The following is a 57,671-nucleotide window of genomic DNA, read 5'->3' as shown; positions in this document are numbered from 1 at the left end:
ATGCCGTACTTGAGAGCAGACTTTGCGCTCTCCAGTGTCTTTGCGGAGTAGAGAAGTGTTTTGGTCGGGATGCAACCCTCGTTGAGGCAAACGCCTCCAAGCTCACTCTTCTCAAAGAGTACGGTCTTAAGACCTCCGGCGGAAGCCTTTGCAGCGGCATTGTAACCGGCAGGACCACCACCAATTATTGCTATGTCAAAGTTCATTTATTATATAAGATTTATTCGTTATACTTTTCTCTTTTTCTCTCTAAAAATACAACAAATATTTGATATATAGGCAGATCTAACCATTATTGAGTATATCATTTTGCCCCAAAACGGAGAAGAAAATGGTTTATCTAACTATAATCAAGTATTATTTATATATTTCCATAACGGAAAAGCCCATCAACAAAACATCTTATACAAGAAAAAAGAGAACCGACAAAAATGTATCGGGAGAGATTTTGCTGCTTTTTAACCCCATTTTCAAGCTCTGTTTTTATATATTCCATCTCGAAAAATGCTCTCTTTTTCCCTGCTCTCTACTTTGATCGGAGGGGTTGTTTTCAGAGGGGTGCCGAATTTGTTAAATCAGCCCGATTTATTAACACAAATTCCGATACTTGTTCATCCAAAACGCTAAACGAGCATATTCTTTCGGCTTAACGTGTTTAATTTTTCAATGAACACGTTTACCGATTTCATTTAATACGTTTACCGAATTCAATTAAAGTGTTTAGCCAAAACCATTAAAATACTAATAATCAATTACCTACACATTTTTACCCCAAAATGCAGCTGAAAAGGCGAATTTCTTTATTAGGAAACGTTCACAGAGATAAGTGTTAAAATTCACTCCTATTAACGTGAAAAAGCCCGATGAAACGGACTGAGAAAAAATTTTCTCCAAATTCGCGATTTCTCATACTTGTCTGATAACAAACGAATTAAAGACTCACGGATTTGAAATGATACAAAACAGAAGAGAAAATCATCGGCATGGAGAGAGAATCTTACCGCTCTGTTTTTATATAAAACATCCCCAAAAACGGGTCAAAAACAAGGGCTGTCGGAACCGAGAGAATAACATTTTTATCCCATGAATCCGACACCTTTCGGGGAAGAAAAAGAAAAGAGAAGCAGACCATAAGGAAGCGCTTCTGGCTCAAATGCACCGGCGACACTTTGGAGAGCATCCGGAAGGGGTGTCATGATGAATAGAGAGAAAAACATAGAGTATTATAAGGTACAGATCACTGCGTTGCTTGCGATATTCGGCATCGGTCAGGTACTCCGGTATGCTCTGTCGAGCCTCACCCCTATCGCCTTGAACTCTACGCATTTTAATGTATGCGAAAAGGGGCTATGCCAAACAAATGCCGGCACAGCCCCTTCTCTAATTTATGATTAAAATCAAAGCATCAATGTCGTCTCGACATCTTTTTATTTTGCGTTTACTGTTGCCATGTGTGCGATAAGGTCGAGCACTCTGTTAGAGTAGCCGATCTCGTTATCGTACCAGGAAACAATCTTAACGAATGTATCTGTTAGAGCGATACCCGCTTTAGCATCGAAGATAGAGCTGCGAACGTCTCCAAGGAAGTCTGAAGATACCACTTCTTCGTCTGTATAGCCAAGGATGCCCTTGAGTTCGCCCTCAGAAGCCTCTTTCATAGCCTTGCAGATCTCATCGTACTTCGCAGGCTTTGCGAGGTTTACAGTAAGATCCACTACGGAAACATCGAGTGTAGGTACACGGAAAGACATTCCGGTAAGCTTGCCATTGAGTGCAGGGATTACCTTACCTACTGCCTTTGCAGCTCCTGTAGATGATGGGATGATGTTGCCGGTAGCAGCACGACCACCACGCCAGTCCTTTAGAGACGGACCATCAACGGTCTTTTGTGTTGCAGTAACAGAGTGTACTGTGGTCATGAGACCATCTACGATACCAAACTTATCGTTGAGAACCTTTGCCACCGGAGCCAAACAGTTGGTTGTACAAGAAGCATTGGATACAAACTGAGTACCTTTCACATACTCTTTATGATTTACTCCGCAAACGAACATAGGAGTATCGTCCTTTGAAGGAGCCGACATCACTACATACTTTGCACCTGCATCAATGTGTCCTTGTGCCTTATCTTTGCTTAGGAAAAGACCGGTAGATTCTACTACGTAATCTGCTCCCACTTCTGCCCATCTAAGGTCTTTAGGATCGCGTTCCGCTGTTATGCGAACCTCCTTACCATTCACGATAAGAATGTTCTTATCCATGTTGAAGTCTATTGTTCCTTCAAATGTTCCGTGCATAGTGTCGTATTTCAACATATATGCCAAGTAATCTACCGGCATAAGGTCATTGATGGCTACAACTTGAATGTCTGTTCTTTTTTGAGCAGCACGGAAAACGAAACGTCCGATACGGCCAAAACCGTTAATACCTACTTTAATCATTTTCAGTTATCGTATTTTTTGAATGTAAAAAAATCTATTAAAACCTCATATATCTGCATTACAATAACGGAGACCCACTATTGGAGTCTCTCGTCTAAGGCAATACAAATATATGAATATTTTTCCAATCCATACTCCCTCTATGGTCTCCAATATCTGCTTGAACTACTTCTTTTTGCGACCAAAAGGAAGAGAAAGAATTTTGCGTACAGCCTTCAATCCCAGATTGAAAGCCCGACCCTGTATGTAACCGGCTGCCAGAGGAAGGATAGCACTTAGCATCGGGCTGCTGACCACTCCGGAAAGAAGCGAAGAGAGTGCAGAGGGTTGTTGCTGCTCCTCTTGCCGGGCATTGGGATCTATGGTTCGTATGCTGGCTCTCTCTCTCGAACGATCGAACAGTCCGAGAAAACCGAGCAGCTTACCACCTCCCGGAACTCTTTCGGCTACTACTCCCTTGACCTCTTCAAAGAGCATCCATCCGATGTTTTGGGAAAGATAGCCTATATTATTCTGGAGACGCATCTCGGCAGAACGAATTTCATTCTTGTAAAATCCTCTTTTGATTCGCAGCCTTTCTGCGGAAGAGACTTGTATCGGACGGCTACGGTTCATGCCTTACCTCCTTTCTCCTCTATGGCATCCTTGATGGCATCTTGGGCATTCTGCTCATCCAAATGATCCAGAACGACATGGATATACTTCTCGGAATATCTATCCGTGTAGTGTCTCCACCGAAAAGCCATGTAAAGAGCCGGTATGAGGAATATCGTACCTGAGATGGTGAAGCCAAGAGAAAGTGCTTTGAGCAGCTCGGCATAAAGCTCCGTGAAGAGCAGACTCAGTGCAAAAGAGGCCGCAGCCAGATAAAGCGTGGTGGACACAAGGAGAAGTGTGAGCACGATAGTGGCGTAAACGGCAATGACACCCACAGGCACTCCTTTCTCCACAGCCGACAGCTTCATAAGCTCTATGCGAGAAAAGATCAGGGCCAAGAAGTCCTCTTTTGTTTCCTCTATGATCTGTAAGAATGTTTTTTGCATTTCTTTATAACTCGACAAATTTATAACTGAAGACCTGCCCCTATCCCCCGGAAAGTACAGACCTAAAAAAATATGGCTTTGAAAAGATCTGCCCCATCAAGACGAGCGTAGAGCCTCTAAGCTCTCCGCAACGACACGATGACCACACCTCATCTCAAAGCCACACATAACGCAGATCATTGAAGACCTACCCGACGATCCGAGATTTATCGGATCTGAAAATATCTTCCGTATATGCCGGAAGTTAAGACTTCATAGCACGGAGAGCCTTGTCTTTTACCTCTTCATACATTCCTTCTGCAGAGTCTTTCACATCTGCCAAGTAGCGTTGAAGGTCACGAGAAGCCTTTCTTCCTCTTATGCGAGCTCCGTAGTAAGCATCCTTTACTCCGCTCTTTACAGAGTCTGAAAAGTCGGATACATCATCTATAAAGTCATTACGTTTCTTTTCATCAGAAAAATATGCAGCGGCAGCACCTACTGCTGCTCCAATTGCAAAACCGATAAGGAATTTCATTCCACCATTGCCTTTCATGCTAACGTCGTATTTAAGTTAGTTAATAACATTACTTTCTCATCTGAGAAGAGTTCTCCACATCCCCTCATTACAAATATACAAAAAAGTTTCGGGATAAGAAATTCTATGAAAGCAGACAAATGCTATTCGAGGAACATTCGCCATTTTGGGTGTCTCCACCTCTCCCGTATAATAAAAAGCGAACTGAAGACTCCTATTATAATATAGTATACGACCTCTACGGTAAAACACCAGTGAACCGGAGCATTCAAGTAGTAGGTCAATACCCAAGCCATCCCGAGATAGATAAGGATGGTTGCCATCTCTATCTGCATCGCCTTCTTGGTTGCGCCCGTAGCGGAGACTGCAGCAAAGAACATATTGGCAACGGAACTGCCGAGCAAAGCTATGGTAATCACTCTTAGGGTCGGGACGGCATCGGCGATAAGAGAGAGATCGTCCGTAAAGATCTCCGTGACGATATGCGGAAAAAGATTGATGATGACGACAAACACACTCATCGTAAGCAGGGAAAGCCTTGCAATCTTGAAGACCTGCCCCGGAACTTTATCCTCCTCTTTCCGTCCGATGGTCTGCCCCACGATGGTGTGGACAGCGGTAGAATATGAACTTATCGGTATATACAGGAAGATGTAGATACTCCTTGCGACAGCCGCGACAGCCAGTGCTCGCTCTCCCAACTTCTCTATGAAGATGAAGAAAACCGCCCAGACCATGAGGCTGACGAGTCCTTGCAACATGAGATAAAAGGATAGTCTGAAAATCTGCCGGATCAGCTTTATATTCAGACGTATGGCGGTGTAGTGGAGAGAATACTCCCCCGTATGACCGCTCAGCCTTGAATAGAAATAGTAAAACAGCAGAGATGAGCCCTCAGCGATGACACTTGCCAAAGCAGCCCCCTTTACACCCAATGCCGGAGCACCAAAGTGTCCGAAGATAAGGACGTAATCGAGCACGATGTTTACCACTGCCATGATGAAAGCATTATAGGTAAGCACTTTCGTTTTCCCTATACCTATGTAAAACGCACGGTATGTGGTGGACTGAAAAGCAAGAACAAAGCCCCAAATACGCCACTGCCAATATTCGGTGGCAACGTCTGCAACGTCCGGACTTTTAAGGAGCGCATAAAACATGGACTCCCCAAAGATGTAACAGATAAAGAAGGAAAGCTGAGCAGCAATAAGAAGCAAAAGGGAGCTTTGTCCGAATACTCTTCCTATCTCGTCCCGCCGACCTTCTCCGAATCGCTTGGATACCAAAATCTGTGTTCCGGCTCCAAGTCCGAAGCCCAAAGTGAATACGCAATAATATGCCATGACTGCCATGGCGGATCCACCCATAGCCACTTCGCCTATTCGCCCCATAAATGCAGTATCGGTTATCCCTACAATATTTTGCGCAATGAGGGATACAAATACGGGGGATGCTATTTTCAGAATATGCTTTACGGATGCCATCTACTCTCTATTCGCAATCTCCCGGTGATACAACTCCAATATCCGATCGGCACATTCCTGAACCTCTTCTGCCGTTTCCAGCTTGCCGACATCCACCCGATACTTTGCCTGCAGATAGACAGGCTCTCGAAGTGCAAGTTTTTCTTTCACAAACAGAGCAATCTCCTCGGCAGTTTTGAGTGCCACCGCGGGTCGGGTATGGCGATAACGATACAGACGGGCAGAAAGAATATCCAAAGGACACTCCAGATAAACCACCACTCCGTTGTCCAATAGCTGTTTCATGCAGTCCTTATAGCAGGGAGCTCCTCCCCCGGTCGCTATCACAGAACACTCATGCGCCATCACTTCCTGCACGATGGCGTATTCTCTCTCTCTGAAATAAGCTTCTCCATGGGAGGTTATGAGGTCTGAAATGGTTGTCCGAAAGCGATTCTCCAAAAGAAGATCCGTATCCATAAATCGGTAAGAGAGCTTTTCTGCTAAGACCCGACCCAATGTACTCTTGCCTACTGCCATAAATCCGACAAGGATCAATGGCGGCAGTGGTTGATATCCATTCTCTTCCGAAACATACTTTGCCATAGCTCTATTCTTCACAAAAAGAGCTACAGCTAAGCAATCTTAGAGATTGCAACCGTAGCTCTTCTTTTCAGGTAGAAATCTTTTCAGTAAAGACTCAACCTTGTTAACTTAAATGGTATTGCTCTATATATAACAAATGTCGCTTCAAACAGGTACTTACGCCGTAATACGCAACGCTCTACCAATCTTGAGAGTTGTTTTTGGCGTTATACCGTTAAGCCTACAAATTTTATTTACTGACGTGCCGTACCTGGAGGCTATCTCGGATAAAGTATCTCCGTTTCTCACTCGGTGTACGACAATATTCTTGCTTGTAGAGGATGCCGAAGACTTTCGAGATGAAGCCAAAGCATTACCTCCCGCTTTATGTCTTCCTTTTACAAAAGTAAAGACATCACTGTGAGGAACTCCCGTTGAAAAGTCTATGATAAGCTCCGGATTGATAGGAATACCCATGAAACGTGTTTCAAAGTGCAAGTGAGGACCTGAACTTCTTCCGGTATTGCCTCCAAGAGCTATCACATCTCCTGCTTTCACCACTTGATCTTCCGTTACAATGGCGCGAGAAAGGTGTCCATATACAGTTTCCAAGCCATTAGGGTGTCTTACCACAACGTAGTGTCCGTATCCTTTCCTTTCATAGTTCACCATGCGAACCTTTCCATCGAATGCAACACGAACAGAGTCTCCAATACTGAGACCAATATCTATTCCGTAATGCATACGGCGGTATCTTTTACGATATCCGTAGCGTGAAGTTACACGCATACTTTCGTTTCCTAAAGGAGAAGTGAATTGGGTACAATCTATGTCGTACGTATCGGGAATTGCCGTAATAGCTGTTCCGATTATTGGATTTACAGACTTCGAGTGCCAAGAGTTTTCACCGTAAATATCCATTGCGGGAAAATCGAGTCGTTCTCTTTCAAGCTCCATTGCGATAGATTCTTCTATGGCTTTATTGAGCTCTTTTGTTCTTCTAATGTCTTTAGTTTTAAGGTTATCTGCCATCGCAAGAGAGTCTTTTCCCATCTGCTTTTGAATGGCAGTCTCGATAGATTTTATCGGATCCTGATTAACCTTATTTCCTCCCGGTGGCGCTTGAGCCGACACAAGTCCATGGAATGAAAGCCATGCCACGGCTGTAAGGAGACATCGGTAATTCAAATGTCGCATATAAATTTGTGCTGTTAAACCATCTATTCATAACCACGAAAGCAGAGCTATTTTCAGCCATGTCCTTACTTTAACCGACTTCAAAAGCACTACTTTTTCGACAAATATACCTTTTAACTGCAAAAGAATCAAACAATTCCGCTCCAAAAATCATTATTTAACATGACAAAAGGGGACGCCCAAAATAAAATAAACCACCCCAAAATACTATTAGTAAAAACGTTACAAATGATTTCTATATTGAGCAGAGATTACAAGCAAACAATCTTTAACACTCCGAATACCAATATATAAATAGGAGAGTATCTCCACCGAAAAGTTTCTCCAAGAGCAGACAAAGCGACAGTCCGAAAGAACGGAGCGACAAAAATACTCCGGGACACCCTCGAATACCCTTGAAATAGTCCCGAAAAGACAAAAAGAAGTGGGCTAAAGGCATTATTTTTATAACATTAGACTGAGTTTAAGAAGTAATTATTATCTTTGCGTCAAAGTATGGCATTTTCAAACCTAAGATGGACAATGATTTTGCCTATATCCGTTAGGAAAATACAGAATATATTATCGCCTAAAAATAGATAAGAAGGTAACAAACAATAACTTTTTAACATCACAAAGTAATGAGAAAGATTGGACTTTATCTTGCTCTTCCGTTGTTTTTAGCAGTAGGTGCTCAAGCACAGACAAAAGAAGAACTTATTAAGGAAGAAGCTCTAAAGATTAAAAAAGAGATTAAGCAAAACTACTCTAACTGGAGTATAGGTATCTATGGTGGTTTACCATTTACTCAAGGTGGAGATATGGCAACACTTGCTCACGACAAGATCCACTTTGGTTACATGGGTGGCTTGCAATTGGGTTACCAATTCAATCCATTCTTCGGTCTTAGCCTTACAGGTCAGTACGGAAACGCTCCTGCAGGCGCAAAGAAAGAAGAAATGCAATACAGAGTAATGCCTAACGGTCAGACATTCTATGGCGATATGAGCAAAGCTCCTGCTGAGTCTATGCTTTTCAAGGATGTTTATTCTAAGATCGTACACATGGGTGGAGGTTTGCACTTTGACTTCAACGTGGCTCCTCTATTCGCCCCTGGTGCAAACCGCAAGGTGGCTCTTATCCTAAGCCCTGCTGTTTATGCTTACAAGTTTTCTCCTACACTTCACAAGGTTAGCGACAATGCGAAGTTCAACACTTCGGATCTCAAGAACGACCTCACTCTAGCTCTTGGTGGAGATCTTGACTTCCGTGTTCGCGCAAGCAAGCATGTAGACGTAATGCTTAAGGCAGGTACTGCTTGGATCCAAAACAACAACAACTTCGACGGTATCGACAATACAGGTACTAAACTTCGTTATGGTGTTGTAGGTCAAGTGGCTCTTGGCGTTGTTTACAAGATCGGTAACACAAACAAGGAAGACAATATCCTTTACGCTCCTGTTGGTTCAGCTATCAAGAAGATGGCTACAGACAGAGTGAACGAACGTCTTGAAGCTGAGCGCATCGCTCGCGAAAAAGCAGAAGCTGAACGTTTGGCTCGCGAAAAGGCAGAAGCTGAAGCAGCTGCTCGTAAGAGAGCTGAAGAAGAAGCTGCTCGCAGAAAGGCAGAAGAAGAAGCTCGTTTGGCAGCTCTTGCAGCAGTTAAGTTTGACCTTCCAACAGTACACTTCAACAGAGGTTCACACAGAATCGATGTTAGAAAGTACAAGAACGAATTGGCAACAATCGTATCTACATTGAAGGAAAACCCAACTGTAGAATTTGTTATCACAGGTTTCTGCGACCACACAGGTACTGAAGCTCTTAACAACAAACTTGCTATCAACCGTGCAGAAGCCCTTAAATCATATCTTGCTAAACAGGGTGTAGATGTATCTCGTATCACTACTGCAGGTCAAGGTAAAGACCCTGTTCTTACAGGTAAGGACGCTCTTTCTATCAAGGCAAGAAGAGTTGAGGTGAAGAACTAATACTTCTTTGATCCCGACTAAGTAAATAAAATGAACGGCGGTAAGTGGTTTCACTTACCGCCGTTCCTCTTTATATATCCTCCGACACGCATAGAACAGACTCGCTTTCTCCCATATTTATAAAAATTCTGCCGTTAAAGCATAGAAAACAACTGAAAATAAGAATAGGCATTTCGCAATCGAACAAAAAAGAGAACACTACTATAAAGACAAGAGAGAACCGAGAAAAGAAGCAGACAACCCTTAACCCAACATACAAAATCTACCATTGAAAGGCAAAACAGAGCTAAAGAGAGAAGAGCGTAATCATTAGTCCAAGACAAAAGAGTCTCTATCAAAGGAAAAGAGACTACCGAGGACAGAAACGGACAACCCTTAACCCAACATACAAAATCTACCATTGAAAGGCAAAGCAGAGCTAAAGAGAGAAGAGCGTAATCATTAGTCCAAGACAATAGAGCATCTATCAAAGGAAAAGAGACAACCGAAAACAGAAGCGGACAACCCTTAACCAAACACACAAAATCTACCATCAAAAGATAAAACAGAGCTAAAGGGAGAAGAGCGTAATCATTAGTCCAAAACAAAAGAGTCTCTATCAAAGGAAAAGAGACTACCGAGGACAGAAACAGACAGCCCTTAATCCAACATACAAAATCTACCATTGAAAGGCAAAGCAGAGCTAAAGAGAGAAGAGCGTAATCATTAGTCCAAGACAATAGAGCATCTACTCAAAGAAGAAAAGACAACCGAAAACAGAAACGGACAGCCCTTAACCAAACACACAGAATCTATCATGAAAAGGTAAACAGAGCTAAAGGGAGAAGAGCGCAATCATTAGTTCAAGATAAAAGAGCATCTATCAAAGAAAAAGAGACAACCGAGAACAGAAATGAATAACCCTTAACCCAACACACAAAATCTACCATCAAAAGATAAAATAGAGCTAAAAGGAGAAGAGCGCAATCATTAGTCCAAGATAAAAGAGCATCTATCAAAGAAAAAGAGACAACCGAGAACAGAAGCGGACAGCCCTTAACCCAACACACAGAATCTATCATGAAAAGGTAAAACAGAGCTAAAGGGAGAAGAGCGTAATCATTACTCCAAGACAAAAGAGTATCCATCAAAGGATAAAAGACAGCGGAGAATAGAAAGGGACAACCCTTAACCAAACACACAAAATCGACCATCAAAAGATAAAACAGAGCTAAAAGGAGAAGAATGTAGAACTTTGCTCAAGACAAAAGAGCATCTATCAAAGGAAAAGAGACAACCGAAAACAGAAACGGACAGCCCTTAACCAAATACGAGAAATCTACCATTAAAAGACAAAACAGTGCTAAAGAGAGAAGAGCGTAATCATTACTCCAAGACAAAAGAGCATCTACTCAAAGGAGAAAGCATTATCGTAAAGAAAAATGGAGAAGCCTCAACCGATGGAGAGCAACCTTGTTAAAGAGTAAAATGTTACCGAAGAGCAGAACAAATAACCCCAAACCGGTGATAAACACAACACATTAAGGGAGATATTGACTTGTGAAAAATCCATTGCAATCTCCCCTTTTAGCGCACTGCACTACCATTATTGAGCCTCCTCTTAAAAGCCAAGAATGGTGCCCCAACCAGATCTGTTTCTTGGAAAAGCCATCTCAAAATCTCCAAACGAGACGAAAAAAGAGAGCCGTTTCGCACATCTCGATACCCGGACTGTCGCTTTCAATTTTGTGAAGCATTGTAAGCAGCGTCAAGGCCTTGCACCTCTCAATATCCGTCTATTCCCTCCAATCTTTTAAGATACTGCTATCAACAGCAAAGCCTCCCTCTCTCCTATATCTCGATAGCACCTCAAGCAGGGTCGATTAACACAAAAAAGCCCTCTCTTTACACCTCTCGGCTCTTCCCTCTTGGCATCAAAAATATCATGCTTTCACAGCCGGTTACACAACCCCATATAATCACCCCTCAACCGTACCACATAGGCACTTTTTTCACAAGAATAAAAGGGGGCAGAAGAGGATGTTTTATATAAAAATAGAGCTGCTCCAAAATAGAGATTTGAACCTCTCAGAGATGACTTAAAAACAGAAATAATTCCTCTATCAGTCATAAAATACTACAAAACAAATCGTTACAAATGAGCCCGAATTTGAGAAAAAATTTTTCTCAGTCCATTTCATGGGGCTTTTTCGCGTTAATTGGTGTGAATTTTAACACCCATGCTCGCAAATATTTCTTAATAGAGAAATCTGCCTTTTTAGGTGCTTTTTAGAGCAAAAACAGATAGAAGGCTGATTATTAGAGTCTTAACGATTTTGGTTAAACACGTTAATCGAATCCGGTAAACGTGTTTAATGAAATCACTAAACGTGTTCGTTGAAAAATTAAACACGTTAAGCCGACAAAATATGCTTGTTTAGCGTTTTGGCTTAACAAGTATCGGAATTTGTGTTAATAAAACAACCCAAATTTAACAGTTTGGTCGTGCTATGAAAACGACACCTCCGATCAAAATAGAGAGCAAGAAAAAAGTGGGCATTTTTCGGGATGGAATATATAAAAATAGAGAGCCGTTCGCCCTCTATCCGGAACAATATTTCTGCTCTTTTCTTTTGGAAAATTTTCCCAATCCGGAGAAGCATTTTATCCCCCACATCTTCCTCTCCGACGAAGCGAGTCTGACAACACTTACTCCTCTATCTCGAACAGCAGTTTACTCGGATTGACAAAGTAGAGATGCCCCGTAGCTCTCGTTACAGCCGTATAGAGCCAACGGTAGAAATCCAGCGACATCATCTCCTCCGTAAGATAACCGATGTAGACATAGACATCTTTCCACTGCCCTCCCTGCGATTTGTGGCACGTCATGGCGTAGGCATACTTCACTTGCAGAGCGTTCAGATAGGGGTGTTGTCGCATCACCGGATAGAGTTGCGCCTTAGTGGTCAGCTCCGGATAGTCTTGCCGCACTTCATCGAACAGTTCCTGCCGCTGCTCCGGAGAGAGTGCGGGAGAAGCATTGAGCAGACTGTCCATGATCACTTTTGCTTCAAACTGCTCTTCCGTTTCGGTTTCGAGTGTCACGTCCGCAAAGGTAAAGTTGTAGAGTTCTCGCACTTTTCCGAGTCGCTTTACGGTAAGCACCTCTCCATTTGCAGAGAATCGGGTGGGGGTTCGTCTCTGTTTTTCCTCTTCGCATCCGGGAAAATAGAAGTAGTTGTTCCGCGCCACCATGAGACGCTCACCCTGAACAAGAGCGGTCTCATAGTCGAACTGCCGACGGCGTATCTCTACATTAAACGCTTCGGCATCCTTATTGGAGCGAGTAACGACCACTACATCGTCCACCGAATGATCCCTCATGGAGCGATCCAGAGCCTCAGGCAGCTCCTCCCCTCTAAGTATCGACACATCTCCGTCTTTCTGTGGAACGAATGGTATAGGCGAGAGTGGCGGAACGTGTTCCGTGCTTCCCGTAGCCGAAAGCTCCTGTTGCAACAGCAGGATGTGATCTCTAAGGAGTGCACCCAAACGGACAATATTGCTCTGCTCAGCCTGACGAACGATGTCCGTAAGCACGGCGGAGTGAACCTCCGAACAGTAAGCCTTCAAAAATTCGACATCCAAAGCCGGACTGATGGTAGTACCCACCGGAGGAAGCTGAGCATCATCTCCGATGAAGACAACCTTTGAACCGGGTGTGGAGAATACAAAATCCAGAAGATCCTCAAGCAGTCTGCCCGATCCGAACATCCCGGACACATCCTCTTCGTTCCCTATCATCGAAGCTTCGTCTACGATAAACACCGTTCCCTCCGGATAGCTGTTTCTGTCTTTGTCAAACCTTTCTTCCAAAAACGAAACCCTTTTCTGCCTGTATATAACCCTGTGAATGGTGTATGCCGATGCAGAGCAATATCCTCCGAGGACCTTTGCCGCCCTTCCGGTCGGAGCCAGTAAAACCACCGGTTTATAGTAGAAAAGCAGCGTCCTGCAAAGAGCTCCCACAAGACTGGACTTGCCTGTCCCCGCATACCCTTTGAGAACAAAAAGAGCTCCATCCGGCGCATTCTCAAAATAGGAAAGCAGTGAGGAAAGAGCCTTTTTTTGAGAAGAAGACATCTCATGTCCAAAAAAATGGTTAAATTGGAAGCCAAAACCGGAAGGCAAAATCATAGGATACTATTTTTTAATTCAAGACCCTTTAAGGATTGGAATAAGTTTACTACTTTTGTCTTTGGATGTCAAAAAAAGAGACTCCCTCGGAAAGAACAAAAATAAACAATATACACGCCGCATGAAAGTAATAGTCAAAATTTTATTGGTAGCCGCCATCGTTGGCTTGGCTTACGTGTCTGCTATGAGTATTCTCACGCCTATCAACTTCAAAAAGAAAAAGACCGAACGTGAGAAACCTATTATCGAGAGACTGATAGACATTCGTACAGCACAGATCTCTTTTAAGACACAATACAACAGACATGCCGCTAATTTTGCGGAGCTGGAAGACTTCCTGAACAATGGACGTATTCCTACTGTTTTGAAAGAGGGTGAACTTACAGAAAAACAACGTGAAGACGGTCTTACAGAAGCATCTGCAGCCGCCATCACAGCCAAAGCTCGTGCAACAGGAAACTGGAAAGAAGCAACAGAAAAAGGTCTTGTGTATGGAGAAAACAAGTATTTCCTTCGTGATACCACTTGGGCAAATGCGAAGCTTGCTCTTTTCGGAGAAAATTTTGACGTCTCTTCCATCGGCATAGTTCCGGGAACAAACGCCAGCTTCAAAATGGATACTGCAAGTGTTAAGACCGCTTCCGGTTTCGACATCCGTATCTTTGAAGCCTCTGTGGACTACGATGTATACTTGGGAGACCTCGATAAGCATCAGCTTAAGAACCTTAAAGACAGAACTGAAAAGTTGGAAAAGTTCCCTGGTCTAAAGGTTGGTTCTCTTGTTGAAGTCAACAACTACGCAGGAAACTGGGAAAAAGAATTCTAATGAGATTGCTTATCACATACATTGGTATATGGTAGAGTTAGCGGATATACATCCACAAAAGTCTCAACAACTTCATACGTCCATCCGCATCACAACGGATGGACTTTCTTTTTATGCGAGAGACAAAGAGAGCTCGGCTCTTTTGGTCTCTTTCAGCACTCCTTTTCCCGAAAGCACGCTATCGCTCTCTCTTTCGGAGCAAGTAAAGGAAGTGCTGTTCCTGCACACTCCCCTCTCACTGCCTTTCCACTCCACAAAAATCTTCGTGGAGCCTTTAGAGGTAATGCTGATGCCGGAAGAGCTGTCTCAGAAAAGCACTTTGGGCTTTACTCAACACGCTCTGACGGAAGACGCAGAAGAGAAAAAAGAGCTGATCTTACGCATACCGCACAACGGCGGAATGGCGATGAGCTTCTCCATGGACGAACCTCTTTACAGCCTCGGACTGCGCTCTTTTTCCAATCCAAGCTATCATCATATCCTTGCGGAGCTTATCCGACAATCGGTGGAAGCCTCTCTGACGACCGGTTCAAAGGTGGTACACGCCGCTTTTTCCGGCGGCAGTCTGAACGTTGCAGCCGCGGAACAGGGGAAGTTGCTACTTGGAAACAGTGTCATTGCTCCCCGTGCAGAAGATGCCATATACCATCTGACACGAATATGGAGAGGCTTGGGAATGAATGCACATAACGATTCGCTGACGCTTTGGGCGGAAGGAGCAGACAGCCCGACCCTCTCTCTTTACTTCGGCGAAAGGATAAAAGAGTACACGGCACACACCTCTCCCGAAGAGATATGCCACCTTTATCTGCAATAAGAACATGAGAATAATACGCGGAAAATATGGCAAACGTCGCTTTGAAGTACCTTCCGGGTTCAAAGCTCGTCCTACAACGGACTTTGCCAAAGAGAATTTGTTCAATGTTCTGGAAAATATCTTCGATTGGGATGGAAAGAGTGTTTTGGATCTCTTTGCAGGTACGGGGAGCATCGGATTGGAATTCCTGTCGAGAGGATGCCGCTCCGTGGTGGCGGTCGAAAAGGATAAGCGACACTATCTCTTCCTTCAGAAGCTCGCCGATACCCTGAAAGACCCTGCGTATCGCCCGATATTGTCCGATGCTTTTCGCTTCATCGAGAGCAGAAGAGGGAGTTTCGACATCGTCTTTGCCGATCCGCCTTATGCTCTTGACAATATAGAGGAGATACCGGACCTGTTGATAAAGCACGGGACAGTGCACAGCGGCAGTACCATTATTATAGAGCATCCGGGTACAATCTCTTTCTCTTCTCATCCCTGCTTTTACAGCCATAAGGTGTACGGGTCGGTCAATTTCAGCATACTGTTTGTCCCATGAAATAACAGAGTAGAGCGCGTATGAGTTACTTTTTATTTGATACGAATAGTTCGTTGGATCTATTTTGGCAGCTGTTCTATTTCTTTCTGGTTCTCGGTGTCATTCTCGTTATCATCAGCCAAAACCGCCAGCCGTTAAAGGCGGTAAACTGGATTCTTGTGCTTATACTCGTGCCTCCCGTGGGTCTTTTTCTCTACTTCTTTTTTGGGATAGAGTTCAGGGGGAAGCCTCTTATTCCGCTCCGTCGCTTTCAAAGAATAATGTCTATGGACTACCCCGGAAGAGGGGAACTCCCTCCGCAGGTAGAAGTAGACAACGACTCCTACAAAAGTATCTTCTCTATTCCGGAGAAGCAGTTGGGCGTACCTCTCACGACCATCTCGGATATTAAGTTTTTCACTCAGGCAAAAAACAAGTACGAAGCACTTCTGCAAGACATCAAAGAAGCCAAGCACCACATCCATATCCAGTATTACATCATTGTGGATGACAATATCGGGCATCGTCTCAAGGAGGCTCTCATTGCGAAAGCAGCCGAAGGCGTCATGGTGCGAGTCCTTTACGACCACCTCGGAAGCCTTAAAACCAAAAGATCTTTTTGGAAAGAATTGAAACAGGGAGGCGTGGAAGTGGGAGCGTTCTTGCCCGTAGTCTTCCCCTTCTTAACCAATAAAGCCAACTACCGCAACCATAGAAAGATAGTGGTGATAGATGGTAAAACAGGCTATTTCGGGGGAATGAACGTTGCCGACAGATATATACATGGCACAAAATCGGGCGTGTGGAAAGACTCCCATTTCCGGATAGAGGGAGACGGTGTAAAGCTTCTGGAGAATGCTTTCATGGTAGACTGGTACATCGCAACACGGCGACTCCTCCCGAAAAGCATCTACGACACAGAAACACAAACGGACTCATCGGCTTCCGTTCCAAGCATTCCGGCTCTCTTCTTCCCCACTTCTCCCACCGATCAGTGGTTCATCTTGCAACAAGTAATGACAAAAGCACTTCTGACGGCAAAGAGAAGCATACACATCGTAACGCCATATCTCCTTCCTCCGGAGCCACTCAACAGAGCACTCATAGGAGCGGCTCTTGCCGGCGTAGAGGTAAAGATCCTTATACCGGATATTGCGGATGTACGTTTTGTTACGCCTGCGATGCTCTCCTATACGGAAGAAATGGTGAAGTCCGGCATCAAAATCATGAGATACACAAAGGGTTTCAACCACTCCAAGATTATGGTAATAGACCAAGAGATATGCATCGTCGGGTCTGCCAACCTGGATGCCAGAAGCCTTGAACACAACTTTGAAATAACAGGTATCATATACAACTCCGATCTTGCCTCGTCTCTCGTGGCGGATATAGAGAGAGATATGAAGACTGCCCATAAAGAGCCTCTAAACAGATGGAGCCAACTCTCTATATTCAGAAAGATGTGGTGTTCTGTCTGCAGGCTCATTGCCCCACAACTATAATATTCACTACTTATGACATCTTCAATTTCCCAAATCCCTTTCGAGGAATATCTGCTAAGTCTGATCCCTGAAGAAGAACCTCAAACCCTCTTCCTCCCCATCTCATACACTCTGGAAGTACCCGGAAAACGCATCCGTCCGAGACTTGTACTGCAAGCCTACGAAATGATGGGTGGCAAGCATCCGGACACGGAAGCCTATCCCGTGGCAGCTGCAGTGGAAGTGTTTCACAACTTTACCCTCCTGCACGATGACCTGATGGACGATGCCGCCACACGCAGACACAGACAAACCGTCTGGAAAAAGTGGGATGCCAACACCGCGATCCTCTCCGGAGATGCCATGTTGGTATTGGCATACGAAATCTTAGCTCGCTCTCAAGCATCCGACTTCCGCCGTTTGCAGGAGATGTTTTGCCGGACAGCCAGAGAGGTATGCATGGGGCAGCAGTACGATATGGACTTTGAGAAAAGAGCCGCAACCGAAGTGGGCGTGGACGAATACATGGAGATGATCCGGCTTAAAACATCCGTCCTCTTGGGAGGCGCACTCGGCTTGGGTGCAATAGCCGCCGGAGCATCCGAAGAAGATACCCGGCTTCTTTATCAAATAGGAGTAACCACCGGTCTTGCCTTCCAGCTCCAAGACGACTATCTGGACACTTTCGGAGACGAAGCAACATTCGGCAAACCGATAGGTGGAGACATCATAGAGCGCAAAAAGACGTTCTTGATGATTCAGACGGCAAAAATCGCAGAGTCGAGAGGAGAAACCAAAGCATGGGAAGCTGCTCTTGCAACCGAAGATAAGAGCAAACGGATAGAGCGTGTAAAGGAATTTTATGTGCGTTATGAGGTAGACAAGCTGATCCGAGACATGATACAAGGGCTCTCCAAGCAGGCAGTCTCTCTCTCCGAAGAGCTTGATGTACCCAACAGAGCACCTCTTGATGAATTGATAAAGATGATCCGATCGCTTTCGGAGAGAAATCACTGATCCTCTTGGAGAGCCTCCGAATGAACACCATCGGGAATCCGTCGAGACAGAGAGAACGACAACGCACTTTCCTCCATAAGCCCGAAACCGGATCTGAATAGGTTCAAATCTTCTTTTTAACCTGTTCAAATCTTCTCTTAAACATAAAAAAATTTTGCAATCAAGACTCGATTTCCCGAAATCGGGCTTTGATTTGCAAAATTCAGCACTTGTTTTTCAGGATTCAAACTTTGAATACAACTTTTTAACCCGTTCGGTGCAGCTTTTATCAACGTTCAGAGGTAGAAATAAACAGGTTCGGCAGATGTCTCAAAGCCTCATCTTTTGAGAAGAAAACAGATGCCTCATTACCAATGAACACCCTGCACCAAGACTCAGCAAAAACATAGATATAACAATGCAATCATCTCGCATAATAGATACACACACGCATCTCTACGGAGAAGCATTCAAAGAGGATCTTCCCGATGTCGTAGAGCGAGCGATGCGGTCGGGCATCAGCCGGATGCTTCTTCCTAATATAGATAGAAGTTCATTCCCCGAACTCGAAGAGTCTGTAAGGCAGTTCCCGGAGGTTTTACTGCCGATGATGGGGCTTCATCCCACATCTGTGGATGAAAACTACAAAGAAGAGCTGGCGTTTGTCCGGGCAGAGCTTCAAGCTCCAACCCTGTCCCGCTACTACGGAGTGGGCGAAGTGGGGCTCGATTACTATTGGGACACCACCTTCAAACAGCATCAACAGGAAGCATTTGCCACACAGATCGAATGGGCTAAGGAGTATAACCTCCCTCTCAGTATCCATACCCGAAGTGCGGTGGAAGATGCCATAGACATCTATAAAGAGGCAGGAGAAGGCAGATGTTCCGGTGTATTTCACAGCTTTACCGGCACTCCCGGAGAACTGAAACGTATAGACAGCGAGACCAATGCCTTTGTCGGAATAAGCGGAGTGGTAACATTCAAAAACTCCGACCTGCGCGACTTTCTCTCTCGCTCCATTCCGCTCGAAAGAGTGGTAATAGAAACGGATGCGCCATATCTTTCTCCCGTTCCGTTCAGAGGCAAACGAAATGAGCCTTCATACTTGCATCTGATTATCAGTGAGTTATCAATAATATACCGAAAACCGGAAGCAGAAGTATCCGCACAATTATTGGTCAATTCGGTTAAATTATTTAACTTAGAGACTTGACAACACTGTTTTGATTTGGACTTGTTTAACATTTCCTTTTTGGATGTGAAAGAAATAATAGCCCAAAATAGTGCGTATGTCAATTAAAAAACATAGATTTGTACTCTGTATGGTGTGAGACATCGCACAGATAACAAGGAGAGGTGCTCGAGTGGCTGAAGAGGCACGCCTGGAAAGCGTGTATACGCAAAACGTATCAAGGGTTCGAATCCCTTTCTCTCCGCAAAGGGTTGAATGAGTAAACCCACAGTGAAATAAAGGAATAAACAACAAATAATTTAAATCTCTAATCTAAAAACAAACGCACAATGAAAAGATTTTTAGCTAGTATCGCATTGATGGGTTTCTTTACTCTAGCCCTACCTCAGGTAGTAAGTGCCCAAGATCAAGTAGCACAGGAAACCACTCAAACTGTGGATACTCCAACAGAAGACGCCGCTCCTGCTACTCTTGAAGCAGAAATGGTAGAAGGCGGATTTCACCAAGAGCTTAAGACAAAGTTCATTGAGGGTGGTCCTGCATTTATGTCATTGGTAATCATCACTCTTATCCTTGGTTTGGCATTTGTATTGGAAAGAATCATCTATCTCAATCTTGCCGACACAAACAATGACAAATTCCTTGCAGAGGTTGAATCGGCTCTAGATAAAGGAGATGTAGAAGCAGCTAAAAATATTGCTCGCGACACTCGCGGTCCTGTTGCATCTATTGCATATCAAGCACTTCTTCGTATCGACCAAGGTTTGGACGTAGTAGAACGTTCTATCGTTTCTTATGGTGGTGTACAAGCAGGTCTTTTGGAAAAGAACCTTTCTTGGATCACACTCTTCATCGCAATGGCTCCATCTCTTGGATTCTTGGGTACAGTGGTTGGTATGGTTCAAGCATTCGATGACATCGCTAAGGCCGGCGACATCTCTCCGACAGTTGTAGCTTCCGGTATGAAGATCGCTCTTATCACCACTATCGGTGGTCTTGTAGTAGCTCTTATCCTTCAAGTATTCTACAACTACCTTCTTTCTAAGTTTGAAGGCATTGTAAACAAGATGGAAGATGCTTCTATCCGTATTGTTGACTTCATCGTGAAGTATAACCTAAAGTTTAAGAGATAATATAATAGACCGTCATGGCAGTAACTAAAATAAGAAAAACATCGAGCATAACTCTCCTTGTAGTGGCAGCTATCTCGGTGATAGTCATGGGGCTATTCTACTTCGGTGGAGTTGTTGACCCTGCGGCTGCCAAACCGGAGCCCGTCTATACCGGAGCTTTGCTGTATTGGACATACGCGTTGGCTATCATTGCCGTGCTTGCAACACTACTATTCGGGTTAGCAGCGTTCTTTAGCAGTTTCAAAAACTCACCCAAGAAAGCGATACGCACAGTAGTTATATTGGTACTCTTTGCAGCGCTATTGGGTATCACTTATGCAGTAGGTAGTGCAGATCCGCTTCCTTTGAGCCAAGACTTCCAACAGTATAACATTCCGACTTGGTTGAAGAGAACCGATATGCTTCTATACTCTACGTATGCACTTATCTGCCTCTCTATCCTCGGAGTATTATTTGGTGCTATCAAGAACCTATTCATAAAGAAGTAAGACGTAACATATAAAGCAGAATAATTATGGCAAAAAGAAAAACTCCCGGAATTAACGGATCTTCTTCCGCCGACATCGCTTTCATGTTACTTATATTCTTCCTGGTAACAACATCTATGGGATCGGATAAAGGGATCTTGCGTTCGCTTCCGCCTGCGCTTCCCCCTGATCAAAAAGATATAGAGTTGGACATCAACAGAAGGAATATGCTTAAAGTATTGGTGAACACAGACGGACGTGTTCTCTGTAACGGTGAAGAGATCGAGCTTAGCCGTTTGGGAGAAAAGGTAAAAGAGTTCGTCCTTAACGTCAATGATGATCCGACTCTTCCTGAAAGAGAAGACAAGGAGATTCCATTGCTTGGCGTTATGAAAGTAACCAAGAGTCATGTGATATCGGTAACTAATAATGTGGACACAAAGTATGCGGACTACATCACTGTTCAGAATATTCTTGTGAGAGCCTATAACGAGTTGCGTGCAGACTTTGCCCGTAACAAGTGGGGCAAGACACTTGAAGAGCTTTCTCCGGAACAGCTTGATGCTCTTGTAGAACTTTATCCACAAAAAATCTCCGAAGCAAATCCGAAAGAGTACGGAGGCAAGAAAAAATAAATATCTAAGTTATGAGTAAATTTCTAAAAGGTGGCGGGCGAGAAATGCCCGAATTGAACACTGCGTCATTGCCTGACTTGGTATTTGCATTCCTATTCTTCATCATGATGGTAACTTCTATCCGTGAAGTAACTATGATGGTTCAGGTGAAGCTACCTGCTGCAACAGAAATAACAAAGTTGGAGAAGAAGTCGCTTGCAACATACATCTACATGGGTAAGCCTATGTCTATGTATCAAGCAAAGTACGGTACTGAAACTCAAATTCAGTTGAATGATGAGTTTGCTTCTCCAAATGATATCTTCGACTTTATTGCTCAAGAAAAAGCAGCAAAGAACGAAGAGGATGCAGCCCTTATGACGACAGTCTTGAAAACAGACGAGTCTACTAAGATGGGTATCGTAACTGAGGTAAAACAAAAGCTAAGAGAGGCTGATGCGCGTAAGATTATCTACGCAACCGTTCAGCAGACAAAATAGTTCTGAAATATAGAACAAACGATGAGAAGGTCTCAGAGGAATTTCCTTTGAGACCTTCTTATTTTTCAGCCCCAAAAGGTACGAGAAAAAGAGAGAAAATGCAGGTCTTACCGGTGGGAGCTTTTATATAAAAATGGAGTTCGTGAAACCGGCTGCCGACAAAGAGAGATTTTGTCCTGTCATCCATGTTCGGCGAACAGAAAAGCCTCTATCCTACTATATATTAAGCCGTTATGAGAAATCGCGAATTTCCGAACTTTTCTCCTCCCGATCGTTTTCGAGCCCTGTTTTCGCGTTAATTGGTGTAAATTTTAATACCCCTATCTGTAAATGAATCCTAACTTGTTTTTCGACCGAAAAATGACAAAAATAGGGCAAAATACTCAAAACCCTAATAGTCAGCACTATAAGCAAAAATTCTAAACACGTTAATCGAATCCGGTAAACGTGTTTAATGAAATCACTAAACGTGTTCATTGAAAAATTAAACACGTTAAGCCGANATCCGGTAAACGTGTTTAATGAAATCACTAAACGTGTTCATTGAAAAATTAAACACGTTAAGCCGACAAAATATGCTCGTTTAGCGTTTTGGCTTAACGAGCATCGGAATTTGTGTTAATAAAATGGAGTGAATTTAACAGTTCGGTCGTGCTCTGAAAATGACCCTTCCGATCAAAATAGAGAGAGAGAAAAAAGAGGGCATTTTTGGGGATGGAATATATAAAAACACTCTTCCGAGAGCCCCGAAAAAAGGGAGCAAAAAGAGAGAAAAGATCGTCCACGAAAAATGGTTATCTTTATTGGAGAATATCACTTTTAGAGTTTGGGAAAAGAGAAAATCATATGCGGTAAAATCCGAAGCGTATTTCCACGTTCTGCAGAGCCGTCCTCTCCTCTCCCAAACAGCACATAAACATCAAAATAATGGAAGCATCTTACATTACGATCACCAAAGAAAATCTCCCCACCGAACACATCTGTTGCGCGTTTTCCGATAAGAAGTGCGAAGAAGGGTACAGACTGAAAAAGATGTGGCTGGAACAGGAGCTGGAACGAGGCTATATCTTCAGAAAGTTAGACGCCAGAGCCAAAGTGTTTATAGAGTATGTGCCTGCCGAGCAAGCATGGTTACCCGTGAGTGCAGAAAACTACCTCATGGTAAACTGTCTGTGGGTATCGGGGCAGTACAAAGGGCAGGGACACGCCAAAAGACTCCTTCAGTCCGCAATAGATGACGCAAGAAAGCAAGGCAAATACGGATTGGTAACGGTGGTCGGAACTAAAAAGTATCACTTCATGAGCGATACAAAGTGGTTGCTCAAGCAGGGCTTTAAGACCGTGCAGACACTTCCGGAGGGTTTCTCTCTCCTTGTCTTGAAAACAGATGATACCGCTCCCGATCCTTGCTTCAAGGAGTCTGTAAAGAGAGGATTACCGGATGACGAACGCACCGGACTAGTTGCCTATTACAGCAATCGCTGTCCTTTCACCGAGTATTATGTGGCTACGGTATTGGCAGAAGAGGCAAGAAAGGAGGGCATACCGTTGAAAATCGTCAAGCTCGACACCCTTCAAGAAGCACAAGACGCCCCTTCTCCTGCCACCATATTCTCGCTCTATTGGAATGGTAAGTTTGTTACCACAGACATCAGTAGCTGTATGGGAAGCAAGCTGATGAAGATTGTAAGACCGGCAAAAAAGGAGTAAGCAACTTACGAGAGGGATTTACTTTTGCAGCTGGAAGAGAAACTCCAGCCCGCCACCCTTTCTATTCTTCACCGTGATACTTCCTTTGTGAAATGCTATGGCATTCTTCACGATCGAGAGACCGAGTCCGGAGCCTCCCGTATCTCGTGTTCGCCCCTCCGATATGCGGTAAAAACGATCAAAAAGACGAGGGAGATGCTCTTCGTTGGATATGCCGCAACCATTGTCCGAAAACGAGAAGTAGTAGAAGCGATCGTCCTCATTGTAAAGAGAAAGTGTAATAGTGGTATCTTCTCCTGCGTAATTGATGGCATTATCGGTGAGGTTTCGGAAGATGGAATAGAGGAGATTTCGGGAGCCGTAGACGGAGATTTTCTCCGGCAAAAGCAGCTTCACCGACATTCTTTTCTGCTCCAGAGCAGAAGCCAAATCGCTCTTCAGCCTCTCCAACAAGAGATTGAGATCCACCTCTTCCTGCTTGAAGAGCTGCGGTGCTTCCTCCATTTTGGTGATCAGACTGATGTCCTGAATCAGTTCGGACAGCACCATCGCCTGCCCAAAAGCGCGAGAGATAAAGTAGTGTCTCCTCTCCTCGTTCGGGTTTTGCTCCATTACCGTTTCCAGATAACCCCGAATGCTTGTAACGGGGGTACGCAGTTCGTGAGCGATGTTTGCGGTCATCTCCTGCTTCAATTGCCGTGTCTTCTCCTGTTTGGTTATGTCATTCAGTATCACTTCAAAGCCTTCATCATCAAATCTGTTAAGGCGTAGTGCAAAGCTTTTACCCTGTTTTGAGAGCTTCTGTTCAAAGTAGTTTTCGGAAAGATTCTCATTCAGGAAGCTCTGCATTCCGGCAAACTCCGGAGCCGTAAACAGGATGGATGGTTCGCCCGTAGGTTCATCCGTAAGGATGTTGAGGTATTGAATGAAAAGTCCGTTAAAGAATTGCACTTTCTTGTCAGGGGTAAAAAAGCATATTCCTTCCTTTGAACTGTAAACGTGTTGAAGCAGTCGGCTTCGTTCCAAATCTATTATCTCCTTTCTCTCTCTCAGTTGGCGGTAGTTTTCCGTTATCTTACTACCGATCTCTCCAAGTTCATCATCCGGGAAGTTGAGCTTTGGAGCGGCACCTTTATCGCTTTCCGTCATGAAGTCTCTTAGGCGACGGATGGATGCCCCAAAGCGATTACTCACCATATTGACCCCCACAAGGGTAACGACAAAAAGCAGCAACACGAAGTAGAAAAAGGTGTGATCCGCCTGCATGAACTGCTCCACTTCGATGTCGTAAGGCAGTGCCACTCTGATGTATCTATCGCCAAACCTTTTGGCGTAGTAGAGATACTTCCGGCTGTTAGAGGCAGAAGTGCGGAGATCCGTACCTGTTCCTTTCTCTTTTGCCTGCGCTATCTCCGGTCGGGAAAGGTGGTTTGTCAGTGTGGAGAGATCCAGAAAGGAGTTGTCGTAAAAGAGAGTCCCCTCCGAGTCTATCAGGCTGAGACGAATGGTTTGAGGGAAAAGAGCAAGCAGCGAATCGAGCCGGCGAAGATCGTTGTTGCCATCTGCCACGAGAGCGGAATTGACTATTTCCGTGTAGGTACGCAGTCTCTCCTGCATCGCTTCCGTTCTAAACCTCCGGTCTCGTGCCTGTTCAAAGAGAATCACTCCCGCAGAAAAGAGAAGAAAAAGAACGGATATGTAGAAGAACAGACGCTGTTTATAGGTCAGTTTCATAAGACAACTCCGGTATTAAATCGGTATCCATACCCGGAGCGATTCACTATTACGGCACCATATTTTCCCAGCTTCTTTCTCAGCCGGGTGATATGCACATCCACCGTTCGCTCCGTTACGTAAGTCATTTCATGCCATACAGTATCTATGATATCCTCCCTTGAGAAGAGTCTGTCAGGCTTTTGCGCCAATAGAGCCAATATCTCAAACTCTGTCTTGGTTAGCGATACCGCTTCGCCCTCGATAGAGACCTCTTTTGTGGCAAGATCTATTACAAGCCGGTCGAAAGAGAGTTTATTCTTCTGCGTAACCGCCGCTTCCGGTTTCGTCTTGGTACGTTTGAAGACCGCTTTTATGCGGGCTATCACCTCTTTTATAGAGAATGGCTTGGAGATATAATCATCGCCACCGACAGAAAAACCCGTAAGCATATCGTTCTCCGTATCCTTTGCGGTGAGGAATATGATAGGGATAGGATTGCCTTCGGAGCGTAGCTTCTCTGCCATCTTGAAGCCGGACATTCCTCCCATCATCACGTCCAGAAGGATCAGCGAACAGCTCCCGTCGGCAAGCTTTTCCAGAGCCTCCTCTGCCGAGTAAGCGCATTCCACGCCAAAGCCTTCACTTTTGATGTTAAATTCAAGGATGTCGCAGATGTCTCTATCGTCATCCACTACGAGTATTTTCTCTGTCATAAACAACTTTTTTCTCCTTTCAAAGTTAGCCTTTTTCCGCTATACAGAGCGGATCGTATCACTCCTCCGGAAACTTTTGACCGCTATGTTTCAGCACCTTTGCATCTACATAGAAAACGAGTTCCTCGACAATATTGCTGCAATGATCGCCTATTCTTTCCATTTTACGTATCAGCAGGAAGAGCTTGAGACCGCAACGGGCAAAGTCGGGTCTTTTCCGAATCTCCTCTGCAAGGCTTTCCAGAGCGTTGTGATAGATAGCATCCACCGCCTCATCTTGAGCAAGAATTTTGCCGGACACCTTTGTGTTTTCAGACTCCAGTATTACATAGCTGTCGCTAAGCATGCCGATGAGAATGTCAAACATCTGTTCCACCTGCAGTTCATCCAATATTTTCGGATCCACATCACTGCAATCATTATCTATGACATGCTTTGCGATACCCACCGCAAAGTCTCCTATGCGTTCGAGAGTATTGCTGATCTTTATCAGAGAGAGTATAAGACGAAGGTCTATGGCGACCGGACTGTAAAGAGCAATATAGTTTTCGCAGTCGCTATCTATTTTCAGGTCGAACGCATCCAACCTTTTCTCCCTGCTCATAACCTCCAGAGCGGTCTCGATATTACTGTTTAAGAATGCCTCTTTAGCCTTTTCAAGCTGCGACAGTGTCAGTCTCCACATCTGCCTCACCTCCTCTTTCAGGGCGAGCATCTCCTGTTCGGTATGTTTCATAGCTGTTATTCTCTTTCTGTTTAACCAAAACGCCCTGTGATATAATTCTGTGTAGCCTGTTCCTTAGGGCTTAGAAACATCTTCTTTGTCTCGCTGTACTCTATCAGCTTGCCCAGCATGAAGAAGCCGGTCATATCGCTTACCCGTGCGGCTTGTTGCATATTATGCGTTACGATCACTATCGTGTACTCTCTCTTCAGAGAGTGTATAAGCTCTTCGATTTTTGAGGTAGAGATAGGGTCCAAAGCCGATGCCGGTTCATCCATAAGCAGGATAGAGGGCGACACCGCCAAGGCTCTTGCGATGCAGAGACGCTGCTGCTGTCCGCCCGATAGCTCCATGGCAGACTTTTTGAGTTTATCCTTCACTTCGTCCCAAAGGGCTGCAGCCCGGAGCGACTCCTCTACACGCTGTTCGATAAACCTCTTATCTCCCATGCTGTTTACCCTCAGCCCATACGCCACATTCTCAAAGATAGACTTCGGAAACGGATTGGGTTTCTGAAATACCATGCCCACTTTTTTTCTCAACTCGTCTATGAGCAAAGACTTATCGTATATATTCTTCCCATCTATAAGGCATTCGCCGGTGAGGCGAGTATCGTCTATCAGATCGTTCATGCGGTTGAAAAGGCGAAGAAAAGTAGATTTACCACACCCCGAAGGTCCTATAAAAGCGGTTACGGTATTGGGTTCCATCTTCATGCTTATCCCTTTAAGAGCCTGGAAGTCTCCGTAGAAAAAGTCTATGTTTTTTGCTTCAATCATCGTTATTGTCTTGTTTCTTTTAGTTGGTTTTTACTTTTGCCCCGAAATGTTTTCTCAAGAAAGAGGCAAGGAGATTCATGCACACCACTATCGCTATAAGCACCAAAGCCGTACCATAAGCTATCGGGCGAGAAGCCTCAAGGTCTGTACCGCTCGTCGCTATCACGTACAAGTGATACGGCAAAGCCATGACCTGATCGAATATCCCGGTCGGGAGCTTGGGAAGGAAGTACGCAGCCACCGTAAAAAGTATGGGCGCAGTCTCTCCCGATACTCTTCCGATGGAGAGGATAAGACCGGTAGATATATTGGGAAATGCAGCCGGAAGCACAATCTTCCATATCGTTTGGAGTTTGCTTGCCCCTAAAGCAAGGCTACCGGTGCGATAAGAGTGCGGAACAGCCTTGAGTGCCTCTTCCGTAGTGCGGATAACCAAAGGCAGTACCAGCAGTCCGAGCGTAAGCGATCCTGCCAAAATGGAGTCTCCGAAACCGAGAGTGTTCACGAACAGAGACATTCCGAACAGACCGAATACGATGGAAGGAATACTGCTAAGGTTATTGGTCATGATCCGGATGAACTTCACCACCATTCCGTTTCCGGCATACTCCGTTGTATATATCGCAGACATCACACCGAGAGGAAAGGAGAAAATCATGCTCCCGACCACCAAACAGAGTGTCCCCACTATCGCCGGGAAGATGCCCCCTTCGGTCATACCCTCGGCAGGAGCAGTGGTCAGAAACTCCCAGCTTATCACTCCCAGTCCGTTGTAAACAAGAAAACCGAGAATCCAAAACAGGGTGAAGACCACCAGCAATCCCAACAGTCTGAATATCAAAAAAGCTATGCGCTCCGTATATTTCTTATCCATTCTCATACGCTTTTATGTTGTTTCTTGGATATTACTTCGGCTGCCACACTGATAATCATGGTGATGACAAACAGAATAGAGCCTAACAAAAAGAGCGACCGGTAGTGTGCCCCTCCGGCAGGCGCTTCTCCTAGCTCTGCCGCAATGGTTGCCGGAATGGTTCGTACCGACTCCAACAGAGAAGCAGGCATTACCGCCGCATTTCCCGTAACCATCAGTACCGCCATGGTTTCTCCTATGGCGCGTCCGATACCAAGCACCACCGCAGCGGAGATCCCCGATACAGAGTAAGGCACCACCACTTTGTAGATGGTCTGCCAGCGGGTTGCCCCAAGAGCAAGACTCGCTTCACGCATCGCTCTGGGTGTGTTTCGCAGAGCATCTTCCGCCACTGTGATGATGGTCGGAAGCGCCATAATGGCAAGGATGATGCTTCCCGTAAGCGCGGTTTCTCCCACCGGAAGATTGAGCGTATCCTGTACAATGGGAACGAGAACCACCAATCCGAAGAAGCCATATACTACGGAAGGAATCCCGGCAAGCAGCTCTATGGTAGGCTTCATGAGCTTGCGCACCCGTTCTCCTGCCAGTTCGGAAAGGTAGATAGCCACACCAAGTCCGAGAGGCAGAGCTATAAGAATAGCCACGATACTGACGAGCAACGTTCCCAACAAAAGCGGTAGCACACCGAACAGAGGCGCAGGAGTTGCCGTAGGCATCCACTCTTTTCCGCCAAAGAAATCGGACAGAGAGATGTTCTCATAGGGTAGAGCTTTCACCTCCGGCACATTTACGGGAGCATATTTTTCGGGAAGAAAAGCTATGATATTGGGGTTCTCACGGATCACTTGAGCCAGTTTGTCGGGAAGATGTTCGTAGTTTTCGCCCAGCTCTTCATCGGAATAGAGCGAAAATATCTCGTCAAATCTGAAGATCATAATCTCTTCGTCCCTACCGCCAAGCTCTGCCCAGAAGACCACTTCGGAGTCGAAAATATTCTTTATGTCCGTTACGGAAAGATCCTTTACGCCGTTGGACGAGTGAAGATAAAGCGCATACCCTTTCTCCACAGAGGGCGAGGAGAACAGCCCCAACCCCTCTTTGAAGAGAAAGACCACTATCAGCACAATAGCGATGCTTGTGATAGCACCGCTAAAAGCCAGTATTGCCTCTGTTACTTTCTCAAAAAATCGTCTCAGTTGCTTCATATTCATGCTGTAAGCTATACGATCTTGCCTCTTACTTTACGGGGATAAAGCCCACTTCGGATACGATCTTCTGTCCATCGGCAGAGAGAACGTAGTCCACAAAGGGCTTCAATGCTGAGGCAGACTTTGCTTCGTAATAGTAGTACAACGGACGCACCACCGGATAAGACTTGTTCTTGGCATTCTCTATCGTGGGAGCGGTGAATGTCTTGCCCTTGTCGTAGGAGATCCGAACCGGTTTTACATCCTTGTTCAGATAAGCCAACCCGATGTAGCCGATAGCTCCTTTGGTCTGGCTTACAGACTGTACGATGGCTCCCGTAGCAGGCATGCTCATGATGCCGTTCATGTAGTTTTTGTTTTTCAGAACACTCTCTTTGAAAAACTCATAAGTACCGGAGGATGTCTCACGAGAGTATGGCACGATCTTCAGATCTTCTCCGCCGACCTCTTTCCAGTTTTTAATCTTTCCGGTAAATATCCCTTCGAGCTGTTCACGAGTGAGCCTGTCTACCCTGTTGCCCGGATGAACAACCACCGCGAGTGCGTCATAAGCGATGATTACCTCTTTTGCGCTCTTGCCCCCTTCTTGAAGTTTTTGTTTTTCGTCAAACTTAATCCTGCGTGATGCTTGTGCTATCTCCGTAGTACCGGCAAGAAGAGCGGATATACCCACACCGCTACCTCCACCGGTTACAGATATTGTGGCAGATCTGTTTTGCTTCATATATTGTTCCGCTATCTTTTGGGATAGGGGAAGTACCGTGTCCGATCCTTTCACTCGCTGAGCATTGGCACTCCATGAAAACGCTAAAAGCGCAAGAGATGCTAAGATTGTTTTTTTCATGTCTCTCTGTTTTTTGAATTTGTATATATCTCACTGTTTCCACTGCAAAACTACCGAACGAATGTTACGCACCATCTGCCTTTCTGTTACATTTTGGTTAAGCGGTTCGGAATGGAGTAAAGAGACAAAAAACGGAAAGCGGACAGCAACCGAAAAAGGGCCGATCACAAACAGATTTGAACAGGTTTGTATCTTCCTCTAAACGGATTAAAAAGTCGCTTTGAACGTTTATGATATTCCAAATCGGGGCTTGATTTTCAAAAACCGAGCCTTGATTTCCACGCCTCAAAGCGTGATTTCTGCACGGCAAGCCTTGAAAAAGATTTCTAAAGCTGTTTGGAGAAAGATGTGAATAGGATGAACGAAACTTACGGAAAGGTTTACACCAAGTTTCAGAAGAGGGAACAAAAAACATCGGCAGCATACGGAATGTATGCTGCCGATGTTCGAGCATGGAACCGAGAGTCGTAAGACCCTCAGGTATCAAAACCTATATTGCAGTCTGAGCGTAAAGACGTTGTCTTTTCTATCCTTTTCGTACCCGGCGAGAGCACTGCTCACTTCGTTGCTCACCATATCGTAGTGCGCCTGCATACGGATATTGCCGGTGATCTTCCAGAGCAGACCGGCTCCAAAGGTGGTGTAAGCAAGATCTGCCCGACTGCTGTTACCTTTTCCTATTTCGTTGCCGGAGATTCGGGTGTTAGGGTCATACCATTCGTACTTTAACACTGCCGACAGAGGCAATGAACCGAAATCCTGTACCAGCACGGCGTATCCGCCCCTGAATGTTCTAATGAATGTGTCGTGGCTTGGAAGTGTCGAGGCGTTGGGACTTTGCGAGCTTAACGCCGATCCCGGCTGTGTTCCCATGAGATACTCCGCACGCAAATGCGTCATTCCGAGCGGAGAAAGCAGAAGAAACTGACCATCCACGCCATAATATTCGCGCTTGGCAAATCTGCCTTTGTTAGCGTTGTCTTCGTTCAGCTCAAAGGCTCCGTTCTTAAAGGTGTACACCTTATCCGTACCTTGATAAACACCTCCATTGTAGTAGGATGCCCCTAATCCCACACGGAGGTTATCGCCTAAATCTTTTGTCATGGTAAGGTGTCCGATAAAGTCTTTTCGGCTATCCGTCTCCTGTTTAAGACCATTCCCGGCAAAAAGTCCGGCGTCCAACTTCAAGAAACTAAGCGGAGAACCCTTCGGAGCTTGCAGGGTAAGCATGGCTCCCAAATCTCGTCCGTCCGGGAAGAGAGTATTGAATATCAGCGAACGTTCCGGGGACTCTCTCCTTGCGGAAGAGTATCCGATCTCATCCCCAAACGGACGGTCGAAAACCCCGAAGCGCAACGAGCTGCTCTTCATCCAAGGATCTTTGAGATTGACATAGGCATCCTTGACCCCGACACCCTTTTCCGTAATATCGAGCTGAAATACTGAAGAGGTAAGCCCGGTATCGTATGCAAACTTGATGCGACCGCGACGTATTCCGATGCGATCGAATGTATCTTCTTTCTGTTCGTTTTTGGCTCCCACTTTTAGAGCGGCATCTTTCTCTCCGTGTTGCCATTGGGTCTGTACATATCCTGTTACTTTCAGCTTCTTCAAAAGTGTAAGAGCTTCTTCCTGCTCCTGCATCTTTTGTTCGACTTTCGCTATGCGAGACTGCTCCGTTTCTTGCTGCGCCATACTCACGGAGTATAGAGACAAACAGGCAAGTAAAATAGAAATCTTTTTCATCTTAGTTATTGGTTTTATTTTTCCTCGATCACGTCGCAAAGTTAGGGCAATGAAATTAAAAAGTCTCTAAGATATGGTTACAAAAATGTTAATCCTGAAAGAGATAGCTGTATAACCACAGGACTTTTCCGCAAAGCTGTTCCGTGTCTCTGTTTTTTATTCTAAAAGCGGTTGCAAAACGGATAAAAGAGAGCGTGAAAACGGGAACAAAAAAGGGGTGTTTCGGGGTCTGTCTTCTCCTTATCAATTCCTCTGTATTAGCTGTGTTACGAAGAGGCTTCGAGACAAAAAAGCGCAAAATGAAACAAAATTTGGGCATTATCAAAATAACCCCTATATTCGTACTACCTAAAGACGAAGACCACATGACAAATGCCCCCTTGGCGGAGCGACTCCGTCCAAAAAACCTGCAAGACTACGTCGGTCAGAAGCATCTTGTAGCCCCGGGATCTCCTATAAAAGAGATGTTGGAGGCGCGTTGTCTTCGTTCATTTATTTTGTGGGGACCTCCCGGAGTGGGTAAGACAACCTTGGCTAATATTGTTGCAAACGAATTGGGGCTGCCTTTCTACACACTCAGTGCAACCTCTTCAGGCGTGAAGGATGTACGGGAGGTGGTAGAGCGTGCGCGTCAGAGCAGAGGCCTTTTTTCCAAAGGCACTCCCATACTGTTCATAGATGAGATACACCGCTTCAGCAAAAGCCAGCAAGACTCCCTGCTCCATGCGGTGGAGACCGGTGTGATCACACTTATCGGAGCCACTACCGAGAATCCTTCGTTTGAAGTGATAAGACCTCTGCTGAGCAGATGCAGGGTGTTTGTCATGGAACCTCTTGGTAAAGAGGACATGGATGCTCTCATAGATATAGCCATCACCAAGGATAAGGAGATGGCGAAACACACTTTCGATATACGGGAAAGGGATGCCCTGCACACCTATGCCGCCGGAGACGGACGGAAGCTCTTGAATATTCTGGAGCTTTTTACTACCATGCCGGGGATGAAAGAGGATGAGGTCATCGTCATAGACAATAACCGCGTTACCTCTTATCTGCAACAGAATCCAGCAGCCTACGATAAGGGAGGAGAGCTGCACTACGACATTATCTCCGCATACATCAAAAGCATTAGAGGGAGTGCTCCGAATGCTGCTCTCTACTGGCTTGCACGGATGATAGAAGGGGGTGAAGATCCTCGCTTTATAGCTCGCAGACTGGTGATTGCAGCCGCTGAAGATATAGGATTGGCGAATCCGAACGCTCTGCTCATAGCACAGTCGGCTTTTGATGCAGTGGAAAAGATAGGATGGCCGGAAGGTAGAATCCCTCTTGCAGAAGCGACCATATATCTTGCGACAAGCCCTAAAAGCAACAGCGCATACGTAGCGATAGACAACGCGTTGGAGTATGTTCGCACACATGAACCGCATCCGGTGCCGATGCATCTGAGGAATGCCCCCACGGCTCTGATGAAAGAGATAGGGTATGGCAAGGGTTATCACTATCCGCATGCCTATGAGGGAGGATTTCATAAAGACAGCTATGCTCCGCCCGAAGTGGAACAAGCCGGACCGTTTTGGACACCGGGATCTAATGCTAATGAGCAACGTCTTGTGGCTCAACAACCCACTAACTGAGATCTGACAGAGAAAACAATAATTCATTTACAAACTTATAACACAAACAAAACGTTATGAAAATTCACAACTTTTCAGCAGGTCCTTCTATCTTGAACGAGAAGGTGATTGAGAATGCAGCAGAAGCAGTAAGATCTTTTGCAGACACAGGTTTGTCTCTTATCGAGGTATCTCACCGTGGCAAACAGTTTACTGCCGTAATAGAAGAGTGCCGCAAGCTGTTCCTAGAACTTATCGAAGCTCCGGCAGGATACGACGTTGTATTCCTTGGTGGCGGTGCAAGCTTGCAGTTCTACATGGCTCCTCTCAACTTCTTGAAGACAAAGGCTGCTTATATCGATACAGGTACATGGGCAAGCAACGCCATCAAGGAAGCAAAACTTGTGGGCGATGTCGAAGTGCTTGCAAGCTCTAAGGCTGATACTTACACTTGGTATCCTGAACTTGGTAAGGACTACACCGTACCTTCTGACGTAGATTACTTCCACGTTACTTCCAACAATACTATCTATGGTACACAGCTACACAAAGACCTTGATGTAAATGTACCTCTTATTGCGGATATGTCTTCCGACATCTTCTCTCGTCCGGTGGATGTGTCTAAGTATGACCTTATCTATGGTGGTGCTCAAAAGAATCTTGCTCCTGCCGGTGTTACATTCGCAGTGGTTAAGCTTGATGCTCTTGGCAAGGTGGACAGACCTCTTCCTACAATGCTTAACTATAAGACTCACGTGGACAAAGAGTCTATGTTCAATACTCCTCCTGTATTCCCTATCTATGTTGCTCTTCAAACCCTTAAGTGGTACAAAGAAATGGGTGGCGTGAAAGGAATGCAAAAGATGTGCGAAGAAAAAGCAGCCGTTCTGTACAATGCGATAGACAGCTCCAAGATCTTCCGCGGCACTGTAAGAGAATGCGACAGATCGCTTATGAACGTTTGCTTCGTGATGAAGGACGAATACAAAGAGCTTGAAGCCGAATTCCAAAAGTTTGCAACTGAAAGAGGTATGTCCGGTATCAAGGGACACCGCTCTGTGGGAGGCTTCCGTGCTTCTCTTTACAATGCTCTTCCTCTTGAAAGTGTGAAGGCTCTTGTGGATGCCATGAAGGCTTTTGAAGCTAAAATCTAACCCATCAAAATGGATAAAGCAATGAATAAAGTACTTATTGCAACAGAAAAACCTTTTGCAGCAGCTGCAAGAGACCGTATCGTAGGTATCCTTAAAGAGAATGGTTTGGAGCCTGTTGTACTGGAAAAGTATGCCTCAAAGCAAGAACTCTTAAACGCAGTGAAAGATGTTGCTGCTATCATCATCCGCAGTGATGTGATAGATAGCGAAGTGATGGATGCTGCTCCTAACTTGAAGACAGTGGTACGTGCAGGTGCCGGATTCGATAACGTAGACTGTGCAGCGGCAACAGAACGCAACATCTGCGTGATGAATACTCCGGGACAAAACTCCAACGCTGTGGCTGAGCTTGTAATGGGTATGATGGTGTACGCTGTTCGTAACAAGTTCAACGGTACATCGGGTACAGAGCTTATGGGCAAGACTCTCGGTATACATGCTTATGGCAATGTGGGTCGTAACGTTGCTCGTATAGCTAAAGGCTTTGGCATGGAGATCTCTGCTTTCGATGCTTTCTGTCCGAAAGAAGTGATAGAGAAAGATGGTGTGAAAGCTTTGGACTCTGCCGCAGATCTATATAAGAACTGTCAAGTGGTATCTCTTCACATCCCTGCAACAGCCGAGACAAAGAAGAGCATCAACTATGATCTTCTTAAGAGTATGCCTAAGAATGCCATGCTTGTGAACAGCGCACGTAAAGAGGTGATCCACGAAGAAGATCTTCTAAAGATCCTTGCCGAGCGTCCGGACTTCAAGTACATCACAGACATCTGCCCGGATCGTCACGAAGAGTTCATGAAGTTTGAAAGCCAATACTTCACAACGCCTAAAAAGATGGGGGCGCAAACAGCAGAGGCCAACAATAATGCCGGCATAGCTGCTGCGAACCAGATCGTGAAGTTCCTCTCTACGGGAGAAGCTCCATTCAGAGTGAACAAGTAAGATTACACCCCATATCTTACGGGACATATATCATAAAGAGAAGAGATAGAAGCGACCCCATGGTGGCTTCTATCTCTCCCCGTTAAAGCAAACAATACAAAAACATCAAGATATTATGGCAAGAATAAGACCTTTCAAAGGCATCAGACCTCCAAAATCAATGGTCGAAGAAGTGGTATCTCGCCCTTACGACGTACTCAATAGCGATGAAGCGCGTGCCGAGGCAGCAGGTAACGAAAAGTCTCTTTACCGCATCATCCGTCCGGAGATAGACTTCCCTATCGGTACAGACGAGCATGAAGAGAAAGTCTACAACAAAGCCGCTGAAAACTTCAACCTGTTCCAAAAGAACGGATGGCTTGTGAAAGATGAAAAGCCTATGTACTACATCTACGCTCAAACGATGAACGGTAAGACTCAATATGGCTTTGTCGTTGGTGCACACGTAGACGACTATATGAGCGGTAAGATCAAAAAGCACGAGCTTACCCGCAAAGACAAAGAAGAAGACCGCATGAAGCACGTAAGAGTAAACAATGCGAACATCGAACCGGTATTCTTCACCTTCCCCGATAATGCGGAGCTTCAAGCGATATTGGACAAGTACGCCGCCAAGACACCGGAGTATGATTTCGTGGCAAGCCTTGACGGATTCGGACACCACTTCTGGATCGTGGACGATGCGAAAGACATCGAGACCATCACAGAAGCATTTGCGAAGATGCCTGCCCTTTACATCGCAGACGGACACCACAGATCGGCAGCGGCTGCACTTGTGGGAGCAGAAAAGGCTAAGCAGAACCCGAACCACACAGGAGACGAAGAGTACAACTTCTTCATGGCGGTCTGCTTCCCGGCTTCTCACCTTACCATCATCGACTATAACCGTGTGGTAAAAGACCTCAACGGTCTCACTCCGGAGCAGTTCCTCGCAAAGATTGGCGAACACTTCGTTGTGGAAGAGAAAGGCACAGAGATCTACAAGCCTGCCGCACTGCACAACTTCTCCATGTACTTGGGAGGAAAGTGGTACTCGCTTACTGCAAAGCCCGGCACATATAACGACAACGATCCCATCGGTGTGCTCGATGTTACGATCTCTTCCGACCTTATTCTGAGAGACATTCTTGGTATAGACGACCTCCGCACCAGCAAGAGGATAGACTTCGTGGGCGGTATCCGCGGACTCGGAGAGCTGAAAAAACGCGTAGACAGCGGCGAGATGGTAGTGGCTCTTGCGCTCTATCCCGTATCCATGCAGCAGCTCATAGACATTGCGGACACCGGCAACATCATGCCTCCGAAGACTACGTGGTTCGAGCCGAAGCTTCGTTCCGGACTTGTCATACACTCTTTGGAAGAAGAAAAATAAGGGAGGGATTCATCATGGCTGATACAAAGAAAACCAGAATAGAGTCCGACCTTTTAGGCTCAAGAGAGATCGAAGAGAAACACCTCTACGGTGTACAGACACTCCGTGCGATAGAAAACTTCAACATCTCCACCTTCCGTCTCAACGAGACACCCGACCTCCTCAAAGGTCTTGCCTACACAAAGATGGGAGCTGCCATGGCAAATGTCAAGCAAGGCATCATCACCCAGCAGCAGTTTGACGCCATCATGCAGGCGTGCAGAGAGATCCTCGACGGCAAGCACACCGAAGCCTTCCCCATAGACATGATACAGGGAGGAGCCGGCACATCTACCAACATGAACGCCAATGAGGTGATAGCCAACAGAGCATTGGAAATCATGGGACACCGCAGAGGAGAGTACAAATACTGCTCTCCCAACGACCACGTCAACGCCTCCCAAAGCACCAATGATGCTTTCCCCACCGCCATTCACCTCGGCATCTACTCCATGCACCTCCGCCTCATCGAGCACCTCAAAAGCTACATAGCCTCCTTGCAAGAGAAGAGCCGTGAGTTTGCCGACGTGCTCAAGATGGGACGCACCCAGCTTGAAGATGCCGTGCCGATGACGATGGGACAAACCTTCGGCGGCTTTGCATCCATCCTCGAAGAAGAGATCGCCAACCTCGACCATGCGGCCGGACAGCTCCTCACCGTCAATATGGGAGCAACGGCGATAGGCACCGGTATCTGTTCCGAGCCGGGCTATGCCGAGCTGTGTGTCGAAGCCCTTCGCGAGATCACCGGATGGGACATAAAGCTTGCACACCACTTGGTAGGTGCCACCTCCGACACCTCGCACATCATCGGCTACTCGCAAGCGATGAAACGCCTTGCCGTCAAGCTCAGCAAGATAGCCAACGACATCCGATTGATGGGCTCCGGTCCTCGTTGCGGACTTGGCGAACTCGATGTCCCCGCACGCCAGCCCGGCTCCTCCATCATGCCCGGCAAGGTGAACCCCGTGATACCCGAAGTGATGTCTCAGATCTGCTACAAAGTGATCGGGAACGACGTCTGCGTAACCATGGCAGGGGAAGCCGCCCAGCTCGAGCTGAATGCGATGGAACCCGTCATGGCACAATGCGCCTTCGAGAGCGGGCACTACCTCATGCGGGGGATGGACACCATGCGCGACTTCTGCATCAGAGACATGAAAGCCAACCGCGAAAAGTGTCTGGCTCACATCCACAACAGCATGGGCATCGTTACCGCACTCAACCCGATCATAGGCTACAAAAACTCCACCAAGATTGCCAAGAAAGCAGCCGAAACGGGTCGTGGCGTCTACGAGCTTGTGCTCGAAATGGGCATCCTCACCAAAGAAGATCTTGACACGATCCTTGCTCCGGAAAACATGATCAAGCCGGTGAAGCTGGACATCAAGCCGCTCAAAGATCTTCCCGAAGCCTGACATCCTCACCGCTTTATGACCTCCGATGGCAGCCTGCACCTCCAAGTGCAGGCTGCCATTTTCATATCTCCGCAACGCCAAGCCACCTGCCCCACTTGCGGCAACCCAAGCGGTCTCCTCCCGACCCTTTTCGGGGAAAATTTCCGTCCGCATCAAATTTTATTTCCTTTCGCACAAAAATTTTCTCCTTTTCGCACAAAAATTCCCTCTTTTTCGCACAAAAATCTCCTTTCTTTGGTACAGAAAGATTTTTTTGTGCGCAGACAAAAATATGCTCCTTAGCATAAAAAATATTTTTCATGATGATAAAAAATTATTTTTCCACTCACAAAAATATGTTTTTGCGCCTATAAAGCCGCGACTCTTATGCTAAAGAAAATACTTTTTCTGTGTACGCAGATATTTTTCTGTCCGCACACAGATATTTTTCTGTCCGCACGCAAATATTTTTTCTTGGCCACAAAAATATTTTTTCTTGGCCACAAAAATATTTTTTCTTGGCCACAAAAATTTTTTTTCTTGGCCACAAAAATTTTTTTTCTTGGCCACGAAATTTTTTTTCCTTACCTACGAAAATATTTTTTCTTACCTACGGAAATTTTTTTCCTTACCTACGAAAATATTTTTTCTTACCTACGGAAATTTTTTTTCTTACCTACGAAAATATTTTTTCTTACCTACGGAAATTTTTTTTCTTACCTACGGAACTATTGGGAGAAAGGGCAATGAGGAGTGGATGGATGCTAAGTAGATGAGAATGAGAGTGATTTTCGGAATGTTGCAGTGGTTTGCATTGGGGTGTAAAGAGCAGAAGGTGTGGATTTATGCAGAAGTTCCGTTACCAAATCATTAGTAGATTCGTTGAATGGTAACGGTGAGGCAAAAGAAGATAACCGAAGAGGGTTTCGTCGGTCATGAACTTTTTCTCTTCTACGGTGCTGATGCTCTATGACACAATGTTTTGCGTAACAGAGAACGCTTCGGTAACGGGTAACTTTGCCCATAAAAACAGAAGCGTATGCAAAGAGAAAAATTCAAGGTGTTGCTCTACCTGAAAAAGAGCGGATTGGACAAGGACCCCGATTTGTGGAACGCTCGTGAGAGCAGATTGAACGGCAAGAGTCATGAGGCAGTGGTTACGAATGGTAAGTTAGAGCGTTTGCTCCTCTCGGTGCATTCGGCTTATCGGAGACTTTGGGAACGAAGTACAGTATTTACGGCAACGGACATCAAGGAGCTGTTTCAGGGGAGTATGCAGAGTCAGACGACCTTTTTGGAACGATACGACCGCATGTTTGAAGAGATGGAGAAGCTGGTCGGGGTGGAAATCAAAGCTTCTTCGCTGTATGCCTATCGCTCGACTCGAAAGCATTTGCAACGCTTCATCCTCCATCAGTTCCACTCTTCGGACATCGCTTTCGGTCAGGTTGGGGAAGATTTCCTCTCGCAGTTGGAACATTATGTCAAGGGCGTGTCGGGGCTGTCGCAAGGCAGTTACAGACGAATCGCCTTGTATTCCAAGAAGATTCTCCGCTTGGCATATCAAGAGGGACTTATCGACCGCTTGTTGTTCGATACGGTCGAAATAGAGCGAGGCGAGAACAGAGTACCTCGTGCATTGGATAAGGTATCATTGGAGAAGTTGCGGGCTTTGACTTTCGACGCTCACGAATCGGCACTGGAGACGGCTCGTGATCTGTTTCTTTTCTCTTGTTTCACGGGTGTTGCCTATTGCGATATGGTTACCCTTGGTCGGGAGCATCTTTTTACGGATGATGAAGGGGCATGGTGGCTGAAGTTCCGCAGACAAAAGACCGACACGCTTTGCCGTGTGAAGCTCCTGCCCGAAGCCGTTCGTTTGATAGAGCGGTATCAATCAGAGGAACGAATCACGCTCTTTGCCCCCATTGCCTATTCGGCTTACCTTGCTCAACTCAAGGCTTTGCAACTTCGGGCGGGCATCGCTATTCCACTTTCTGCTCACGTCGGTCGCCACACTTTTGCCACGCTCATAACGTTGGAACGAGGTGTCCCCATTGAAACCGTGAGCCGAATGTTGGGGCATGGCAGCATCAAAACCACGGAACGATATGCCCACGTCACCCCGAAGAAGCTCTTCGATGAGTTCGAGCGATTTTTCTCTTTCACCGAAGATTTACGACTCTCTTTGTAAGTATTTCCGAAAGCAATATAATCCCTCCTCCAAAAGTGACGTAAGATTTTGAAAAACTGACGTGAGTTTTCGAGAAATCTTACGTAAGATTTCAGCGGACTATCGAGAGGAGATTTACGTCATCAATATAATTACACGAAAAACTTATGCGCAGTACATTCAAAATCCTATTCTATATCAATAAGAATAAAGTCAAAACAGACGGTACGACAGGCATCCTTTGTCGCATCACCATCGACGGAGCAAATGTTGTGATGAGCACGGGCGAAAGCATTGTTCCCCACGAGTGGAGCGTAAAACGAGGTGAAACAACCGATAAGAAAACGAATCAACGCTTGCAAGCCTTTCGGGACGAAATCGAACTGGGGTACAACAACCTACTCCATCGGTTTGGAGCAGTGAGTGCGGAACTGCTGAAAAATCATTTGCAGGGTGTGGGCAAAGCTCCGACAACACTTTTGGCAATGAGTCGGGCAGAAGTGCAACGACAAAGCGAGGAAGTTGAAAAATCCAAGAGCGAAAGCACCTATCGGCAGAACGGTTATTCGGATAGGCAGTTGAGAAACTTTGTGCAAAGTCGAGGCGAAGAAGATCTGCCTCTTACGGCCGTTACGACGGGATTCTTTGATGATTATCGCTTCTATCTGAAGAGAGAGAATTATGCTCCTGCAACGATAAACAAACATCTCTGCTGGTTGAGCCGATTGATGTATCGAGCCGTCAGTCAAGGGACAATCCGCTTCAATCCGTTTGAGAACGTGAAGTATGAGACTGTGGAGCGCAAACCTCGCTTCCTCTCCAAGGGCGATGTGGCGAAGCTCTTGGCTTTCCCATTGCAGGATGAAGGGGCAGAACTAAGCCGAAGAATGTTTCTTTTCTCTGTCTTTACAGGTTTGGCTTTTGCCGACTTACAGAGCCTGCGAGTTTCACAAATAGAAACGAATAGCGAAGGGAAACGATATATCCGCAAAGCAAGACAGAAAACGGAAATCGAGAGCCTGATACCTCTGCATCCGATAGCGGAACAGATTCTTGAACTCTACTTGAAAGCAGGCGACGGCAGCAATCACAAGGTATTCCCCGACACGATGAGCAAAAACCAACTTATCGCCCACCTCAAAGCGATAGGCTTGGCGTGTGGCATCCGCACTCCGTTGACTTGGCATGTCGCAAGACATAGCTTTGGCACATTGACCTTGGAGGCAGGCATCCCGATGGAGAGTATCGCCAAAATGATGGGACACACCTCTATCTCCAGCACGCAAATCTACGCCCAAATCACTGACCAAAAGATTGCAAGGGATATGGAGAAATTGATACAATAAAGGGAATCGCAAGAATAATTTATTGTCTCTCTACCTCAAATATAGTCTAGTTTTCATCTTTCGTTTTATTTAAGGGAAGATGAGAACCTTTTCTATTAATATTCAAATGTTTGCTTCAGATAATGCTTTATGTAAATAAGACTATAGCTTTAAAGTGCTGATTTTGGCAAGAAGATTTTTCTTTCTTTGCATAGATACTATTGATTTTTTTGATAGATTTGCATTAAAATGAATACTCTTTTGATATGAAAATACAGAAGGATTATTGCCAACGTGATAAAGTCTTGCAAATTTTACTATTCAAATATGAAGAGGAGATTGCTCGTAAAAAAAGGCTTGAGGAAAGGGCAGAGAAACTTTTATCTTTCTATCTTTACCCTTTTGTTGGAGTATTGCTCTCGTTTTTTGGATATTTCTTTAATGAAGAGAAATTCTTAAATATCTTTGCAAATACTCCATGTTTCCTGCGTGTACTAATTGTGATTTTTGCTATAATGGGGAGTCTGTCTTTTATAGTGTATTCATCCATTATGCTTTTTTATATTTTTTATCCTTCTAAAATGAAGACTTGCATGGGGGAAAAAAAGTTGCTTTCTTTGAAAGACAAGGAGGATACATATATGTATGACCAATTAATAGATTCTTTTTCTGTCGCTTATCGACATAACGCCGATTTAAACGATAAGGTGGCAAAAACACTGAAGTGGCTCTTCTCTTTTTTGGTATTCTTGTTGTTTAGCCTTGTCATACTTATTCTTTTAACTGTATACAATATCGTCTACTATGCCTAATTCTTTAAAGCATTATTGCCCTTATTGTGGACAAGATGGAGACCCCTTAGGAAAAGATCACGCTGGTCAATATATGTGTTCAAAGTGCACAGATCCTAAGACAAAAAAACGTCGTCCAGGATGGGAGCACACAGAAGATAAGTCAACACACATATCATGAGAAAAGCCCATATATTAGCAATTCTAATAAAGCTAACGCATAAGTTAATTCCCTCCAACTTCTTGACAAATACTTTTCCCAAATACTTAAGGAATAAGTCAAAAAGAAAGCGAAAAGAGTGCATAGATGAATTTGTTAGAAGTATTAATAATAATATAAATCCTCTAAATCGACATGAAAATCTTTTTTATTCGCTAGGAGGAGGAGAGATAAAAGCTAACTATGCAAATCGCTTTATGCAAATTACTTTTGAGTATTTTGCCTCTGTTATGCTTGATAAAGATATAAAAGATATATCAGAGAAGGACTTAAAAGACTTATCCTCCATAAATAAAGGGAGAGAGTATATAGAAGCTCGAAAGGTGGAAAATTTTAAAACTCTCTTTGAGGAGACACAAAATCGATTCTTTGATAACTATAAAAAACAACTTGCCGAATATAGAAACTTATCTGTTATAAAGACCATTGAAGAGGAGATTTCACACAATAAATTTGTAAAAGACACACCAAGTTCTGTTTTTTGTAACGCTCTGACTGTATACTACAGAATATGTTCATGTTATTTAACTTATTACAGAAGTAATACTTCTCCTCTTTCTTGCAAAAACGAAAATCACCAAATTACCTGCACATTGATTAACATTTATTTAATACGGTCGATTGTTAACATACAGAATTATTCGATAGTGGAGGCATCCTATCATTATTTACATAATTTAGAACAGGTGCAGTGTAATTATGGAAAGCATGTCACTCGTTGGTGTAAGGATTTTCTCGAAATATATGAATTGTTTTTTGAAAGAGTAGGCCTTCCAACAAAAGCAGCAGAGCTAACAGAAGCCTTTCAAAAAACTCTTTTGAGCTATCGTTTTATGTCTATCATAGATGCTGTCTTTGTCTTAAAAGAGAAGCTTTCTTATGTTGATTTCTGCGAGATCTTTAGTAGATGTGGAGCGAAATATAATAATCCACAAATTATTAAAGAGAAAATTAAGAACAAGGATGTCACTATTGAGGAGATAGAGGGTTTTATAGAGGAAATACAGTCTGAGAGGCAAGATGCAAATGGGAATGTTTTTCGTGACGTTTTAGTGTTTTTGTTAGCAAGTGACTTTTCTTCAAGAGAATTACGTTCTTTTCTGTGGGGAAGAGTGCCAAAATCAAAAAATCTTCGAGCACTTCTGCAAATGTTCATTGGAAATAACTATTTAGGAGATTTTCCGTCCGTCAGATGCTTTGGGATAAATGATGAATTCTTTAATATTGATGAGGCAATGATAAGCTCTAACTTTGAAGGGGAAGATTTTATCATTGCACAAAATAGTTTTGAACCAACCCTTTTGGGAGATGATGGTTTCCATGATATTGCAAACTCAAAATATTGTAATACATTACTAATACAAAACCTCTTAATTAAGGCAATAGAGATGATTTGGAGATTAGAAAAAAAGATTGATGTTGGCGATTTTATAAAAGAAACCCAGCTATGTTTTGAGACAAGACCATACGCAAGAAGATTCAGAACACAAATAGAAGTAGAGATACTACCTTCTTTTCTACTAAAGGCTATTGATTTCTTCTACACAGACGGAGATCAAGTTGAAATAAAATCAATTGATATAACCTTTGCTCAAAAATTTGAAGAGTCTATTTTATATTTGTACGAAAAAGTTGAAAGCCTTTCTGAAGAAGTCAAGAAACCATTTTATGCTTTTTGTGAACAAAATTATACTCATGGCTACTAGAAAAAAAAAGATTATGGCTATTCTAGGGAGCTTTTTCTCCCTATTAAGCATTATTGTTGTTTTGCCTCTTTTTGGACATCCTGAGAAACCACAATCTTTTAATGACAAATTTGATGTCATTATTGTCCTTGGAAATGCTCCGAACAAGGATTGTAGTCCTTCATCTATTATGAAACAGCGCGTGTTAAAAGGTGTAAGCCTATGGAAGAAAGGCACCGCAAAACACATAATATTTTCGGGGGGAGAATCTAAAAACAACTGTATAGAATCCATTCTAATGCATAAAATGGCAACAGATTTAGGGGTGCCCGACAGCTGTATTATTACAGAGAAACACTCAAAAAACACTTATCAAAATGCTTTTTTTTCAGTGGAGGAGATGAAAAAGAATAACGCTCATACCGCAGCAATAGTTACATCAAATTTTCATAGAAAACGTGTTGCTGCCATATTCTCCAATTATGATATAGAATACAGGATTTATATCTGTGATTCTTCGGATGATCAACTTTGGCTATGGAAGTTACGAGAGCACATAATCCTATTATATCACACTCTCTTCGGATATTCGTCAAACTTTGGTTTGGAATATAGCTCTATGTAGTTCTTTTGGGGTTTATTTCTTTTAGCTGAAGCAGGCTTTCTGCAGCTCAAAGAAAGCACGAGAACACAAAAATATTCTAAACTCAATAATGGAAGGGGGCTTTAGTATAAAAAAGACATACTGTTCTGCTATCGTGACAGAATTTCTAAGATGGATATTTTTTACACGTTCTATTCTTAGATATCATTAATATCTAGCTTGGTCATTAGAATTCTCCATCCTAATGACAAAGCTAGGTAAAAAATCGCTGCCTAAACCGTGTTATAAGTTATTGTTAATCTGATGGTAAGATACTACGCAATATTTATCAAGTGTCTAAATATCTATTTCCTATAATTTTCTTGCAGTAGGCAGTTGATGTCTGAGAGATGATAGAGGATTTTCCCTGCAATTTGGGTGTAGGGGATAATGCCTTTGTCTCGATAGTCTTGCAAGGTGCGGGGGCTGATGAAAAGCCGTTCGCAGACTTCTCGCCCTGTGAGGTAGATTTCTCCTCCGAAAAGCGGACGATGTGTCTCAGCAATCTCTTTCAGCCGCTTTGTCATCTCCCTGATGCCCGAAATGAGCTCTTTCATTTCGGGCGTTTCTCTGTTTACAATCTCGTGTTCCATCGTTACTGTTTCTTGTGGTTAGACTTTGCGAGGAGAGCCTCCACATCCTCTCGCTTGTAGTAGCATTTATGCCCGATTTGGATAAAGGGCAGTACAGAAGTATCCCGATAGTGCTGGAGCGTCCGTTTACTGATATTCAGGATACGACAGACATCTCCGTTGTGTAACAGATCGGGGACTTCGGGCTTCGTGCCGAAATGTTCTCTCATGCAAAGAGCCAGCTCTTCGATGCTCTTTTTCAGTTCCTTCCAAGCGGAGGTATCAATGGCGGTAAATCTCATATCGGAATGCTGTTTTTGTTACTCTGTTTTTGCCTTTTTATGCAAATGTAGGAAGCTTCTCCATTCGTTCTTTCAGTCAGGGATAACCGAGGAAATAGAGGGAACTCGCAGGCAAATATAGAGGCACATATCTACACAGGAAAGGCTTTCGGATAAGTGCGTACTTGTGGCCTTGATAAGGCATGAAATGGCTTTCTTCCCGATAAAAGATGCATCTCATTCCTCTCCCGATGCAAAAGGATGTAGAGGTATGCAATCCGATGCTGTCGCTTGAGAGCAGTCTCTCTTTGTCCGATTCGTTTTTGAGGTGTTTTTGTCCTGATTTCCGCTCTTTTCCCTTCTCTTTTTCGGAGCATTGTATAGCAGCCGAAAGCAACAAACTCGCAAAGCTTGTCTTCTCATTCTCGGCTCTCTAACTTGGTTTCAGTATCCGTTTTCGGGTGAAAGTTCAAAATCAAGAAAAAAGAGGCAATGGGAACAATGAAAGGAAAAAGCCATCGGCAACAAAATAAAAACAGTTCACTCTTCTTCTTTCACTGTAAGAATATATATACAGTGAAAGGGAAAAGTGGAGAAATCTATTTTTGTCCATCGAAGAGCAAACAGACTCAACCCTCCCGACCTCCGTGAGAACACGCTCTTTCTCCTTTCACCGTTCTCCTCCTCTCTCATCATTTCATCCTATGGACTTATGAAACCAAGATATTACGACATTCAAACCATCAAACAGCAGCCTATATCGGCTTACCTGAAATCCTGCGGTATTGCTCCTGCCAAAGAATACACGCACTATGCCCTTTATCATGCCCCCTATCGAAATGACCACAATGCCAGCCTGAAAGTGGACTTTCGGCAAAACCTCTGGCACGACTACGGAATAGGTAAAGGCGGAAGCATCATCGACCTTGTGATGCTGATGAGAGGATGCAGTGCCTATGAAGCTATGGCGCATCTTGCCGATGAAGAGTTGTCTGACCAACAAAAGCGTGAGCCTTCCGCCTTTCATCGTTCAATACCTTCCCAAACGAGCAATTCTCCATCAAATACAAGGCGTATCCTCTCCATCAGTGAAGAGCTGCCCCTGCATTTGAAAAACTATCTCCAAGAGGTGCGCAAGATAGACCTTGCCATAGCAAGCCCTTATCTCCGCCATATTCGCTACACCGTCGGAGGACGAGAGTACGCTACTATCGGCTTTCCAAATCGTTCGGGAGGTTATGAGCTTCGAGATAATAGAAATTTCAAAGGGAGTATCGCTCCGAAAGATATTTCTCTGATTAACGGAGAATCCGATGGAGCACTTTGTCTTTTCGAAGGTTTTATCGACTTCCTCTCCCTTCTCACGATGAAAGGAAAAGAAACCGACCCTTGTCTTATCCTGAACTCAGTAAACAATCTGCACAAAGCCGTGGCTTACCTCCAAGAAGCAAAAACCTGTTCGGTCAAAGCCTTCTTCGACAACGATGAAGCAGGGCGAGAAGCTCTTCATGCACTTCGTGCCACAGGCATAGAGGTGGAAGATATGAGCAGGCTTCTCTACCCACATCATAAAGACCTCAACGAGTATCACGTAGTCCAAAGTAAGCAACAACAAGAAGTACAACAGCGAAAGCCCGTTATTGTCAAACACAAAATAAGATAAGCTATGAAAGAAGGATTTGATATATCACACTATCTAAACAGTGAAAGTTCTCAGATACTTTCAAGAAATATCACGAGAACATTCTCTGAGCAACAAGAGAGAATACAAGCAGAGAAATCAGAACAATCTGAAAGCTCTTTGCATCCCCCTGTTTCCGAGCAGAAAATGCCTTCCGAGCCTTTGAATAAAGTAAAAGAAGCCGAGAAAGCCGAGCTTTCCGAACAAGAGAAGGAACAAGCGACACCAAGCATTCAAAGACGTATCAGCCATAAGCAACGTAAAGAGAACTTGGAAAGCTATCGGGAATCCTTTCTCGTTCCTCACAAAATCATCGACCGAAAGGCAACCTATCTTAGTCGCTCCACATGGGAACGCTTGGAGTTCGTTGTCTGTCGATTAGGTGATTATGGAGCCAACGTCTCAAGTTTCTTAGAACGCATTGCTCTCCAACACTTGGAAGAGTACGGAGACGACATAGAACACTGGCGCAAACTCTAATCTCGGCATTCCGAGCCATCAGTGATGAAATGAACAATCGGCATTCTCAGAAGGGAAAGAAGGTAGAGATGAAAGCCAATCGTATCAGACCAAAGGGTATTCATCGGTAGTAGTGCAAGACGTCAGTTTGTAGCCACAAACTGCGCTTGCCCCCTTATCGCTATGCTCAGAGGGGAGAGCCGTAATCACTTCGTTCTCACCGGCCCGGATGCCTTAATAAACAAGTAAAGATGAAAACAAAAACAGATAAAGAGAAACGAAATAAGAAGTCCAATAAGACTTGCCTTCTTCGGGTACGTTGCTCCGAAGAGGAGAAAACGAGGATACAAAAGCGAGCGGAACGGACGGGTAAGAAACTCTCTGAGTTCTGTCGAGAGGCGTTGCTTACGGGAGAGATTGTTGCTGTTCCCCAATTGGGAGAACACGAACGGGAAGCCATTCGGGTCTTGCAACGGGTCTGCTATTTCTTCAGTCATATATCCAACTTGATTAAGGCGAAAGACTCCTCTTGGGTTCCCATTGCCAAGAACCTCTCTTGCATTTCACTACACGCTTTCGAGCGATTTTACAGTCCTCGGTATCGGATTGCGGACGAGGTGTATGATGTTCTGAATATCAAGCGCAATGATAGCTAAGTGCAAAGCCATAGCACACGGTAAGACGGCATTGGAGTATATCTTCCGAGAAACGAAGCTCAAGAATAAGCTCTTAATTCAGAACCTTTGTGGAGATACGGCAGAGAGAATATACGAAGAGATGAACCTTGTCAATCGGTTCAATACTCGTTGTCGGAACAAATTCCTGCGAATGGAAATCGGCATCGCTCCGAAAGATGAAGCGAAGATGGATTGGAAGAAACTCCGAGAGTTAGCGTATGAGTTTATCCAAGCGATGAAGTTGCAGGAGCATCAGGTGGTAGCCGTTACGCATAAGGACACCGACAATCTGCACATTCATATCATTGCCAATCGGATGGATATGAACGGGGCGGTTTACGACACAACCTTTGTGAGCAACAAGGCAGCACGAGTGGCAGAAAAGCTGAGTCGCAAGCACGGTCTGACGATTGCCAATGAGATACGGGCGGAGAAACGGTATCAAAAGCCGAGAGCCAATCAGACACGGGAGGCGAGCAAAGAAAAACTACGCTTGATGGCTTACGGATTGTTGGGAAAATATACGAATGGCGGAGTGAACGGCTATGCTTATTTTCGATATGAATTGAGACGACAAGGAGTAACCGTTGAACAGATGACAAACAAGAAAGGTAGCGTCTATGGACTGAAGTTTCATTTTGAGGGGCAGACCTTCAAGGCTTCGGAAATAGGACGAGAGTTCGGATATAACTCGCTGCTGAAACAATTCGGGCTGTCCTATGCTGCTCCCTATCACTCTTCTGTTCCAATTTATCAGCCGAAAGGCCCTTTACAAGAAGAAAAGCGACAGCCAACACCAAGTCCTGAACCAAGCCTTGTTGAGAGCGTAGTGGATGTTGTTGCCGAAGGGATTGCATCGGGTGTTGGCGGTATGCTGGACTTCCAAGTTCACGGAGAGGATTATGCCGAGACTGCCTTTCAGCGAAGATTGCGCCACGAAGCCAACAAGAGAAAGAAACGAGGACGAAGGATGTAGGAAATAAATTCGCCCTCCCCAAGAAAAAAATCACGAAAGAACGCTCACTTTCCCACGCAAATGTGTACCTTTGCAAGTGATAATAGTGAGCGTTCTTTGGCTATTCAAAACAATGTGCCTCAAAGCACTCCGCTCATTTCTAAATCGTTACCTATCTATCCACTACTAAATGGTAACACTCTGCTCCTCAGTGAGATAGTTCGCAGGCAAAAAGTTTATATGGAAATTTTTTTTCGTGCGCACATAATTTTTTTTTCGTGCGCACATAATTTTTTTTTCGTGCGCACATAATTTTTTTTTCGTGCGCACGTAAATTTTTTTTCGTGCGCACGTAAATTTTTTTTCGTGCGCACATAAATTTTTTTTTGTACGTACGAAATTTTCATCCTCTCCGAAACCGACTTTTTCTCTTTTCCCAATCCCGACTTTCCGTTTCGGCACAAAAAAAGCAGTGCCGGCACTTATCGCACCGGCACTGCCCCAATCTGTTTATAATATTTTACGCCCCGCCACTTCGGGGGTGAGAGGCTACTCCGAAATAGGATCAAGAGATACCGTCCAACCCTTGTCCGTGGCGATCTTCTTGTTGCACGCATCCGTACCCGGATTGTTTGCGATCCAGATCTTCTTCTCGCCGGAGGTCTGCCCGGTTACATCGGGAAGTGTTCGGAATATCTCGTTCAGCGTCTCCGCACTCAGCTTACACTGTCTGATCCATAACTCCTCCTTTATGCTGCGCGAGATCTTCAAGGAGCTAAGGTTGGTGTTCTCCTCGCAGTCCAAATAAGTCAAAGCGGTGTTCTTGCTAACATCCAACGAAGAGAGGAAGTTATTGTCGCAGCGCAACTGTTCCAAAGCGGTGTTCTTGCTAACATCCAACGAAGAGAGGAAGTTATTGTAGCAGTCAAATCTTGTCAAAGCGGTGTTCTTGCCAACATCCAGCGAAGAGAGGGAGTTCTTGTAGCAGAACAACTGTTCCAAAGCGGTGTTGTTGCTCACATCCAATGAGGAGAGCTGCTCTCCTCTACAACGAAAATCGGTTACCTTTCCATACACCGTAATGCTTTGGGAGCCAAGTGTGTAATATTGGTCGGAGTCAAATGCGGTTACGTTCTCGCCCGCATCTTTGACCTTGTTGTTGTTCAGGTCTATCCAGACGTTCGCTTGGTCTGCTTCATCTGCATTCATCTGAATCTTTATCTTCTCGCCCACGGCTTTCGTTGTCGTCAGAGTGATGAAAGGGAGATCCTCTTCCACGTCATCGCCCAAGATCGTCAAGCGGTTGTCTTTCCACTCTGCCCGTACACGATACGCCTTGCCCGGAGCCATGAAGAACGTTTTGGCTATCTTCCTGTTTGCAGAGAGCTGAACGCCGTTGTCCGTCTTTATGGATATGCCGAACTCCGGAATATTTCTCTTTTTAGGGTAGTGCCATACCGCAAAAGTGTGAGTGGCTCCGGGTGCTATCGAAACAGCAGAACCCGCCTCCTTTATCGGGTTGGGCTTGGTGCCATCGACGGACAGCACATTCTCTGCCGAGACTTTATAGAAATGAATCTTTCCGTTTCCGGGCACATATCTCCACTCTTCCGCATCTCCCTTTACGGGATAAAGATGACAGTTGGACACCCTGAGCTCCTCTCCCGAACTGTTTTTTAGATCTACATACTCGATACTGCCGAGATGAGAGAAGTCCAACTCTATATCCGTCTCATCAGGATCGACATCCTCCTCGGCAATTACCGGGACAACCATATCTTCCAACCTGTTCTCCCTCAATGGCAATATGTCCACGAGGATCTCTCCATCCTGTACACGTGCACCCGTCCCCGGTATTCCGCAGAAAGCGTGAATGGTGTACTCCTGCTGTACGTTTATGATTTCCGGCACTTCGATGCTCAACCTTGCCAGCTTGCCATCCTGCTCGATGGAAGAGATGGTTACCTCCACGGGAGCGGTCAGCGTCCCGGTCTGCTCGAAGATAAATGCTACCTTGTCGCCCGCTTTCCAACGAGCAGCGAGAGTATTGCCATCTGCTCCTTTCTCCAAGCCAACCCGCATTCCGGCTTCATTCTGTGACATGGATGCCGTAAGAGTGAGCTTTCTGCCTTTTTCTTGCGAAACCAGCTCCGCACGATCGTTACGGCAGCTTGTCGATAAAATAGTGAGGAACAACATTAAAACGCATACTACACTCGTAAAAATCCGTTTCATCTGATTATGTATTTCTATTTATTCTTATTCAATGATCAAAAAGCATCCGGGGTTAAGACCTTCGGAATACCGTCTGTTCATCAGGGGTATGGTTATTACCCCATAAAACAAAGGTATGCATAAATGTATAAATATTCAAGGAGAGGTCTCGGTCTTCACGATAAGCCTTAACAAAAAAGAAGATAAACAGATATAAAACTTTCTCTGAACTTGTTCACTCCCCGAACTCAAGTCTTGAGTTGTGCAAATCAAAGCTTGCATTGTGCAAACCGCGTCTTGATCTCCACAACTCAAACCCCAATTCCCAACAATCGCGCCCTGCTTCAGACCTCCGAAAAGGTTCAACCAAAGTTCTAAACCTGTTTGTTCTACTCTCTGAACAGATTCAGGCACAAAAGTCTCCACACAAAAAAGAGCAGAAAGCAATGCTCCTGCATCTGCTTTCTGCTCTTCTATCGTTTCCTTCGGAAGGATTATCTTCTCCGTCTTCCGTTGCCACTCTTCCCGGCACGGCGCATATCTTTGCGCGATGTAGCGGAAGATCTGTCTCGTCCATGCCCGGACTCTTTCTCTCCTGCACCGCCTTTGGGTTGCGCTTTACGTACCATGATAGCTCGCGATCCCACTTCAAAATCGTTCATGGAAGAGATAACCGTCTTGGCATCTCGTTCCGGAACTTCAAAGTAAGAGAATGTATCGTAAATATCTATCTTGCCTACCTCCACACGTGCTCCGCCTGTGGTGGCGTTGAGAAGCTCTATGAGGGAGTTGGGATACAGCTTATCACGGCGTCCGAAGTTGATTTGCAGACGAGCATATCCCGGTTCGGGGATGCCGTTCTCGCGCTGTTTCTTGCGTCCTCTGCGCTCCGATCCTTTGGAACGATCGTCGTGCAATGGTTTGTCGGGCACCTCTTCCACCTCTTGTGCGGCACGATAGTACTGGAGAAGTCTGTGGCTCTCCATAGAGATGAAGCGGCGTATAAGCTCCTCTTTATCTATCCACGAGAGTTTGGAGACGATGGCGGGGAGGATGGCAGAGAGCATCTGGTCTTCATCATCGGGCAGTGTACTCTCTATTTTATCCGCAAGCGTGAAGAGCTGTCGCTCGCATACCTCTCTTCCGGTGGGTACGTAAGCGCGTTCTATCTGACTGCCTATAATCTTTTCGATGTCCCTTAGACGCCCTTTCTCGCGAGAGTGGCAGATGGCAATGCTGAGTCCGCTTTTTCCTGCACGGGCAGTGCGTCCGCTTCGGTGGGTATAGCTTTCCACATCTTCGGGCAGACCGTAATGGATGACGTGTGTAAGGTCGTTCACATCGAGTCCGCGTGCTGCCACATCCGTAGCGACAAGGAGTTGGAGGTTGCGGATTCTGAACTTCTGCATCACATAATCCCTTTGAGCCTGCGACAGATCGCCATGCAGAGAGTCGGCATTGTAGCCGTCCTGTATGAGTTTGTCGGCTATCTCCTGCGTCTCTCTCCGGGTACGGCAGAAGATGATGCCGTAGATATTGGGATAGTAGTCCGCAATACGTTTAAGTGTCAGATACTTATCTTTTGCCGCCACCATGTAATAGATGTGGCGGATATTCTTGTTGCCCTCGTTCTTTGCGCCTATCACGATCTCCGTCGGCTTCTTCATGTAGCCGGACGCAATGGCTGCAATCTCCTTCGGCATGGTGGCAGAAAAGAGGAGCAGATGTCTTTCGGATGGCACTTGAGCAAGGATCTCTTCGATGCTTTCCGTGAAGCCCATATTTAGCATCTCGTCTGCTTCATCGAGCACAACGTCTCTCACGGTGGAGAGGTTCACCACTCCTCGCTTCATCAAGTCTATAAGGCGACCCGGAGTGGCTACGATGATCTGCACTCCGGAACGGATGGTGCGGATCTGCTGCTCTATGGAAGCACCTCCGTAAACGGCTACGATGCCCACGTTTTTCATGTATTGCGAGTAGTCGGCAAGGTCTCCGGCAATCTGCACACAAAGCTCACGAGTGGGAGCCAGTATGAGTGCCTGAGGGATGCGTTGCGTTGTGTCTAAGTTTTGAAGGAGAGGCAAGCCGAATGCTGCCGTCTTTCCGGTTCCGGTCTGAGCCAGTGCGATGATGTCTCTGCTCTCTCCAAGCAGGTGGGGTATCACAGCCTCTTGTATAGGCATAGGCTGATCATAACCAAGCGCTTCCACAGCGCGAAGAAGAGGAGCAGATACTCCCAGTTCGTTAAATGTCATATATTATTATAGATAAATGCAGAATAATATTCTTCTGCATGGTGCAAAGTTACGATATTTCAACCAATTAACAACAAAAGAGCCACCGAAAGAGAAAATCCCCGGCAGCTCTTTTATGATATTTGAAACGGATTTTATTGGAAAAGAGAAGCAATGGTATCGAATAGAGGAGTCTGCAACATGTAGCGCAAAAGCAGCAGGGCAGATACCACATAGAGTGTTACACTCACCTCTTTGAAGCGTCCGCACAGCATCTTTACCAGCGTGAAGCTGATGAGTCCAAGCGCCATACCTTCCGCTATATTGTAGGTAAGCACCATAGTAAGCATGGTGATAAAGCATGGCATCGCTTCTGAAATGTCCGAGAGATCTATCTCCTGAATGGCACTCAACATGAACACTCCCACAAGCACCAATGCTCCCGTGGTGGCGGCAGAGGGTACGAGCAGGAAGAGAGGAGATAAGAAGAGAGCGGTGATAAAGAGTATGGAAGTGGTGAATGCGGTCAAGCCCGTGCGACCACCCTCGGCAATTCCCGAAGCACTCTCTACAAATGTGGTAACGGTAGATGTTCCCAATACCGCCCCAACGGATGTAGCCACGGCATCTGCCATCATTGCCGGCTTGATATTCTTCACATTACCCTGCTCGTCCATCATTTCTGTCTTGGCAGCTGCTCCGATAAGTGTTCCCACCGTATTGAATATATCCATGAAGACCAATGCAAAGATGGTAAGAGCCATATCCATATTGAGCAGTGCGCGGAAGTCGAACTTCAAGAACGTCGGCTCCAATGAGCGCGGCATGGATACGGGGGTGAAAGTATCGGGTAGAGCCGTTACACCCATCGGGATACCTATGATGGTACATATCACTATACCGTAAAAGAGAGCACCTCTTACCTTTAGGACAATGAGAGCCGCACTGATAAGGATACCGATGCAGGCAAGCGTGGCAGCAGGGGTAAAGGATCCGAGCGTAACGAAAGTGGCTTCGTGCGAAACGATGATACCCGCATTTTTCAGCCCGATAAAGGCTATAAACATTCCTATACCGGCTGAGATGGCGTAGCGAAGATTGACCGGAATACATTTGACAATCTGCTCCCGAATGTTGAACACCGTAAGCAGGATAAAAATAATCCCTTCGACAAAAACAGCGGCAAGTGCGGCCTCCCAGCTGTAACCCATTCCCATGACGAGCGTGAAGGCAAAAAAGGCATTGATACCCATACTCGGAGCTTGAGCAAATGGCAGCTTTGCCAAGAAAGCAATCAGGAGTGTTCCCACTGCGGAAGCCAAAGCGGTAGCGGTGAAGACGGCTCCTTTGTCCATTCCGGTAGCACTGAGGATGTCCGGATTTACCGCCAAAATATAGCTCATAGTGAGAAAAGTAGTAAGCCCGGCTATGACTTCTGTGCGAAGTCTGTGCTTACCGGAGTCGAAGCCGAGGCTGCGAAGTAAAACGTTCATAGTGTGTAGAGATGTCTTGTATTGTGTATGATTTAAGCGTTATTCTCGAAAAGAGAAGAAAAGAAGCTGTTCCCCTCCTGTTTTTTCGGCACAAAGGTATAAATTCTAAGAGAACTGCTAAAATTCTAAAAAAATAAAAGCATCCGGGAAATGCCTTTTGAGCATTCTCCGGATGCTTTATGTTTAGTTTCGGGAGCTTACCCGATGCCCCGATTAAAGGTTATTCGCAGGGAAAAGATCGTTCCACCAAGTAGGGTCATCCTGCAAATGTTTAGCGAACCAAGCCATTATCGTTGAGGTCCATGCAAGACGTTTCTCCGGGTTTATAATACCATGATCTTCTCCGTAGATACGTACATACTCTACCTCTTTACCTAAAATCTTAAGAGCCTGATACATCTGTACACTCTCTCCATCGGGCACATTGGTATCTTTTGTTCCATGAAGCAGAAGAAGAGGCGTGTTGATCTTGTCTGCCAAGAAGAGCGGGCTATGCTTGGTATAAAGGTCGGGGTTGTTCCATGGATAGCTGTCCGCACTTGCAACACTGCTATAACCTACTCCCCAATAACCCTCTCCCCAATAGGATGAAAGTGCCGAGATACCGGCATGACTCGCCGCAGCAGCAAAAATATCCGTTTGTGTCTGCAAGTATTGAGTCATAAAACCTCCGTAGCTTGCACCCATACAGCCTACTTTCTTCGCATTCACGAAAGGATGCGACTTACAGAAAGCCTTTACTGCGCCTATGATTTCGGCTGCGGTGCGATCGCCCCAAGCATTCACGTGACGAGCGGCAAACTCCTGTCCGTAACCGGTAGAGCCGCTGGGATTCATGCTATACACGACATATCCCAAAGAAGCATACATTGCCAAAGAGTAAGAACCTTCAAACATACGGTTTACGGGAGATGTTCCGGCGTAGTAGTAGACAATCATCGGATACTTCTTGTTCGGATCGAAGTTGGGAGGCAGATAGAAACGCCCCTGAATCTCGGTGCCGTCGGGAGCTATATAGTCCCAGTCCGCCATGTTACTGCGGATAAGATCTTTACCTTTCTCGGCATCAAGATCGTACAAAAGGGCTTCTCTTCTCTTCTTGGCATCTATCGTGTAGAAGCGATCCGAGGATGTGGCACTCTGTCCGATATAGGTAACATCTCCCGAGAGAGCAGATACAGAGAAGTTTTTCACATAGTCTTCTTTCTTGGAAAGACGGGTTATCTTACCGCTCTTAAGATCGCTAACGTAGAGAAGTTTACGGTCTCCCACCTCTGCAATGAAGTATGCTTCGGGGCGGTTGGTAGGTACCGAAACGGTTTCGATAGAGCGGTCAAGACTCTTGCTAAGCGGTCTTGCCGTCTTGTTCACACGGTCATAGAGGAAGAGCTGGGTGTCGTAAGTGTTGACGATCATCCCCTTAGGAAGAAGTCTTCCTACGCCATGGAACGCATCGGCACTACCGGTAGCCACAAGCATATTAGGCA

At 45.2% G+C, this 57,671-nt stretch carries 51 protein-coding genes and 1 tRNA gene (2 of these 52 only partly in view); 29 read left to right on the top strand and 23 right to left on the bottom strand.

What is annotated here, in order from left to right; all coding sequences use genetic code 11:
* A protein-coding gene (gene lpdA / locus HQ29_RS04220; RefSeq protein WP_036867716.1) for a dihydrolipoyl dehydrogenase crosses the window boundary here: on the bottom strand, positions 1-206 show its 5' end (the start). It extends 1,147 nt beyond the left edge of the window; the window shows 206 of its 1,353 coding nt (coding positions 1-206); its start codon is at positions 204-206; its stop codon lies off the left edge, out of view.
* Positions 207-1,194: 988 nt separating this feature from the next.
* On the opposite strand from lpdA, the gene HQ29_RS10255 reads away from it, so the two are divergent.
* Entirely contained in the window at positions 1,195-1,395 is a 201-nt protein-coding gene (locus HQ29_RS10255; RefSeq protein WP_036791452.1) for a hypothetical protein, read from the top strand.
* 32 nt (positions 1,396-1,427) lie between these two features.
* Here the strand turns inward: HQ29_RS10255 and gap are convergent, their stop codons facing one another.
* The 7 genes from gap to HQ29_RS04180 all read right to left on the bottom strand — a co-directional run bounded on the left by gap (position 1,428) and on the right by HQ29_RS04180 (position 7,246).
* Entirely contained in the window at positions 1,428-2,441 is a 1,014-nt protein-coding gene (gene gap / locus HQ29_RS04210) for a type I glyceraldehyde-3-phosphate dehydrogenase (RefSeq protein ID WP_036791450.1), read from the bottom strand.
* Between the two features lie 165 nt (positions 2,442-2,606).
* Entirely contained in the window at positions 2,607-3,056 is a 450-nt protein-coding gene (locus HQ29_RS04205) for a hypothetical protein (protein WP_036867712.1), read from the bottom strand.
* Complete coding sequence (locus HQ29_RS04200) at positions 3,053-3,484, bottom strand: phage holin family protein (RefSeq protein ID WP_036791445.1); 432 nt, start codon at positions 3,482-3,484, stop codon at positions 3,053-3,055. The genes HQ29_RS04205 and HQ29_RS04200 overlap by 4 nt, the downstream gene beginning before the upstream one ends.
* A gap of 244 nt (positions 3,485-3,728) precedes the next feature.
* Positions 3,729-4,019 (bottom strand): YtxH domain-containing protein, encoded by a 291-nt coding sequence (locus HQ29_RS09870; RefSeq protein ID WP_052079439.1) that lies wholly within the window; start codon positions 4,017-4,019, stop codon positions 3,729-3,731.
* 125 nt (positions 4,020-4,144) lie between these two features.
* The gene (locus HQ29_RS04190) at positions 4,145-5,485 is read right to left on the bottom strand and encodes an MATE family efflux transporter (RefSeq protein ID WP_036791442.1); all 1,341 of its coding nucleotides are present in this window, start codon (positions 5,483-5,485) and stop codon (positions 4,145-4,147) included.
* Positions 5,486-6,070 (bottom strand): shikimate kinase, encoded by a 585-nt coding sequence (locus tag HQ29_RS04185; RefSeq protein ID WP_052089798.1) that lies wholly within the window; start codon positions 6,068-6,070, stop codon positions 5,486-5,488.
* Between the two features lie 156 nt (positions 6,071-6,226).
* On the bottom strand, positions 6,227-7,246 hold the full coding sequence (locus tag HQ29_RS04180; protein ID WP_036867709.1) for a M23 family metallopeptidase: 1,020 nt from the start codon (positions 7,244-7,246) through the stop codon (positions 6,227-6,229).
* Between the two features lie 620 nt (positions 7,247-7,866).
* Between HQ29_RS04180 and HQ29_RS04175 the strand changes: the two genes are divergently transcribed.
* Entirely contained in the window at positions 7,867-9,216 is a 1,350-nt protein-coding gene (locus HQ29_RS04175) for an OmpA family protein (protein WP_036791435.1), read from the top strand.
* A 2,489-nt stretch (positions 9,217-11,705) separates the two neighbouring features.
* Entirely contained in the window at positions 11,706-11,942 is a 237-nt protein-coding gene (locus HQ29_RS10400; protein ID WP_036867701.1) for a hypothetical protein, read from the top strand.
* Here HQ29_RS10400 and HQ29_RS04150 read toward each other — a convergent pair.
* On the bottom strand, positions 11,905-13,338 hold the full coding sequence (locus tag HQ29_RS04150; RefSeq protein ID WP_235318020.1) for an ATP-dependent DNA helicase: 1,434 nt from the start codon (positions 13,336-13,338) through the stop codon (positions 11,905-11,907). The two genes, HQ29_RS10400 and HQ29_RS04150, sit on opposite strands and share 38 nt — an antisense overlap.
* A gap of 175 nt (positions 13,339-13,513) precedes the next feature.
* Here HQ29_RS04150 and HQ29_RS04145 point away from each other — a divergent pair, with 175 nt between their 5' ends.
* From HQ29_RS04145 to HQ29_RS04090, 12 genes are all read left to right on the top strand, one after another.
* The gene (locus HQ29_RS04145) at positions 13,514-14,218 is read left to right on the top strand and encodes a hypothetical protein (protein ID WP_036791422.1); all 705 of its coding nucleotides are present in this window, start codon (positions 13,514-13,516) and stop codon (positions 14,216-14,218) included.
* Between the two features lie 28 nt (positions 14,219-14,246).
* Complete coding sequence (locus HQ29_RS04140) at positions 14,247-15,035, top strand: DUF3822 family protein (RefSeq protein ID WP_036867699.1); 789 nt, start codon at positions 14,247-14,249, stop codon at positions 15,033-15,035.
* Positions 15,036-15,039: 4 nt separating this feature from the next.
* On the top strand, positions 15,040-15,576 hold the full coding sequence (locus HQ29_RS04135) for an RsmD family RNA methyltransferase (RefSeq protein WP_036791416.1): 537 nt from the start codon (positions 15,040-15,042) through the stop codon (positions 15,574-15,576).
* A gap of 20 nt (positions 15,577-15,596) precedes the next feature.
* Positions 15,597-17,057: a cardiolipin synthase gene (cls, locus tag HQ29_RS04130; protein WP_036867697.1), complete on the top strand. Its 1,461-nt coding sequence runs from the start codon at positions 15,597-15,599 to the stop codon at positions 17,055-17,057.
* A 12-nt stretch (positions 17,058-17,069) separates the two neighbouring features.
* A complete protein-coding gene (locus HQ29_RS04125) occupies positions 17,070-18,053 on the top strand; it encodes a polyprenyl synthetase family protein (protein WP_036867695.1) in 984 nt (327 codons plus the stop codon).
* Positions 18,054-18,450: 397 nt separating this feature from the next.
* A complete protein-coding gene (locus HQ29_RS04120; protein ID WP_036867693.1) occupies positions 18,451-19,248 on the top strand; it encodes a TatD family hydrolase in 798 nt (265 codons plus the stop codon).
* Positions 19,249-19,385: 137 nt separating this feature from the next.
* Positions 19,386-19,471, top strand: a tRNA-Ser gene (locus tag HQ29_RS04115).
* A gap of 85 nt (positions 19,472-19,556) precedes the next feature.
* Positions 19,557-20,360 (top strand): MotA/TolQ/ExbB proton channel family protein, encoded by an 804-nt coding sequence (locus HQ29_RS04110; protein WP_036791408.1) that lies wholly within the window; start codon positions 19,557-19,559, stop codon positions 20,358-20,360.
* Between the two features lie 14 nt (positions 20,361-20,374).
* Positions 20,375-20,848: a hypothetical protein gene (locus tag HQ29_RS04105; RefSeq protein ID WP_036864113.1), complete on the top strand. Its 474-nt coding sequence runs from the start codon at positions 20,375-20,377 to the stop codon at positions 20,846-20,848.
* A gap of 23 nt (positions 20,849-20,871) precedes the next feature.
* Positions 20,872-21,462 (top strand): ExbD/TolR family protein, encoded by a 591-nt coding sequence (locus HQ29_RS04100; RefSeq protein WP_152565504.1) that lies wholly within the window; start codon positions 20,872-20,874, stop codon positions 21,460-21,462.
* 11 nt (positions 21,463-21,473) lie between these two features.
* Positions 21,474-21,941 carry an ExbD/TolR family protein gene (locus HQ29_RS04095; protein WP_036864116.1) on the top strand — a complete coding sequence of 156 codons (468 nt, stop codon included), beginning with the start codon at positions 21,474-21,476 and terminating at the stop codon, positions 21,939-21,941.
* A 927-nt stretch (positions 21,942-22,868) separates the two neighbouring features.
* On the top strand, positions 22,869-23,651 hold the full coding sequence (locus HQ29_RS04090; RefSeq protein ID WP_036867691.1) for a GNAT family N-acetyltransferase: 783 nt from the start codon (positions 22,869-22,871) through the stop codon (positions 23,649-23,651).
* An 18-nt stretch (positions 23,652-23,669) separates the two neighbouring features.
* Here HQ29_RS04090 and HQ29_RS04085 read toward each other — a convergent pair whose 3' ends face one another.
* The 8 genes from HQ29_RS04085 to HQ29_RS04050 form a co-directional block, all read right to left on the bottom strand.
* Entirely contained in the window at positions 23,670-25,385 is a 1,716-nt protein-coding gene (locus HQ29_RS04085; RefSeq protein WP_036867689.1) for a sensor histidine kinase, read from the bottom strand.
* A complete protein-coding gene (locus HQ29_RS04080; protein WP_036864123.1) occupies positions 25,382-26,080 on the bottom strand; it encodes a response regulator transcription factor in 699 nt (232 codons plus the stop codon). The genes HQ29_RS04085 and HQ29_RS04080 overlap by 4 nt, the downstream gene beginning before the upstream one ends.
* A 58-nt stretch (positions 26,081-26,138) precedes the next feature.
* Complete coding sequence (gene phoU, locus HQ29_RS04075) at positions 26,139-26,816, bottom strand: phosphate signaling complex protein PhoU (protein ID WP_036867687.1); 678 nt, start codon at positions 26,814-26,816, stop codon at positions 26,139-26,141.
* A gap of 20 nt (positions 26,817-26,836) precedes the next feature.
* Positions 26,837-27,583 (bottom strand): phosphate ABC transporter ATP-binding protein PstB, encoded by a 747-nt coding sequence (gene pstB, locus HQ29_RS04070; RefSeq protein ID WP_036867685.1) that lies wholly within the window; start codon positions 27,581-27,583, stop codon positions 26,837-26,839.
* 19 nt (positions 27,584-27,602) lie between these two features.
* Positions 27,603-28,457, bottom strand: coding sequence for a phosphate ABC transporter permease PstA (pstA, locus tag HQ29_RS04065; protein WP_036867683.1), 855 nt, complete (start codon positions 28,455-28,457; stop codon positions 27,603-27,605).
* A 2-nt stretch (positions 28,458-28,459) separates the two neighbouring features.
* Complete coding sequence (gene pstC, locus HQ29_RS04060; protein WP_036867914.1) at positions 28,460-29,656, bottom strand: phosphate ABC transporter permease subunit PstC; 1,197 nt, start codon at positions 29,654-29,656, stop codon at positions 28,460-28,462.
* Between the two features lie 40 nt (positions 29,657-29,696).
* Positions 29,697-30,512 carry a PstS family phosphate ABC transporter substrate-binding protein gene (locus tag HQ29_RS04055; protein WP_036867681.1) on the bottom strand — a complete coding sequence of 272 codons (816 nt, stop codon included), beginning with the start codon at positions 30,510-30,512 and terminating at the stop codon, positions 29,697-29,699.
* A gap of 483 nt (positions 30,513-30,995) precedes the next feature.
* Positions 30,996-32,258: a porin family protein gene (locus HQ29_RS04050; RefSeq protein ID WP_036867679.1), complete on the bottom strand. Its 1,263-nt coding sequence runs from the start codon at positions 32,256-32,258 to the stop codon at positions 30,996-30,998.
* Positions 32,259-32,623: 365 nt separating this feature from the next.
* Between HQ29_RS04050 and HQ29_RS04045 the strand changes: the two genes are divergently transcribed.
* The 10 genes from HQ29_RS04045 to HQ29_RS03990 all read left to right on the top strand — a co-directional run bounded on the left by HQ29_RS04045 (position 32,624) and on the right by HQ29_RS03990 (position 45,597).
* Positions 32,624-33,895 (top strand): replication-associated recombination protein A, encoded by a 1,272-nt coding sequence (locus HQ29_RS04045; RefSeq protein ID WP_036864534.1) that lies wholly within the window; start codon positions 32,624-32,626, stop codon positions 33,893-33,895.
* A gap of 56 nt (positions 33,896-33,951) precedes the next feature.
* Positions 33,952-35,028 (top strand): 3-phosphoserine/phosphohydroxythreonine transaminase, encoded by a 1,077-nt coding sequence (gene serC, locus HQ29_RS04040; protein ID WP_036791373.1) that lies wholly within the window; start codon positions 33,952-33,954, stop codon positions 35,026-35,028.
* Positions 35,029-35,049: 21 nt separating this feature from the next.
* On the top strand, positions 35,050-35,970 hold the full coding sequence (locus HQ29_RS04035; RefSeq protein ID WP_036867911.1) for an NAD(P)-dependent oxidoreductase: 921 nt from the start codon (positions 35,050-35,052) through the stop codon (positions 35,968-35,970).
* 115 nt (positions 35,971-36,085) lie between these two features.
* On the top strand, positions 36,086-37,342 hold the full coding sequence (locus HQ29_RS04030) for a DUF1015 domain-containing protein (protein WP_036864138.1): 1,257 nt from the start codon (positions 36,086-36,088) through the stop codon (positions 37,340-37,342).
* A 14-nt stretch (positions 37,343-37,356) separates the two neighbouring features.
* Positions 37,357-38,799, top strand: a complete 1,443-nt coding sequence (locus HQ29_RS04025) for an aspartate ammonia-lyase (RefSeq protein WP_036791366.1) — start codon at positions 37,357-37,359, stop codon at positions 38,797-38,799.
* A 1,018-nt stretch (positions 38,800-39,817) separates the two neighbouring features.
* Entirely contained in the window at positions 39,818-40,972 is a 1,155-nt protein-coding gene (locus tag HQ29_RS04010; RefSeq protein ID WP_036867673.1) for a site-specific integrase, read from the top strand.
* Positions 40,973-41,118: 146 nt separating this feature from the next.
* Complete coding sequence (locus tag HQ29_RS04005) at positions 41,119-42,297, top strand: site-specific integrase (RefSeq protein WP_036867671.1); 1,179 nt, start codon at positions 41,119-41,121, stop codon at positions 42,295-42,297.
* A 245-nt stretch (positions 42,298-42,542) separates the two neighbouring features.
* Positions 42,543-43,088 (top strand): hypothetical protein, encoded by a 546-nt coding sequence (locus HQ29_RS04000; RefSeq protein ID WP_036867669.1) that lies wholly within the window; start codon positions 42,543-42,545, stop codon positions 43,086-43,088.
* A 156-nt stretch (positions 43,089-43,244) separates the two neighbouring features.
* Complete coding sequence (locus tag HQ29_RS03995; RefSeq protein WP_036867667.1) at positions 43,245-44,993, top strand: hypothetical protein; 1,749 nt, start codon at positions 43,245-43,247, stop codon at positions 44,991-44,993.
* The gene (locus HQ29_RS03990; RefSeq protein WP_052089794.1) at positions 44,983-45,597 is read left to right on the top strand and encodes a YdcF family protein; all 615 of its coding nucleotides are present in this window, start codon (positions 44,983-44,985) and stop codon (positions 45,595-45,597) included. The genes HQ29_RS03995 and HQ29_RS03990 overlap by 11 nt, the downstream gene beginning before the upstream one ends.
* A 323-nt stretch (positions 45,598-45,920) precedes the next feature.
* Here HQ29_RS03990 and HQ29_RS03985 read toward each other — a convergent pair whose 3' ends face one another.
* Both HQ29_RS03985 and HQ29_RS03980 read right to left on the bottom strand, forming a co-directional pair.
* A complete protein-coding gene (locus tag HQ29_RS03985) occupies positions 45,921-46,208 on the bottom strand; it encodes a helix-turn-helix domain-containing protein (RefSeq protein ID WP_036867666.1) in 288 nt (95 codons plus the stop codon).
* A 2-nt stretch (positions 46,209-46,210) separates the two neighbouring features.
* On the bottom strand, positions 46,211-46,489 hold the full coding sequence (locus tag HQ29_RS03980; RefSeq protein WP_036867665.1) for a helix-turn-helix domain-containing protein: 279 nt from the start codon (positions 46,487-46,489) through the stop codon (positions 46,211-46,213).
* A gap of 691 nt (positions 46,490-47,180) precedes the next feature.
* Between HQ29_RS03980 and HQ29_RS03970 the strand changes: the two genes are divergently transcribed.
* The 4 genes from HQ29_RS03970 (at position 47,181) to HQ29_RS03955 (ending at position 50,261) form a co-directional block, all read left to right on the top strand.
* A complete protein-coding gene (locus tag HQ29_RS03970) occupies positions 47,181-48,131 on the top strand; it encodes a toprim domain-containing protein (protein ID WP_036867907.1) in 951 nt (316 codons plus the stop codon).
* A gap of 3 nt (positions 48,132-48,134) precedes the next feature.
* Positions 48,135-48,629, top strand: coding sequence for a DUF3408 domain-containing protein (locus HQ29_RS03965; protein ID WP_052089792.1), 495 nt, complete (start codon positions 48,135-48,137; stop codon positions 48,627-48,629).
* Between the two features lie 230 nt (positions 48,630-48,859).
* Complete coding sequence (locus HQ29_RS03960) at positions 48,860-49,264, top strand: plasmid mobilization protein (RefSeq protein ID WP_036867661.1); 405 nt, start codon at positions 48,860-48,862, stop codon at positions 49,262-49,264.
* Positions 49,254-50,261: a relaxase/mobilization nuclease domain-containing protein gene (locus tag HQ29_RS03955; protein ID WP_036867659.1), complete on the top strand. Its 1,008-nt coding sequence runs from the start codon at positions 49,254-49,256 to the stop codon at positions 50,259-50,261. The genes HQ29_RS03960 and HQ29_RS03955 overlap by 11 nt, the downstream gene beginning before the upstream one ends.
* A 528-nt stretch (positions 50,262-50,789) precedes the next feature.
* Here the strand turns inward: HQ29_RS03955 and HQ29_RS09865 are convergent.
* The 4 genes from HQ29_RS09865 to HQ29_RS03930 form a co-directional block, all read right to left on the bottom strand.
* Positions 50,790-52,475 carry a leucine-rich repeat domain-containing protein gene (locus HQ29_RS09865; RefSeq protein ID WP_152566481.1) on the bottom strand — a complete coding sequence of 562 codons (1,686 nt, stop codon included), beginning with the start codon at positions 52,473-52,475 and terminating at the stop codon, positions 50,790-50,792.
* 473 nt (positions 52,476-52,948) lie between these two features.
* Complete coding sequence (locus tag HQ29_RS03940) at positions 52,949-54,712, bottom strand: DEAD/DEAH box helicase (protein WP_036844391.1); 1,764 nt, start codon at positions 54,710-54,712, stop codon at positions 52,949-52,951.
* A gap of 134 nt (positions 54,713-54,846) precedes the next feature.
* A complete protein-coding gene (locus tag HQ29_RS03935; RefSeq protein WP_052089788.1) occupies positions 54,847-56,184 on the bottom strand; it encodes an NCS2 family permease in 1,338 nt (445 codons plus the stop codon).
* Positions 56,185-56,397: 213 nt separating this feature from the next.
* Positions 56,398-57,671: the 3' portion of an alpha/beta hydrolase family protein gene (locus HQ29_RS03930; protein WP_082226833.1), read on the bottom strand. It continues 1,321 nt past the right edge of the window; only the last 1,274 of its 2,595 coding nucleotides appear in the window; its start codon lies off the right edge, out of view — the gene reads right to left on this strand; its stop codon occupies positions 56,398-56,400.

Source organism: Porphyromonas canoris, assembly GCF_000765975.1.
Lineage (GTDB): Bacteria > Bacteroidota > Bacteroidia > Bacteroidales > Porphyromonadaceae > Porphyromonas_A > Porphyromonas_A canoris.
This window is presented reverse-complemented; position numbering and strand designations above follow the sequence as displayed.

Coding starts and splice junctions, on each gene's coding strand:
- HQ29_RS10255 (WP_036791452.1), top strand. CDS start 1,195: ATGATGAATAGAGAGAAAAACATAGAGTATTATAAGGTACAGATCACT.
- gap (WP_036791450.1), bottom strand. CDS start 2,441: ATGATTAAAGTAGGTATTAACGGTTTTGGCCGTATCGGACGTTTCGTT.
- HQ29_RS04205 (WP_036867712.1), bottom strand. CDS start 3,056: ATGAACCGTAGCCGTCCGATACAAGTCTCTTCCGCAGAAAGGCTGCGA.
- HQ29_RS04200 (WP_036791445.1), bottom strand. CDS start 3,484: ATGCAAAAAACATTCTTACAGATCATAGAGGAAACAAAAGAGGACTTC.
- HQ29_RS09870 (WP_052079439.1), bottom strand. CDS start 4,019: ATGAAAGGCAATGGTGGAATGAAATTCCTTATCGGTTTTGCAATTGGA.
- HQ29_RS04190 (WP_036791442.1), bottom strand. CDS start 5,485: ATGGCATCCGTAAAGCATATTCTGAAAATAGCATCCCCCGTATTTGTA.
- HQ29_RS04185 (WP_052089798.1), bottom strand. CDS start 6,070: ATGGCAAAGTATGTTTCGGAAGAGAATGGATATCAACCACTGCCGCCA.
- HQ29_RS04180 (WP_036867709.1), bottom strand. CDS start 7,246: ATGCGACATTTGAATTACCGATGTCTCCTTACAGCCGTGGCATGGCTT.
- HQ29_RS04175 (WP_036791435.1), top strand. CDS start 7,867: ATGAGAAAGATTGGACTTTATCTTGCTCTTCCGTTGTTTTTAGCAGTA.
- HQ29_RS10400 (WP_036867701.1), top strand. CDS start 11,706: ATGAAAACGACACCTCCGATCAAAATAGAGAGCAAGAAAAAAGTGGGC.
- HQ29_RS04150 (WP_235318020.1), bottom strand. CDS start 13,338: ATGTCTTCTTCTCAAAAAAAGGCTCTTTCCTCACTGCTTTCCTATTTT.
- HQ29_RS04145 (WP_036791422.1), top strand. CDS start 13,514: ATGAAAGTAATAGTCAAAATTTTATTGGTAGCCGCCATCGTTGGCTTG.
- HQ29_RS04140 (WP_036867699.1), top strand. CDS start 14,247: ATGGTAGAGTTAGCGGATATACATCCACAAAAGTCTCAACAACTTCAT.
- HQ29_RS04135 (WP_036791416.1), top strand. CDS start 15,040: ATGAGAATAATACGCGGAAAATATGGCAAACGTCGCTTTGAAGTACCT.
- cls (WP_036867697.1), top strand. CDS start 15,597: ATGAGTTACTTTTTATTTGATACGAATAGTTCGTTGGATCTATTTTGG.
- HQ29_RS04125 (WP_036867695.1), top strand. CDS start 17,070: ATGACATCTTCAATTTCCCAAATCCCTTTCGAGGAATATCTGCTAAGT.
- HQ29_RS04120 (WP_036867693.1), top strand. CDS start 18,451: ATGCAATCATCTCGCATAATAGATACACACACGCATCTCTACGGAGAA.
- HQ29_RS04110 (WP_036791408.1), top strand. CDS start 19,557: ATGAAAAGATTTTTAGCTAGTATCGCATTGATGGGTTTCTTTACTCTA.
- HQ29_RS04105 (WP_036864113.1), top strand. CDS start 20,375: ATGGCAGTAACTAAAATAAGAAAAACATCGAGCATAACTCTCCTTGTA.
- HQ29_RS04095 (WP_036864116.1), top strand. CDS start 21,474: ATGAGTAAATTTCTAAAAGGTGGCGGGCGAGAAATGCCCGAATTGAAC.
- HQ29_RS04090 (WP_036867691.1), top strand. CDS start 22,869: ATGGAAGCATCTTACATTACGATCACCAAAGAAAATCTCCCCACCGAA.
- HQ29_RS04085 (WP_036867689.1), bottom strand. CDS start 25,385: ATGAAACTGACCTATAAACAGCGTCTGTTCTTCTACATATCCGTTCTT.
- HQ29_RS04080 (WP_036864123.1), bottom strand. CDS start 26,080: ATGACAGAGAAAATACTCGTAGTGGATGACGATAGAGACATCTGCGAC.
- phoU (WP_036867687.1), bottom strand. CDS start 26,816: ATGAAACATACCGAACAGGAGATGCTCGCCCTGAAAGAGGAGGTGAGG.
- pstB (WP_036867685.1), bottom strand. CDS start 27,583: ATGATTGAAGCAAAAAACATAGACTTTTTCTACGGAGACTTCCAGGCT.
- pstA (WP_036867683.1), bottom strand. CDS start 28,457: ATGGATAAGAAATATACGGAGCGCATAGCTTTTTTGATATTCAGACTG.
- HQ29_RS04055 (WP_036867681.1), bottom strand. CDS start 30,512: ATGAAAAAAACAATCTTAGCATCTCTTGCGCTTTTAGCGTTTTCATGG.
- HQ29_RS04050 (WP_036867679.1), bottom strand. CDS start 32,258: ATGAAAAAGATTTCTATTTTACTTGCCTGTTTGTCTCTATACTCCGTG.
- HQ29_RS04045 (WP_036864534.1), top strand. CDS start 32,624: ATGACAAATGCCCCCTTGGCGGAGCGACTCCGTCCAAAAAACCTGCAA.
- serC (WP_036791373.1), top strand. CDS start 33,952: ATGAAAATTCACAACTTTTCAGCAGGTCCTTCTATCTTGAACGAGAAG.
- HQ29_RS04035 (WP_036867911.1), top strand. CDS start 35,050: ATGAATAAAGTACTTATTGCAACAGAAAAACCTTTTGCAGCAGCTGCA.
- HQ29_RS04030 (WP_036864138.1), top strand. CDS start 36,086: ATGGCAAGAATAAGACCTTTCAAAGGCATCAGACCTCCAAAATCAATG.
- HQ29_RS04025 (WP_036791366.1), top strand. CDS start 37,357: ATGGCTGATACAAAGAAAACCAGAATAGAGTCCGACCTTTTAGGCTCA.
- HQ29_RS04010 (WP_036867673.1), top strand. CDS start 39,818: ATGCAAAGAGAAAAATTCAAGGTGTTGCTCTACCTGAAAAAGAGCGGA.
- HQ29_RS04005 (WP_036867671.1), top strand. CDS start 41,119: ATGCGCAGTACATTCAAAATCCTATTCTATATCAATAAGAATAAAGTC.
- HQ29_RS04000 (WP_036867669.1), top strand. CDS start 42,543: ATGAAAATACAGAAGGATTATTGCCAACGTGATAAAGTCTTGCAAATT.
- HQ29_RS03995 (WP_036867667.1), top strand. CDS start 43,245: ATGAGAAAAGCCCATATATTAGCAATTCTAATAAAGCTAACGCATAAG.
- HQ29_RS03990 (WP_052089794.1), top strand. CDS start 44,983: ATGGCTACTAGAAAAAAAAAGATTATGGCTATTCTAGGGAGCTTTTTC.
- HQ29_RS03985 (WP_036867666.1), bottom strand. CDS start 46,208: ATGGAACACGAGATTGTAAACAGAGAAACGCCCGAAATGAAAGAGCTC.
- HQ29_RS03980 (WP_036867665.1), bottom strand. CDS start 46,489: ATGAGATTTACCGCCATTGATACCTCCGCTTGGAAGGAACTGAAAAAG.
- HQ29_RS03970 (WP_036867907.1), top strand. CDS start 47,181: ATGAAACCAAGATATTACGACATTCAAACCATCAAACAGCAGCCTATA.
- HQ29_RS03965 (WP_052089792.1), top strand. CDS start 48,135: ATGAAAGAAGGATTTGATATATCACACTATCTAAACAGTGAAAGTTCT.
- HQ29_RS03960 (WP_036867661.1), top strand. CDS start 48,860: ATGAAAACAAAAACAGATAAAGAGAAACGAAATAAGAAGTCCAATAAG.
- HQ29_RS03955 (WP_036867659.1), top strand. CDS start 49,254: ATGATAGCTAAGTGCAAAGCCATAGCACACGGTAAGACGGCATTGGAG.
- HQ29_RS09865 (WP_152566481.1), bottom strand. CDS start 52,475: ATGAAACGGATTTTTACGAGTGTAGTATGCGTTTTAATGTTGTTCCTC.
- HQ29_RS03940 (WP_036844391.1), bottom strand. CDS start 54,712: ATGACATTTAACGAACTGGGAGTATCTGCTCCTCTTCTTCGCGCTGTG.
- HQ29_RS03935 (WP_052089788.1), bottom strand. CDS start 56,184: ATGAACGTTTTACTTCGCAGCCTCGGCTTCGACTCCGGTAAGCACAGA.